The 57,671-nt window shown below is 47.7% G+C and carries 44 protein-coding genes and 2 tRNA genes (2 of these 46 running past the window's edge); 11 read left to right on the forward strand and 35 right to left on the reverse strand.

The features are described 5' to 3' along the window. Nucleotides 1-737, reverse strand: the start of a protein-coding gene (lon, locus tag FIM25_RS03900) for an endopeptidase La (RefSeq protein ID WP_139446514.1). The gene continues 1,702 nt to the left of window position 1, outside the view; 737 of the gene's 2,439 nt are visible here — the first part of the coding sequence; the start codon lies at nucleotides 735-737; its stop codon lies beyond the left edge, outside the window. A gap of 358 nt (nucleotides 738-1,095) precedes the next feature. On the opposite strand from lon, the gene FIM25_RS03905 reads away from it, so the two are divergent. Beyond that, the gene (locus FIM25_RS03905) at nucleotides 1,096-1,863 is read left to right on the forward strand and encodes a prepilin peptidase (RefSeq protein WP_246052005.1); all 768 of its coding nucleotides are present in this window, start codon (nucleotides 1,096-1,098) and stop codon (nucleotides 1,861-1,863) included. 5 nt (nucleotides 1,864-1,868) lie between these two features. Here FIM25_RS03905 and FIM25_RS03910 read toward each other — a convergent pair whose 3' ends face one another. Further along, nucleotides 1,869-2,333, reverse strand: coding sequence for a chemotaxis protein CheX (locus FIM25_RS03910; protein WP_139446518.1), 465 nt, complete (start codon nucleotides 2,331-2,333; stop codon nucleotides 1,869-1,871). A 248-nt stretch (nucleotides 2,334-2,581) separates the two neighbouring features. Between FIM25_RS03910 and FIM25_RS03915 the strand changes: the two genes are divergently transcribed. Further along, nucleotides 2,582-4,570, forward strand: a complete 1,989-nt coding sequence (locus FIM25_RS03915) for an acyl CoA:acetate/3-ketoacid CoA transferase (protein WP_246052006.1) — start codon at nucleotides 2,582-2,584, stop codon at nucleotides 4,568-4,570. Between the two features lie 613 nt (nucleotides 4,571-5,183). Here the strand turns inward: FIM25_RS03915 and brxL are convergent. The 9 genes from brxL to FIM25_RS03960 form a co-directional block, all read right to left on the reverse strand. Beyond that, nucleotides 5,184-7,232 carry a BREX system Lon protease-like protein BrxL gene (gene brxL / locus FIM25_RS03920; protein ID WP_139446520.1) on the reverse strand — a complete coding sequence of 683 codons (2,049 nt, stop codon included), beginning with the start codon at nucleotides 7,230-7,232 and terminating at the stop codon, nucleotides 5,184-5,186. Between the two features lie 29 nt (nucleotides 7,233-7,261). Then, on the reverse strand, nucleotides 7,262-9,841 hold the full coding sequence (gene pglZ / locus FIM25_RS03925; RefSeq protein WP_139446522.1) for a BREX-1 system phosphatase PglZ type A: 2,580 nt from the start codon (nucleotides 9,839-9,841) through the stop codon (nucleotides 7,262-7,264). Beyond that, nucleotides 9,834-10,472, reverse strand: coding sequence for a retron system putative HNH endonuclease (locus tag FIM25_RS03930; protein WP_139446524.1), 639 nt, complete (start codon nucleotides 10,470-10,472; stop codon nucleotides 9,834-9,836). The genes pglZ and FIM25_RS03930 overlap by 8 nt, the downstream gene beginning before the upstream one ends. Then, nucleotides 10,469-11,746 (reverse strand): AAA family ATPase, encoded by a 1,278-nt coding sequence (locus tag FIM25_RS03935; protein ID WP_139446526.1) that lies wholly within the window; start codon nucleotides 11,744-11,746, stop codon nucleotides 10,469-10,471. The genes FIM25_RS03930 and FIM25_RS03935 overlap by 4 nt, the downstream gene beginning before the upstream one ends. Nucleotide 11,747: 1 nt before the next feature. Beyond that, nucleotides 11,748-15,470 (reverse strand): BREX-1 system adenine-specific DNA-methyltransferase PglX, encoded by a 3,723-nt coding sequence (pglX, locus tag FIM25_RS03940; RefSeq protein ID WP_139446528.1) that lies wholly within the window; start codon nucleotides 15,468-15,470, stop codon nucleotides 11,748-11,750. Then, the gene (brxC, locus tag FIM25_RS03945; protein WP_139446530.1) at nucleotides 15,470-19,069 is read right to left on the reverse strand and encodes a BREX system P-loop protein BrxC; all 3,600 of its coding nucleotides are present in this window, start codon (nucleotides 19,067-19,069) and stop codon (nucleotides 15,470-15,472) included. The genes pglX and brxC overlap by 1 nt, the downstream gene beginning before the upstream one ends. Before the next feature lie 12 nt (nucleotides 19,070-19,081). Then, on the reverse strand, nucleotides 19,082-19,693 hold the full coding sequence (locus tag FIM25_RS03950; RefSeq protein WP_246052008.1) for a DUF1788 domain-containing protein: 612 nt from the start codon (nucleotides 19,691-19,693) through the stop codon (nucleotides 19,082-19,084). Nucleotides 19,694-19,716: 23 nt separating this feature from the next. Next, complete coding sequence (locus FIM25_RS03955; protein ID WP_139446534.1) at nucleotides 19,717-20,304, reverse strand: DUF1819 family protein; 588 nt, start codon at nucleotides 20,302-20,304, stop codon at nucleotides 19,717-19,719. A 247-nt stretch (nucleotides 20,305-20,551) separates the two neighbouring features. After that, nucleotides 20,552-20,628, reverse strand: a tRNA-Arg gene (locus FIM25_RS03960). 30 nt (nucleotides 20,629-20,658) lie between these two features. Here FIM25_RS03960 and tadA point away from each other — a divergent pair. Then, nucleotides 20,659-21,183 carry a tRNA adenosine(34) deaminase TadA gene (gene tadA, locus FIM25_RS03965; RefSeq protein ID WP_281279293.1) on the forward strand — a complete coding sequence of 175 codons (525 nt, stop codon included), beginning with the start codon at nucleotides 20,659-20,661 and terminating at the stop codon, nucleotides 21,181-21,183. Between the two features lie 113 nt (nucleotides 21,184-21,296). Continuing rightward, nucleotides 21,297-22,583 carry an adenylosuccinate synthase gene (locus tag FIM25_RS03970; RefSeq protein WP_139446538.1) on the forward strand — a complete coding sequence of 429 codons (1,287 nt, stop codon included), beginning with the start codon at nucleotides 21,297-21,299 and terminating at the stop codon, nucleotides 22,581-22,583. Nucleotides 22,584-23,123: 540 nt separating this feature from the next. Here the strand turns inward: FIM25_RS03970 and ligA are convergent. From ligA to mfd, 11 genes are all read right to left on the reverse strand, one after another. Continuing rightward, a complete protein-coding gene (gene ligA, locus FIM25_RS03975; protein WP_139446540.1) occupies nucleotides 23,124-25,163 on the reverse strand; it encodes an NAD-dependent DNA ligase LigA in 2,040 nt (679 codons plus the stop codon). Nucleotides 25,164-25,193: 30 nt separating this feature from the next. Beyond that, nucleotides 25,194-25,454 carry a hypothetical protein gene (locus FIM25_RS03980; RefSeq protein ID WP_139446541.1) on the reverse strand — a complete coding sequence of 87 codons (261 nt, stop codon included), beginning with the start codon at nucleotides 25,452-25,454 and terminating at the stop codon, nucleotides 25,194-25,196. 30 nt (nucleotides 25,455-25,484) lie between these two features. Beyond that, on the reverse strand, nucleotides 25,485-27,557 hold the full coding sequence (gene glyS, locus FIM25_RS03985) for a glycine--tRNA ligase subunit beta (protein WP_179953141.1): 2,073 nt from the start codon (nucleotides 27,555-27,557) through the stop codon (nucleotides 25,485-25,487). A gap of 60 nt (nucleotides 27,558-27,617) precedes the next feature. Further along, the gene (gene glyQ, locus FIM25_RS03990; protein ID WP_139446545.1) at nucleotides 27,618-28,487 is read right to left on the reverse strand and encodes a glycine--tRNA ligase subunit alpha; all 870 of its coding nucleotides are present in this window, start codon (nucleotides 28,485-28,487) and stop codon (nucleotides 27,618-27,620) included. A 403-nt stretch (nucleotides 28,488-28,890) separates the two neighbouring features. Continuing rightward, complete coding sequence (locus FIM25_RS03995) at nucleotides 28,891-29,943, reverse strand: GHMP family kinase ATP-binding protein (protein ID WP_139446547.1); 1,053 nt, start codon at nucleotides 29,941-29,943, stop codon at nucleotides 28,891-28,893. 48 nt (nucleotides 29,944-29,991) lie between these two features. Then, nucleotides 29,992-30,804 (reverse strand): DNA repair protein RecO, encoded by an 813-nt coding sequence (gene recO, locus FIM25_RS04000; RefSeq protein ID WP_179953142.1) that lies wholly within the window; start codon nucleotides 30,802-30,804, stop codon nucleotides 29,992-29,994. A gap of 20 nt (nucleotides 30,805-30,824) precedes the next feature. Further along, nucleotides 30,825-32,177, reverse strand: coding sequence for a magnesium transporter (mgtE, locus tag FIM25_RS04005; RefSeq protein WP_139446552.1), 1,353 nt, complete (start codon nucleotides 32,175-32,177; stop codon nucleotides 30,825-30,827). Nucleotides 32,178-32,306: 129 nt separating this feature from the next. After that, entirely contained in the window at nucleotides 32,307-33,023 is a 717-nt protein-coding gene (locus FIM25_RS04010; RefSeq protein ID WP_139446554.1) for a helix-turn-helix domain-containing protein, read from the reverse strand. 22 nt (nucleotides 33,024-33,045) lie between these two features. Next, nucleotides 33,046-34,020 (reverse strand): peptidylprolyl isomerase, encoded by a 975-nt coding sequence (locus FIM25_RS04015; RefSeq protein ID WP_139446556.1) that lies wholly within the window; start codon nucleotides 34,018-34,020, stop codon nucleotides 33,046-33,048. Between the two features lie 2 nt (nucleotides 34,021-34,022). Then, nucleotides 34,023-34,823 carry a SurA N-terminal domain-containing protein gene (locus tag FIM25_RS04020; protein ID WP_139446558.1) on the reverse strand — a complete coding sequence of 267 codons (801 nt, stop codon included), beginning with the start codon at nucleotides 34,821-34,823 and terminating at the stop codon, nucleotides 34,023-34,025. A gap of 61 nt (nucleotides 34,824-34,884) precedes the next feature. Further along, entirely contained in the window at nucleotides 34,885-38,379 is a 3,495-nt protein-coding gene (mfd, locus tag FIM25_RS04025; protein ID WP_139446560.1) for a transcription-repair coupling factor, read from the reverse strand. Between the two features lie 29 nt (nucleotides 38,380-38,408). On the opposite strand from mfd, the gene FIM25_RS04030 reads away from it, so the two are divergent. From FIM25_RS04030 to FIM25_RS04040, 3 genes are all read left to right on the forward strand, one after another. Further along, nucleotides 38,409-38,484 (forward strand) — tRNA-Thr (locus FIM25_RS04030). A gap of 348 nt (nucleotides 38,485-38,832) precedes the next feature. Continuing rightward, nucleotides 38,833-39,153 (forward strand): hypothetical protein, encoded by a 321-nt coding sequence (locus FIM25_RS04035; RefSeq protein ID WP_139446562.1) that lies wholly within the window; start codon nucleotides 38,833-38,835, stop codon nucleotides 39,151-39,153. A 49-nt stretch (nucleotides 39,154-39,202) separates the two neighbouring features. Then, entirely contained in the window at nucleotides 39,203-39,490 is a 288-nt protein-coding gene (locus FIM25_RS04040) for an integration host factor subunit alpha (RefSeq protein ID WP_139446564.1), read from the forward strand. A gap of 247 nt (nucleotides 39,491-39,737) precedes the next feature. Here FIM25_RS04040 and FIM25_RS04045 read toward each other — a convergent pair whose 3' ends face one another. From FIM25_RS04045 to FIM25_RS04075, 7 genes are all read right to left on the reverse strand, one after another. Further along, nucleotides 39,738-41,522, reverse strand: a complete 1,785-nt coding sequence (locus FIM25_RS04045; protein WP_139446566.1) for a PAS domain-containing sensor histidine kinase — start codon at nucleotides 41,520-41,522, stop codon at nucleotides 39,738-39,740. Nucleotides 41,523-41,616: 94 nt separating this feature from the next. After that, on the reverse strand, nucleotides 41,617-42,171 hold the full coding sequence (locus FIM25_RS04050) for a phosphoribosyltransferase (RefSeq protein ID WP_139446568.1): 555 nt from the start codon (nucleotides 42,169-42,171) through the stop codon (nucleotides 41,617-41,619). 52 nt (nucleotides 42,172-42,223) lie between these two features. Next, on the reverse strand, nucleotides 42,224-43,528 hold the full coding sequence (locus FIM25_RS04055; RefSeq protein ID WP_139446569.1) for an NCS2 family permease: 1,305 nt from the start codon (nucleotides 43,526-43,528) through the stop codon (nucleotides 42,224-42,226). Between the two features lie 371 nt (nucleotides 43,529-43,899). Continuing rightward, nucleotides 43,900-44,775, reverse strand: coding sequence for a flagellar basal body-associated FliL family protein (locus tag FIM25_RS04060; RefSeq protein WP_139446571.1), 876 nt, complete (start codon nucleotides 44,773-44,775; stop codon nucleotides 43,900-43,902). 175 nt (nucleotides 44,776-44,950) lie between these two features. Next, a complete protein-coding gene (locus tag FIM25_RS16995) occupies nucleotides 44,951-45,298 on the reverse strand; it encodes a hypothetical protein (RefSeq protein ID WP_179953143.1) in 348 nt (115 codons plus the stop codon). Between the two features lie 165 nt (nucleotides 45,299-45,463). Beyond that, the gene (locus tag FIM25_RS04070; protein ID WP_139446575.1) at nucleotides 45,464-46,150 is read right to left on the reverse strand and encodes a hypothetical protein; all 687 of its coding nucleotides are present in this window, start codon (nucleotides 46,148-46,150) and stop codon (nucleotides 45,464-45,466) included. Nucleotides 46,151-46,295: 145 nt separating this feature from the next. Next, a complete protein-coding gene (locus FIM25_RS04075) occupies nucleotides 46,296-47,366 on the reverse strand; it encodes an AI-2E family transporter (protein ID WP_218961256.1) in 1,071 nt (356 codons plus the stop codon). 714 nt (nucleotides 47,367-48,080) lie between these two features. Here FIM25_RS04075 and FIM25_RS04080 point away from each other — a divergent pair. The 4 genes from FIM25_RS04080 (at nucleotide 48,081) to FIM25_RS04095 (ending at nucleotide 52,006) form a co-directional block, all read left to right on the forward strand. Beyond that, nucleotides 48,081-49,301 (forward strand): quaternary amine ABC transporter ATP-binding protein, encoded by a 1,221-nt coding sequence (locus FIM25_RS04080; protein WP_139446577.1) that lies wholly within the window; start codon nucleotides 48,081-48,083, stop codon nucleotides 49,299-49,301. Next, nucleotides 49,294-50,121 carry an ABC transporter permease gene (locus tag FIM25_RS04085; RefSeq protein ID WP_218961259.1) on the forward strand — a complete coding sequence of 276 codons (828 nt, stop codon included), beginning with the start codon at nucleotides 49,294-49,296 and terminating at the stop codon, nucleotides 50,119-50,121. The genes FIM25_RS04080 and FIM25_RS04085 overlap by 8 nt, the downstream gene beginning before the upstream one ends. Before the next feature lie 20 nt (nucleotides 50,122-50,141). Beyond that, nucleotides 50,142-50,999: a glycine betaine ABC transporter substrate-binding protein gene (locus tag FIM25_RS04090; RefSeq protein WP_139446581.1), complete on the forward strand. Its 858-nt coding sequence runs from the start codon at nucleotides 50,142-50,144 to the stop codon at nucleotides 50,997-50,999. Between the two features lie 209 nt (nucleotides 51,000-51,208). Beyond that, complete coding sequence (locus FIM25_RS04095) at nucleotides 51,209-52,006, forward strand: undecaprenyl-diphosphate phosphatase (RefSeq protein ID WP_139446583.1); 798 nt, start codon at nucleotides 51,209-51,211, stop codon at nucleotides 52,004-52,006. Here the strand turns inward: FIM25_RS04095 and FIM25_RS04100 are convergent. The 6 genes in view from FIM25_RS04100 to lptF are tightly spaced (at most 13 nt apart) and all read right to left on the reverse strand, a layout consistent with a single transcriptional unit that may run on beyond the window. Beyond that, complete coding sequence (locus FIM25_RS04100; protein ID WP_139446585.1) at nucleotides 51,971-53,125, reverse strand: glycosyltransferase family 4 protein; 1,155 nt, start codon at nucleotides 53,123-53,125, stop codon at nucleotides 51,971-51,973. The two genes, FIM25_RS04095 and FIM25_RS04100, sit on opposite strands and share 36 nt — an antisense overlap. Beyond that, entirely contained in the window at nucleotides 53,107-54,075 is a 969-nt protein-coding gene (locus FIM25_RS04105; protein ID WP_139446587.1) for an ELM1/GtrOC1 family putative glycosyltransferase, read from the reverse strand. The genes FIM25_RS04100 and FIM25_RS04105 overlap by 19 nt, the downstream gene beginning before the upstream one ends. After that, nucleotides 54,072-55,145 carry a tetraacyldisaccharide 4'-kinase gene (gene lpxK / locus FIM25_RS04110; protein ID WP_139446590.1) on the reverse strand — a complete coding sequence of 358 codons (1,074 nt, stop codon included), beginning with the start codon at nucleotides 55,143-55,145 and terminating at the stop codon, nucleotides 54,072-54,074. Before lpxK ends, FIM25_RS04105 begins: the two co-directional genes overlap by 4 nt. Further along, on the reverse strand, nucleotides 55,139-56,353 hold the full coding sequence (locus FIM25_RS04115; RefSeq protein WP_139446592.1) for a 3-deoxy-D-manno-octulosonic acid transferase: 1,215 nt from the start codon (nucleotides 56,351-56,353) through the stop codon (nucleotides 55,139-55,141). The genes lpxK and FIM25_RS04115 overlap by 7 nt, the downstream gene beginning before the upstream one ends. 13 nt (nucleotides 56,354-56,366) lie before the next feature. After that, nucleotides 56,367-57,446, reverse strand: a complete 1,080-nt coding sequence (gene lptG / locus FIM25_RS04120) for an LPS export ABC transporter permease LptG (protein ID WP_139446594.1) — start codon at nucleotides 57,444-57,446, stop codon at nucleotides 56,367-56,369. Further along, nucleotides 57,443-57,671, reverse strand: the 3' end of a protein-coding gene (lptF, locus tag FIM25_RS04125) for an LPS export ABC transporter permease LptF (protein WP_179953144.1). 932 nt of this gene lie beyond the right edge of the window; only the last 229 of its 1,161 coding nucleotides appear in the window; its start codon lies beyond the right edge, outside the window — the gene reads right to left on this strand; the stop codon is at nucleotides 57,443-57,445. The genes lptG and lptF overlap by 4 nt, the downstream gene beginning before the upstream one ends.

Consider the following 57,671-nt stretch of genomic DNA (forward strand, 5'->3'; position numbering starts at 1 on the left):
TAATCCCGCTGGGTTTTAGATATTTCATCCCGCACTTCAGATTGAATCTTTGCCTGCATAGCCGAGAGTTCCACCTCCCGGATCAGAAAATCACTGACCCTACGCAGACGTGCCACAGGATCTTCTATCTCAAGGAGTTCCTGGGCTTCGGAAAGTTTAAGTCTCAGATTGGATGTAACAAGGTCCGCAAGGCGGCCCGGCTCTTCAATGCTTTCCAGAATACTGCCCACATCCCCGGAAAATTCTCCACGGAAAGCCATTATTCTTTCGCTCTGATCCCTAACCGTCCGCATAAGTGCCTCGGTTTCAATGGAAAGCTCCTGCCCTACCTCTTCTTCCTGCATGCGCTCAATGCGAACCATAAGGGCGCTGTCATCGGGTATATATTCAACAATTCTGACTTTACATATTCCCTGAACCAGGGTTTTCATACGGCCATCGGGGAGCTTGAGCATACGCAATACCCGACATGCCGTACCGACGGTATAAATGCCATCCGGACCCGGATCTTCGTCTATTGGTTCCTTCTGGGTGGCCACCATCAGATAACGGTCTGTACTAAGGGATTTGTCCACAGCCTGAATGGAACGCTCCCTTGAAATAAACAGGGGCAGTAGCATATCGGTAAAAATCACCACATCCCGAACCGGCATGAGAGGAAGAATTTCAGGAACATCCTCCACATCATAACTTTCCTCTATGATGCTGATGAGATCGTCCTTATCGATTTCTGCCATTGAATCTCCTTGCACTTATCCTTCACGGGAAGGATCTCACATTTATGTACAAGCCTTTTTAATTAAACACGAAACAATGTGTCAAAAAAAGACAATGATTAATAAAAACAAAGCTTTTAAAAAAGGCAGTAAAATTACCTCGCCTGCGCTGCCAACCGCTTTCTTTACCCGGACCATAACCGAATCCAACCCTTAATTATAGTGAAGAATGTTCGCTACGCAAGGGAGATTCCAAAAAAAGCCTTATTCTCCATAACAGGGGATTGATTTTTCAAGCTCATTTTTCCATAATGCCCATGAAAAAATACCTGACCTTTAATCACGCCCGAACCTTTTTTACCCATTCAAGGACATTCCAGTGACTTTTTTTCTTGTATCTTCTTTTATTTTCGGTGCCATTGTGGGAAGTTTCCTTAATGTCTGTATTTTGAGAATCCCCGAAGGCCTTTCCATAGTACATCCTCCCTCCCGATGTCCCGGTTGTGAAAAACCAATAGCATTTTATGACAATATACCCATTCTCTCATGGCTTATGCTGCGGGGGAAATGCAGAAACTGTCATAAAGGAATTTCTCCCAGGTATCCGCTGGTGGAACTTATCACAGCCTGCCTTTCCGCTGCTCTGGTGTGGCGTTTCGGGCTGCAGCCTGTTACGCTTATTCTTTTCTTTTTTACCGCTGCACTGATAGTAATTACCTTTATTGACCTGGACCACCGGATTATCCCCGATGTCATTTCCCTTCCAGGTATTCCTGTGGGTTTTCTTGCCAGCGGTTTTTTTTACACAGGATTTCTGAATTCAGGTATCGGTATTCTTGTGGGTGGCGGCAGCCTTCTGGCTGTGGCTCTCGGCTACCGGCTTCTAACGGGCAGAGATGGCATGGGCGGCGGGGATATCAAACTTCTGGCCATGATCGGTGCTTTTATCGGATGGCAGGGTGTTTTTTTCACCATATTTGCCTCTTCACTGACCGGCACCCTTATTGGTCTTTTGGCCATGATCCGAAAGAAAGAAGGCATGCGCCTTGCCATTCCCTTCGGCCCTTTCCTTGCATTTGGTGCCCTGCTCTATATTTTCTGGGGGCCTGAGATCATTCGCCTTTATATGCAAAGCCTTGGCCGCTAAAACTTTTATGACTGCTGAAACAGGACTTCTATAAAAAAATCTCCGGATTCGGTTTTAATGGGAACCGCCAGCACCGGCCCCTCTTCTCCATGTTCCACAAGGTGATCCGAACCGGAAAGGACCTGTTCAAAAGCAGCCTTACGGGAAATACCAGACTGACCAAAGGTATTGTTCACCTGTCCGCAGATCATGTTCATCATTTCACCCACAGCATCCTTTATTTCATCATTGATTTCCGTAAGCTCTTCTCCGAACATTCGGGAAACAACAGTAAGAATGCAGGACTCAGAAAAACTTAAAGCAATGGACACCTTCGGACTACCGGTAATACGGATGCAACCCGTCACAGGCCCAAGACACTTATTATTATTTTTTATATAAGGAGCCTGGGTACGGCCGTCCAGCGTGGCCGTGGTTTTCATTACCTTCAGACCGGCTTCAATAAAAGGGTTGATCAAGGCTGCATCCACTTTATTCTCCTTTATAAAGTATCGTTTCAGGGCAGGCGCAAAGAAACTGATTATCCCCACCCCTGAACTTTTAAGGGAATTCAGCTTGTAAGAAAGCCCTGTTTCCCCTTATCATCTGGCCGCACAGGTTTGGTACACAGACAGTCCCATAACACTTTCATCTCAGGCACAGACTTTAAAACTATAAACCCGTAACAATCAATCTGCAACACAATGAACCCGTTCTAATTTTTTCATAAGGAGCATGAATGACACAGCCCCGCCATCCCATAGTCTCCAACCTGGCCTCCAGTCGGATAAAAAAAGGTAAAATTGTCACGGCAGAAGAAGCCATACGCGTCATCCGAACCGGGGATACCATTGTGGTCAGTGGTTTTGTCACAACAGGTATACCGGAAGAAATCCTTCTGGCCCTGGAAGAAAATTTTCTCAGCTCCGGAACCCCCGGAAATCTTACCCTCGTATATACTGCAGGTATAGGCGATAAAAAAGACAAAGGCATGAATCGTTTTGGCCACAAAGGGCTTGTGAAAAGGGTCATAGGCGGTCACTGGGGACTTGTGCCAAAACTCCAGAAACTTGCCATGGAAAACCAGATTGAAGCCTACAATCTGCCCCAGGGTGTCATCTCCCATATGTACAGGGATATTGCTGCAGGTAAACCCCGCACCATAAGTGCTGTAGGCCTTGGCACCTTTGTGGATCCAAGACTGGAAGGCGGCAAGGTGAATGCCTGCACCAAAGAAGATCTTGTGGAGCTGATCCACTTTGATGGCAATGAATATCTCGCCTATAAAACCTTTCCCATCCATGTGGCCATCCTCAGGGGCACCACCGCAGACCTTGACGGCAATATCACCATGGAAAAGGAAGCTCTCACCCTGGAAGCCCAGGCCATGGCCATGGCAGCCCACAACTCCGGCGGCTTTGTCATTGTGCAGGTGGAACGCATTGCCGAACGCCACAGCCTCTGCCCCCGCTCCGTAAAAATACCCGGCATGCTTGTGGACTGCGTGGTGCAGGCAAAGCCTGAAAATCACTGGCAGACCCTTTCCTCCTTTTACAATCCAGCCTACAGCGGAGAAATCAGGGTGCCATCCCAGTCCCTTGAGGATATGCCCATGGGCCTTAGAAAGATCATTGCACGCAGGGCTGCCCTGGAACTGAGGCCCAACAGCGTTGTGAATCTGGGCATTGGCATGCCCGAAGGTGTCGCAACGGTTGCCCACGAAGAAAAGGTACTGGATTATCTTACCCTTACGGCAGAACCGGGTGTGATTGGCGGTATTCCATCGGGCGGTCTGGATTTCGGCACGGGCAGCAACACGGATGCCATTATTGATCAGCCATCCCAGTTTGATTTCTATGACGGCGGTGGTCTGGACATTGCTTTTCTGGGACTGGCTCAGGCTGATCGCTTCGGCAACCTCAATGTCAGCCGCTTTGGCACAAGTCTCACCGGAGCAGGCGGTTTTATAAATATCAGCCAGAATTCCAAGCGGGTGGTTTTTCTGGGCTCCTTCACCGCAGGCGGCCTTGAAGTCACCATAAAAAACGATCAGCTGACCATAATCAAGGAAGGTAAAAGCCGCAAATTCGTAGAGGATGTGGAGCAGATCACCTTCAGCGGCAGGGTTGCGGCACAAAAGGGTCAGGATGTCATGTATATTACGGAACGCTGCGTTTTCAGGCTAACATCCGACGGACTTCTTCTCACAGAAGTTGCTCCGGGTATGAATCTTGAAAAAGACATCCTTGCCCACATGGATTTTACACCCAATATCGCAGACAACCTCACCACCATGGACCCGAGAATCTTTACATCAGAACCCATGGGGCTTAAAAAAGATCTGCTGGAACTGCCCCTTGTCCACCGGCTTCATTATCAGAGTGAAGACAACACCTTTTTTGTCAATTTTGAGGGCTTTTCCATATGGACGGAGGCCGATATACTCGCCATTGAGGATACGGCCACATCAATACTGGAGCCTCTGGGACACAAGGTTGCAGCCATCATCAATTACGACAACTTCCGTATACATCCGGAACTAATGGATAAATACATTGATATGGTTGACCGCCTTGTAAGACGTTTTTATACAGGTGTCACCCGCTACACAACCAGCACCTTCATGCGTATGAAACTGGGGGATGCCCTGGCAAAACGACAGGCAGCGCCCCATATCTACGAAAGTCCGGAGGAAGCCAGAAAAGCGCTGGAAAAGCTGCAGTCATAGCGCACCTCTTAATGTCCTTTTCGCTTGCTTCGGGTCAGGTGTCAGGGCGGTCATCCATGGCTGCCCTGACACTAGGGGGTTTTGGACGGTGCCTTTACAAATAAGATCATAATACACTCGGCATTAAGCCAAAATATACTGAGTGTCTTTTGCTCTAAATAAACTGGCAGCTTTTATGGTATGCTTTTGCAATGATCTGAAGATAGAAAAGATTTTTTTCTGAGGTCTTCCGGACCTGAAACAGCCATCTTTCCAATTTTGTGATGTTTCAGGAATGGGATGAACTTGTCGGAATCCATTTTTCCGTCAATTGTCATGAATCGGGGTTCCCCCGAGGGAGTGATGGCCGAAACCATGTTTATACCAAAGCTAGCCCCTGTTTTTTCAACGATTGGGGTAACTCATGTGGGAGCCCAGGTCGTCCCGCTGTGGTAGTCTGATCTTAAGGTTGATTCATCAGCAAAAAAATTTTTGTATTCTCTTTTTCAGCATGAACATTCCGGTCACTTGGCTCACACAATTCCAACATACAGCATAGTGTATTTTTGGTTGCTAACAAAACACCGCATATTATGTTTTTTTACGGTTTGGAGCGGTGTGATCCCAGCTCCACTCACTGTTCCAGCCGGATAAATGTCACATCAAAGGACTTACAGGCCCTGAACTGCTGAAGCCGGTTGGCAAGGGAGAAGGCATCATTCATTTCATAGACCTGAAAGATATCAAGCCCACGGCCCAAAGAAATTTTCCAGCCATGATCTGTCACAATATGCCTGTCATGTATGGTTGCCGTAGTATCAAACTCCCATGAAAAATGTATCCCTGCACCCTGTACGGATTCTCTTATTTTTTCAAAAATCTCCCTTTGCATATCCCCTTTAAACTCATCTTCAATGGTTAAAAGGTGAATATGCTTTTCTTCTTCAATGGATTTGATTTTTGCCACAGCTTCAAGGAGTTCCATAAGATTACGGATCTGATAAAAAATCCGGATATAGGGATCTGTAATACTTATTTTTGAGGCTCCCTTTAAATACGGCCCAAAAAGACTTTCATAGGAAACACCCTTTTGGTTTTCATGAAATGAAAAATGCCCTTCTTTAAGCTTTTCCCCGATATCATCAGGGAGGCTGAGCCCAGGGCCAGTCTCTTTTTTCTGATTGCTTTCTATGGATATTTCTGCATTTTCCTGACTCAGCCCTTCATATCCATACTGTTCTTCTTCAAGGGTTTTAACGGCTTTTTCCTGACCATTTTCATTATTTACATAGACAAAGCGGACATGGGCGTATGTGCCATCCATACGCATAAGCTGATCCTTTACCCTTTTACGTCCTTCCATGGAAAAACGCAGAACCTCTTCCACTTCTTCATCCAAGGCCTCCCCATGGGGAAAAAGAATTTTCATCAATCCTGAAAAGGTTTTATGAATTCCATCCCTGTCCCTTGTGGAAATATCAGAAGAAATTGTGAAAAGCTCTTTGTAGCGGTCAGAATAATCATGGTTGCGGAGACTGCGCAGTACTTCGGCCAGATAGTCCACCACAAAACCATAGCCCTCTGAAAACATCTCACCACGGATGATATCCACTTCCCATCCGGGAATATAAAAATGCATCCTGTCGAGGAAGGCCGAATCATAATATTTTTCAGGAAGGTCACAAAAAAGATCCGAATGCTTCAGCATATAGGGAACCGTGTGCCGGGTATTGCCCACAAAGGCCATGGATGCTTCGGCACCAAGGGTTTCCACGCCACGGGAGAAGGTTTTGTTTGCCATGTAGTTCTTTAAAATATCCACAAGGGCTTTATCCACCCGCTTCTGCTTTCCTGCAAATTCATCAAAGGCAACACAGTCCCAATAACCCACAAGCCCTATTCTGCCGTTGGTATTGTTCACAAAAAGCTTAGGAACCGTTATCTCACCACCGGAAATCAAAATACCATGGGGAGAAAATTCAGAATACACATGGGATTTTCCGGTTCCCTTGGGGCCAAGTTCTATGAGGTTATAGTTTCGTTCACAAAAGGGAATCAAACGCACAAGCTGGGTCAGTTTACTGCGTCTTCCAAATTTTTCCGGGTTTAAGCCTATGCTCTGCATCAAAAGATCCATCCATTCATCGGTGGAAAATCTTTTTCTGGCTTCAAGGAATCCTTCGGAGTCAAAATGGGATAGCTGTATGGGTTTAAGGCTGGATAAAACCCAAGGGATGCTGTTTTTGTCTTCGGTAAACATATATTCAAGGTCGGCTATACACCAGACGCCACTGACAAGGAGCTTGGGATGGGCCTTGATGGTACTGGAATCCACCAGAACCTTTTTAATACCAAGGTTTGAAAACTCCGCCTCATAAGCATCGGATTTGTCATTGAGATCCACACTGATCTTGTCAATGACCTTGTAACGACCCTTTTCCCTGATATTGGAACGCACAAGGCCTGCTTCGTTTCTGTGGACATAGTGCCTGCCAAGAATTTCCTTAACCGTATCAATCCCGGTTTCTATGCTTGCATCATCGCTGGTGGCGCAATACTGGCCCAGCAGATATTCCAGAACATAGGCAGGGACTATGGCATTGCCCTTAACGATCTTTACAAGATCCTTACGGACAACAAGGCCCGGATAGCAGTCGTTTATTTTCTGGTCCAGAGGAGTCATTAAGCTATCCCGTATCTATTGAAAAGAAATCAAAAATCAAAATCGCCTTTAAATGCTATTCTTACAAGGTAATGGATGGATTTATACTCTTTGAAATGTGAGGTCTGGCCATGTTTTTCACTGAGCCTCAGATACACATTGCAATTATTAAACTCACTGATCCTGTTACTGAGAACAAAACGAAGGCGGACTTCCCTGTCTCTGGGATTTTCTGATACCCTGTCAAAGATCAGATCATGGGTATCAGAAATCAGTTCTCCATCTTCTGTATAAATGCCCGCCCTCAGGGTTCTGGGAAGAATTTTTCCTTTGACTGCTTCCATTTGATACAGCGTTACACCAAGCTGTGCTGCCGTTATCATGGAACCTGCTCCCCGCAGAATTTCCACATCCACCATTGAAACATTGCTTTCACGTTTCTTATTGATTTTTATGAGGGGGATGACAACTTCCTGAAGGGAAGCCCCACCATGGACAAAACGGCTTCCTGAGCCCCTCACCCTGAGCCTGTTGATGGATTTTGGAATCATGACTTCAAGATTCCCATCCAGTCCAAGCTGTTCAGGTGTAAACTTTTTAAATGAAGCATGTTCCGGAAGATTCTTTCCAATGACAAAACGGCGGTTTATAAACTGGCCAGCCTCCTTGTCAGGTTCATCTGAAGCCTTTATCCCTGACCATGGCTCTGCAATATAGTCACTTTCTTCTATGCTTCGGTTCTGATAGATAAAACCATGGTCTGAGGTTATAAAAAGATTGTTCACATTGGCATTTGTCAGTTTTTTTATCAAGAGAATCAAATCGTTCAGGGTTTCTTCCACAGCCTCAAAAACCCTGCCTTCGGACTCAAGCTTATCCCCTGTCATATCAATTCTGTTATGGTAAAGGTATAAAACCTGATGTTCCTTTATAAGGGCACGGCTATCCTCTTTATTCATGGACATGAATTCTTCGGATTTAAGTGCCTTTGCCCTTATTCCACTTGAGGCAAGAATTCTGTTCCGACCGGCTGTTCCCTGTGAGCTTAAGCCATCCACATCCACACTGCCACCTTTGCTGTCACTTATCACAAGGCTTTTATTCGGCAGAAGGGCTGCCATGCCCAGTTGGGTATAACTTGGCAGCATGGAAAGCATGGGTCTGATTTCAGCATGATAGCGATCTTCACGAAGAATCCGCCTCAGCATTTCTTCCCCTATTTCATAGCGCATGGCATCGGAAACAATGACGCAGACCTTTTTGTCCTTATCAAGAATAGGCCGGATATGGATTCTGAAAAATTCATCCTGCCTTGCTATGGAGCCAGAAAGCCATTTTTCTGCCTTGTCCACAGCAGACTGAAACATATTTCCGAGGGTAAAGAGGTAGCTGTTTACATAGAAATTTTCAATCTGCTCTGAAAGATCCTGCATGAGGCTTGCCTGACGGGACATGTTGCAGTGGAAAATAAACTTACGATAAAGCTGATCCAAAAAATACCATGACCGGGCATATTGATTCACCCAGGCTTCAAGGTTCCAGCCCTCCGCTTCATACATAGCTGCAATGCCATGGAAATTCATCTCTGCCAGCAGAGCCGTAAACCTTGCCCCATGATCCATTGCTTCATAAAGATGGGAGTATCCGGAATACCAGTGGCTGCTTCTTCTTTGACCGACACATTGGCTTACATCCACAGCCAAAACCCTTTGTTCCGCCATGGCTTTGGCAAGTTCACGGATTATTTTTCTGTCAATTTCCTCAAAATAATCCATATCCAGAAGATCTCTGTAATCCCTTGGAATAAGATCTTTTTCTATGGCAAGAATTTCCGAACAGGCTTTTGAAAGAATTTCAAAGCAATGCCCAAACCTTCTGCTGTCCTTCCAGCGTTTTAAAAAGATAAGGGCATTTCCTGTCAGAAGGGTTTTTTCAGAAAAATTTGAAAAATAAGCATCTTTAAAAAGCTGAATAATAAAATCCTGAACTCCGGGATTTTCTGATTCATAGCCATATTCAAGGCCGAGTTTTTCCCACAGAAAAGCATCCAGACCACAGCGTTTAATCAGCCTGTATTTTTCCCCTGAAAAGCAATGATCGCCAAAACCCTCATTGCCCGCAAGGGCCAGTTCTTCCAGAAGCTCTTCCAAAAGAGCATCCATCTGAAATGTAGTGGCAGCACAGACAGCCAGCATCTTCATCCGGATATTTGATGCCGTATCATGGGCATGGAGCATTTTTTTCAAAGCGTCCCTGCGCTGGCCCGCCCGAAAAAACTCAATGTGTTCCTGAACAAGATGGGAAAACTCCGGGCCAAGTTCCAGTTCAGACAGCCACAATCCCACCTGATCCGTTCTGAAATCCCCCTGTGCCAAAAACACATCCAGAAGCCAGTTATCCATATCCGCAGGCTGAGGCCCTTCATGGTAGAGAAGAAATTTCTGTTCGGGCTTTTCCCTTAAAATTCGGTATTTAATACCAAATTCATTATTGGCTATTTCTATCTTTTCTATGCCTTGCAGAAAAAGGCCTTCAAAGTCATGCCTTAAATCCTTTGCTGCATCATACCAGAATACAATACGATGGCGTTCAAAAAGTCTTGTCATGGCCTGAATGATGCGTTCACTCATGCTGAAAAAATCCTCCGAAAAGATAGTTTATGCTTGTCCAGAACTCAGCAAACTGCCCTGATTGATCTTTAAAAAGATAATCGGATATGAACTTTTCAAATTCTTCTGATGGTATTTGATCATCCAGAAAAGGCTCAATGGCCGCAGCCCTTAATGCATTCAGCTTCCCTATGCTCAGCCCCAGTTTTTCTATGGTTTTAAATGCGGCCATATCTTTATCATCGGCGGGCATGATGGAGCCGTCACCGGTAAAAACAAAACGGCTTTCACAGTCGGGATCTAAAGGTGAAATAAGAAGATCAGGATCATACCAGTTGTCTTTCAGGTTGCCACAGTGACGGGGTTCCCCTTCTTTTATTTGAACCTGACAGGAACACAGCAGATTGCCATAATCAAGGGGATCAACAGCAGGATTGCTCTGGGGCATGAAATGTTCGATGTGAGAATCCTTATCCTTCAGCCTCCGCTCACAGTAACAGCAGATATACCCCTGTTCCGCCATTAAAGCTATTTTTAGCTTTTTCTTAGGCTCTCCACTCAAGTTTTTATATGTTGGCTGCCAATTTTCGTTGGCTAAAGCTTTCCAGTCAGAAAACCCGGCGGGTTCTTTTTGTTTCTTGATAAATTTCATTTGCCGATCAACTCCTTACGCCTGATCAGCACATTTGCCTTGACCAGTTCAGGATCTGCACCAATCTCCTCTTCCAGCTTTTGAATTAAGTCTTTTGCTTCTGCAAATTCATTTTTATCTATTTTGATATAAATTTTTCGCAGGGCTTTTTTTACAAGATCAGGACGGGTGGTTTCCAGCCCCATAAGATCTTCAAGAATTCGCTCTGCGGTCTTGCCGTATGATTCCGATGGCTGAAGAGTTTCCATTCCGACCTCACCCATGCGAAGAAGGAAAAGATTATCCGGCTGCACATGGGTGATGACATGGGGCGAATGGGTGGAAATCAGAAACTGGCATCCGGGAAAAACTTCTGTCAATTTCGGAATAACCATCCTTTGCCATCTGGGATGAAGATGCAGTTCAATTTCATCAATCAGAAAGACACCTTCTCCTTCAAGGGGATTGTCCCGCAAAGGATTTGCAATGGCCATCCTCCGTGCCATGTCCCCCACCATGGCCATCAGACATTTTTCACCGTCTGAAAGCTGATTAACACTGAGAATCTCTCCGTTTTTTTCAACTTCCATACGCAGAGGATTTCTGCGGACCGTTAAATTTTTAAAATCCGGCATAAAGAGCGTAAGGGCCTTACGCACGGCCTCAAGCTGAGGATCTGGAAAGTGATAGCCTTCCGGTTTTATAAGGTCTTCAGCATACCTCCGGTTTTCATTCTCAAGGTCTTCCCGCTCCCTGAACCATTCAAAAAAAGTTCTGAAATTAGCCCCGCTGGTCAATGATTCATCATAGGCTGACAAAAGATCAAAGCGGTGCTTATCCCGGATACGCAGAGGAATATCCAGCACAGCACGGTTCACCGGGTAGTATGCAAAAAGGGGAATATTTGTTTGTCCGCTGGTTTGGGATATTTCAGATTGAATCTGGCGGGCAACTTCAGAAGCAGAAATTAAACCAGAAACCGGCTCCTTTTTTTTATGGCCTTTTCTGGTTCTGGCGATATTCCACCCAGAATAACTGCCCTTCAGATTCAGGGTAAGATCCAGATTTGCCGATGGTTTTCCATTCCTGATATCATTTTCAGTGATGGGCCTTCCCGAAGAACCACTATGCCTGATCCGGTTGACAAGCCATGATAAAAGGATTGCTGAAGCATCCAGAATGGTGGACTTGCCCGCACCATTCATCCCCACAAAGACATTCAGGTGCTTATCCAGAGAAAGGGACAAATGCTGCGCTCCACGAAAATTTTCAAGAAGAAGCTTTTGAATATGCATATCAATCCCCCTTTGTGTCCAGTCCCGGAATTTTTTTCAGGGCTGCACCGAACCTGGGATAATTGACCTTAACGCCGTCATCCAGATCAATTTTTATCTGCTGGGTTGCCAGAGGATAAAGGATGTCCCGCTCATAGGCTTCAAGCTCTGAAATCATCTTTGCTGTTTTTGCAATTTCCTTCAAAGCCTTTGTTTTTTCTGCCTGAGGGGTATCTGAACGGATACTGATGGCCTCAAGGTGTTTTTTTTGAGCATCAAGTTTGGTGCGAAACTCCCTCAGGTACTCATTCAGAACAATGCTGACCGTATCATGGCGATAGCGGTGCATGTAAATCAGGGCATTGAAGCTCCCTTTGGGGCTGGAAAAGAGCCAGTAGATGGGGCGTTTTTTGTAGCGTTTTACATGGTCGGCGTAGAAATCCCTGAGGAAGTATTTGCGGATGTCTTTACCAAGGGCCTTTTCCACAAACCTAAGGTTTTCTTCGTAGTGTTCTTCCCCAAAGGCCACCTGTATAAATTTTTTAAATCTGTCCACAATATCATCGGTAAACCAGTTTCCGTCCAGCATGGGAATAACATTGTCGTCATCGGCCGGGAAAGAAGGCTGAACCACGAATGAACACAAATCAACACCAATATTCTTTTTATCTTTTCCTTCGTGTTCATTTGTGTCTATTTGTGGTTCCTGTAGTTTTCTGTAGTAATCCTCGATGGTCTCGCCCTGATTGGCCAGAATCAGCCCCGGTTTTTCAAGGGCATAGCGACCGAACATGCAGCCGACGGCATAGGAAATCAGCTCTTTCATGGTGTCGGCAAGGAGTTGCTTTTCCAGCTCATGGTCAATGGGAAAATCTTTTTTAACCACAGAATACACAGAACACACGGAAGGAAAATCTTTGTTCTGTTCTTTTTCTGTGTGTTCAGTGTTTTCCGTGGTTTGTTTTCTGTTGTAACGGTAGTAGGGGTTGCAGGTCAGGGTGATTTCATTGAGCGGCACCTCGGGTGTCAGCTCATCCTGAAGACCGTAGGCTTCTATGAAGATGCGGTTGTTCTCTTCCTCCAGCCGCTGCATTTCAAGGGTCATTTCTTTCCAGTGGGAGCGGAGCTTCTGGTAGCTGGCCTTGATGGTTGACTGGCGGTAGTCGGGGTGGAAAAGGGGGAGGATGGTGAAGTCCCAGGAGGTTTCGTAAGAGTTCCAGTCGGCTTTTGAAACAGTAACACAATGTCTTACAGTTCTATTAATCTCACCTTTTCTACTATTTATGTCATATAATAAAGGTAAACACCGTACTTCTCCAACATTCATATTAAGAGTTGGATTAATGACCTTTAATAACTTTGTCACATATTTGGTATTTAAAAAGCCAAGGCATTTTTCAATATTCTTTTCATCATGAAAAAATAGAGAAGGAGCAGCGAGGTTAAAAATTTGATTAGCTTCTAAAGTCCTAAAAGATGATTCATTACTTGTAATAAGAGTCCACGATATCCCTCTTTTTCCCCACAAATATTCAGGTAATATCCGCGCAACATGATCTTTTTGATAGTGTTTTCTGGCAGTCTCTGACCAATCAATTACCCAATCAACATTTCCAAACCATTTCCTGTAAGGACCTCCTTTAGGATGTTGCCACCACTTAGCGTTTGGCCCAACTGTCGATGATGCAACCTCCCAACTTTGACGAAGATATTTATCATTATCTCCAGTTTTTGTCTGACCATCTGAAATTGTCAAATCGTGAATAGTTTCTGAAGCTACTTTAAATGGATTAACAAAAATTTCACTTACCCAATAAGCAATAGGACTGCTTGGTATTACCTTGAATTTTTCAGCAGAAGCACGGAAAAACCAGCCGCATTCCGGGTTTTGAATTGCCTCCATAGTTTTAGGCCCCTGATTTTCTGAGCCTCTAAAATCCGATAGACGCACATAGCCGCCCTTGAAATCAGGTTGATGTTCATTTTCTATGGTAAAGGTACAAATCGGCACAGTAGCACCATCAAAACCTGAATACTCAAGCTGCACCAGTGATGTAATGGTTTTTTGGCTAATCAGAAAATTGCGGAGTTTTTCATAGGATGAAATAAACATCCACACAAAGGGGGTCATAAATCCAAGCTGCCCTTTAGGGAGAGCCAGTTCTGTATTTCGTACCATGAAAGCAGAAAACAAATCTGATTTTACATCTCCATAATTATCCTTCAGCCATGCACCCAGCCTGCCATTCATCCCCTTGCCCCCCATATAGGGCGGGTTGGCAATGACAACATGATATTTCTGGCTGAGATAGTCGGCCTGATTCAGGGCTTTTTTGCATTGATGCACCAGTTCACGGAAGCCGAAGCCGGGTGCTCTGACCGACTCATTGTAGGCCATCAAGGCATCCACAGCTTTTTGTATCTGGTCCGGGGGAAGCTGAGTCCGCAGCAGGGAACCAAAATTGTCTGCCTCGGAAAACAGGGTCAGATCGTGGGTCAAGGCTTCCTGATCCACGCCTGCACTGCACATGGCATTTAATATTTGTGTCCATTCGTGTTCATTCGTGGTTCTTTTTTCCAGAGATAAATCAACATTCTCCAGCACACAGATATTGGGAGAAACGATATTCTTAAAAAAACGGCGGTAATGGCTTCTGGCCTTCATGGTCAGTGCAAAGGAGGCAAGGTTTCCTGCCCTCTCGTCTATTTCAATGCCATAAAGGTTATTGCTGAGGATAAGACCCGGTATTCTGGAGGGTTCATAGCCTTCTTCTTCATAAATGGCGTAAAGAAGATCAAAGGCATAGGTGAGCATATGGCCTGAGCCACAAGCAGGATCACAGATTTTGATTTCCTCTGGTGATGAAATTTTTAAAAATGTCCGGGAAGAGCTGTTTTCACTTTCCACTTCCCACTCTCCACTTCCAACTGTTTCTTTTATGTAGTACGCCATCTTCTCAACCAGCCTGGAATCCGGCCTGTTCAGCATCCAGAGTCTGCCCAGAGAATTTTCCACCAGATATTTTACAATCCAGTGGGGCGTAAAAAGCTGGGTGGCGGCGGGGATATTTTCCGGAGTAATTTTTTTATTTTTTTTCAGACCCTCAAAGACCTGATCTTTTTTTTCAGAAATATAAAACTGGTAAAGCCAGCCGATGACTTCCACATCCTCACAGATTTCCGGTGTCAGGGCCTCCCGTGTTTGGTGGAGAATGGAATTTTCTGCAAGAAGGGCATCTGGCATGAGAAGTTCGGTATAATCATTGATGCGCTGGAACATGAAGGGCATGGATGCGTTCCAGTAGTTACAGACTGCAACCACCATCATGCGGTAGGCTTCGCCCTGGGGGTCAGGGCTGACGGCTCTGCCATTGAGAAGGTCTGAAATCTGCACTCTGATTTTTTCAGGAATCAGATCTTCATCCATGTGGCCCATCTTGGCTTCAGCGAGAATTTCGGGCTGGTGCTGTCCGTCTGCGGGAGACACAATGCGGATATGGCTGTAGTGGTTAACATCCATGAAACGCAGGGCGCAGAATCGGTTGAACCAGGTGTAGGCTACCCGTTCTTCCACCTGTTCCCTGCCCTGCTCTTTGATGGCTTCCTGCAATGTTCTTACGGCTTCGGGGTTTTCCCTTCGGGCGGCACTGCCTTCTGCCAGAACCTGATTTATTTTGGATGCAACCTCTCCCATCAGGGTACGCCGGGCAGACTGGGCAAATTTTTTAAGCTTTGAGGTATCCATTAGATTTGAATCCTTTTTCCTTTTCGGATCTCTTCCAGCAGTGCATTTTTCATGGAATGGATGTATCGCTCCACATCTTTTTCATCCGCAAGCCATGCCTTATCAAAGGCAACCCTGACGTTACGGCTGGGCACATACTCTATGACCGGTTCAGGTTTTTTCTCAAAGGCGGCTTTGGGTCTATCCCCGGACAAAGGATCAGGTTCCGGTTCTAAAGAAGGCTTTGAAAGAGGTACGGGCTGTGCCCACAGAGTTATCCTTGAAAGCAGCCGCTGATATTTTGTATCTTCAAAATGACGCAGGCTGTCACGGATAACAGGTATGAGTTTCTGTTTTTCAATGCCTTTGATACTTTCATCAAAGGACTTTATGATCTCATCTTTCTGGTTTTCATTGAGCTTTAAAAATTCTTCCATGGTGCAGATGCGGGTTTTCAGTTCTTCTATATTTTTCTTTGCGCTTAATATTTCAGCCTCAATCCTCTTTTTGATTTCCCTTTCCAGGGCACCCACATGGGCCTTTATCTGCTGCATTCCGTTACCCTTGAAGCACCGGGGATCATTCAAGGCTTTTTGAAGAACTTCAGGCGAAATATAAGCATGTCCTGATTCCTTTAACTCAAAGGCAGAATCACCTTCCCTTTGAATACATGCAAAATTATCTTTCTGCTCAGCCATAAAGTCCATGGCCTGATCAAAAATTTCCCTTTGGGAACCCTCCATGAACCTGATGACAGGGTCAATAAGATCCTCTTTCAGGTCATAAAGCCTGTCTTCATGGCGGCCAAGCTCTGTGAGATACCAGTCATAGGGTTTTTCTGAGCATTCCTTAAGAGTTTCAACAGCGGGAGCCAGTGCGTTTAAAAAAGGATAGCGGGAAGATTGGCTCAGGAGTTTTTCCATAAGCTGCTTGAGTTTCTGCAAGGCCGCATCCGTGTCCCTTGCCAGAGCTTTTGCCTCAGTGGAAGCTGCGGGCTGATTAAAAAATTCTTCATAAAATTCTTTCAGCTTACGCACCTGAGAAGCAGCAAATTCAACCTGAGGTTCCAGAACAAGTCTGGGGTGGGCCTGGGTATTCCGGAGCATTTTTTCATAGGCCTTTTCCTCAAGCAGGTTGGTATCATACCTGATTTCAACCTTGCCCCTTACCATAAGGGAAGCCAGATTTGAAAGTATGGCCGGATAGGGCCAGCCATAGGGCTTTTTTTCAAACCTTTCAAGAACGCCCTTCACCGTATTTCGTATGGCTGCTTTTTTATTGGATGTGATAAAACTGAGAACTTCCTGCTCCGCCTCAGACATGGGGGCAGCATCCGTGCCAAACAGCGCATCTTTATTGCGATGAAGATGGCTTGATATATCATCTTCATTATAGGAAAGGCCTTTCAGGATTTTAAGATTGGGATAACTGAGGGCCACAAGCTCCTGAAAACCTGCCTTTATCCTGGCCTGAGCTTCTCCTGACTTCAGATCCAGCTCCTTACCCGCCACAAGAAGCCTCGCTTTACCCAAGAGCTCCTGAATACGCGATTCAATTTCCCGCCCTCTTTCCTGATTCTGGGAAATTTTTTGATCCAGTATTCTTTTTACGGAATCCTGCTGGGCCGCAGTGGTATTCTGTCTTACATACTTTTCCGTTTTCTTAAGCATCATAAGATCCTGCATAAGCCTTGCATCGGCTGGCATCAGAACAAAAAGCTCGTCCATATCATAATTTGATTTGATGCGGATCATTTCCAGATTTTCTGCATGTTCATGGAAAGGGCTGATCACATGGATGCTCAGTTCCTGTTCACGGTCATAAAGACGGTCATCGAGTTTTCTGGAAAAAATAAAATGCTGCCCATTGGAATCCAAAGGAATTTTTCTTAGCCTGACAATCTGATCAAAAATTATTTTTTTAAGCTCTGAGGCAATCTCGGATGTTTCAATTTCCGTATTCTTGATCTCTTCTTCAATATCCTTTTCTTCATCCGTGAGGTAGGCATAGAGATCACCGTTGCGCTGGATATAGGTCTGCTGCTCAAGGAGATTCAGGGCTTCTTCTATCTCTTTTTTAAGGCTTGAAAGATCCTGATCAAAGCCTTTAAGCATGAGAACACTTAAGTTTCTGATGGAAGGCTTGAATTCTTTTACATATTTTACAAGGAAAAGGGCTTTGAGAATGCGAACCCCAAAGGGATGGCCCAGATGGATTTCTGCCTGCTGGACTGGCTGCTGAATCCGGGCTTTCAGTGCCGTACGGATACCTTCAAACATCAGATCAAAGGTGGCAAGTTCTCCGGGAAGGTGGTTGCCTATGTGAATGGCCACCTGCTGAAAAACCGCCAGCATGGATCTTTCACCCACAGAGCTGTGCTTTCCTTCAAAGGCATTGTGTATGGAGAGGTTCTGAATTGCAGACTGGAACAGGGCAAACTGATAGGGCACAAAGGGATAGGTATCAATGAAATGCTCTTCATCAGTAAAATTGCGATAATGCACCGATCCATCTGTAAAATCAAAAAGGGTTTTAAAATTGTTGGACTGGTTTTTATAAAGATCAGAAAGCAAAGCAACGCCTTCTTCGTTTTTCTTCAGCAGGCGTTTTTGAATAACCTCTGCCACATCGGCACTGGTAAGTTTCATGCGGTTGGAAAAACGGGCCTGAATTTTTGTAAAATCGTTCCCCTTGTGTCTGTCCATTTCACCGATGACCCGGGACATATCTTCCTGGGCCGTAACAATCACCCATGATCTGCCCCGGCACCGGGTAGCAAGGCTTTCTGCAATGGTCTGAAGGTTTGTCATGAGCTTTGTGTTGTTGGCGATGTACTGGCCCACCTCATCCACAAAAAAATTGAGCCTGAAACCCGGAACCTGTCTTTCTATCCAGTCATTCACCTTTTCGGCAAAATCCTCTATGGAGACCCTGTACTGGCTGCGGTATTTATCGAGAATGCCTGCGGCTTCGCTTTTATCTCCCCCCGTTGCCGCAGCATAGGCTTCTGCTATGTTTTTTGATTCAAGAAGAGCCTGCTCCCTTCCCCTCTGCCATGGTTTTCCTGCTGTTTGTGCATAGGCAGACTGGAACGCTTCCAAAAGACCACGGGAATCCAGATCCCGTTCAAACTGAGCAATATGCCCATGTTTTCCGTAGTAGCCGCAGGACTCATCAAAAACCTTTACAAAAACCGCAAGCAGGGCATCCATCTGGGTTTTACTGATAACATCGGCTTTCTGATCAATGTTAAAAAGAATGCTTTTGGAAGGAATCTGAACGGCCCTTTTTAAATCTCCGCTTAAAATCTTATTGTCTGCACATTTAGGAAGAAAAAAATTCAGGGCGGTCTCTCCATCTATTTCCCTGTTTTCAAGTACATAGGCAAGAATCTTTAAAAGATGGGATTTACCGGAACCAAAAAATCCTGAAATCCATACACCATTGGCCCCTTCATAGTTGTTATAGGCAGCAAGGAAGGACTCAATGCGCTTTTCCGCTTCACCCGTAAGGACATACTCATCAAATTCAATACGCAGTTCTGATTCATCATCGGCCTTGATAACGCCTTCTATGCTGCGATCAACGGGTTTTTTGAATATGGATTTCAGTGTTTTCAAGATTTTCCTCGCTTATGACTGGCAATGATAGATATTGAAAGCCCTGTAATAGTTATCATCCCTGAGTTTTCCAAAAAGCTCCAAAGAAGAACCCGACTCAAGGCAATGGCTGTAGGTTCCCGGAAAAAACATCAGGGTCGGTTTTTCCTTGGCCTTACTCTGAAGGTTATTCAGCAGATGATGGGACCTTATATATGGAAAAACCTCACCAATTCCTGAAAGAAAGAGAAGATCAAAATCAGCTTCTTCCATGCGGGCTGCAATGGCAGGAACAAAATGATGTTCAGGATCAAGAACTCCCCGAAGAAGCTCCATCAGCTCTTCCTTTGAAACCTCATTTTCCACCTCCATAATCTGCTGCCATATTTCCCTTTCTTTCAAAAGATCAATGGAAAGGTCATAAAGATTGATATGGAGAACCTTAATATCAGACTTTTCAAGCTGCCTGATAAGGTTTTTTATAAGTCTTTCCATATCCGTAGCTTCTTCCGGTCTGAAAGGACAGATAAAAAAAGGGACCTCATTGCCAATACCCTGCTTTTGCAAAAAACGCTGGCCTGAAATTACAGAGACAAGGAATTCAAACCTGTCTTTTATCGGCATCAAAGATGGATCATTTTTCAAGTTGGCCTTCCTTTCAGATCCCCTTAAAAAAGAGGAAAATAAGCAAACTCCCCAGCATTACCCTGTCGGATAATCCGGATAAACTCAGGACTTAGGAGGGCTGGCTGAATCTTATTGTCTTTTGTAATAAGATCAGCTTCACGGAGTATCCTGAAAAGCACCTGACGAAGCTTCTTTTTTGTTGAAGACCGTATGGCATCAAGCTCAGGATGCCATTGGGATTTTCTGCTAAAAAACATTTCAAAATCATCAAAGGTGAGATCCGGTTTACCCGTGAAAAAATTTTCCCTTAGAACTTCCACAGCAAACTCAGCTATGAAGCTGTACCTTCTGCATATGGCTATCCATAGCATATATGCCTGTTCCTGACGACAGCAGGACAGCATAAATTCAAGCTCATTTTTTTGAAGCATTTTAAGGCGGGAAATATTGACATTACACAATTTTTTTAATGTGGTCAGGGTTCTTGACTGAAAAAGATTATCCCTTAAAGCTGTTTTTTGAACAAAAAGCCAGTCATCAGTATCCAGATAAAGACCTGCCAGAGTAAGAGCCTCATTCAAGAAGAGTCCCCCGGTTGTAAAGGAAAGACTATAATTACTTGTTTCCATAGATAAAATACCATCATCTGAAGTGGATGGGTCCGTTCATACAAAATGCCTGCATCAATAAGAATGAGGCAGGATAATATTTTTTCAAACGCCTGCTCTTATGATGTTCTGTTACAGCTTTTATAAAGTGGTGGCAATGGGGAAGGAGTAAAGACGAAGATTGGGATAAAACTGGGATTTTCTGGTGTTCCATTTTCCAAAAACAAAAAAGGCTTACAGCCTTATGCTGTAAGCCCTTGATTTTTTATGGCGCGCCCGGCACGATTCGAACGTGCGACCTACGGATTCGTAGTCCGGTACTCTATCCAGCTGAGCTACGGGCGCTCAAAACTGAGACGACTTATAGAGTAAGCTTTGCAGCTTGTCAAACATAAAATCTGCGTATACAATTTTTTTATGGAAGATGAATACTACATGCAGCTTGCCCTGGATGCTGCTAAAAAGGCTGGACAAATTGATGAAGTTCCGATAGGTGCAGTGATTGTTCAAAAAACAGGTACGGTGCTGGCCACCGCCTGGAACAGAACCATCAGCAACTGCGACCCTACAGCCCATGCGGAAATCCTTGTGCTCCGAAAGGCTTCGGAATGCATGGGAAATTACAGACTGCCGGATACAACTTTATATGTCACCATGGAACCCTGCATCATGTGCATGGGAGCCATAGTCCATGCACGCATAGGAAGACTTGTCTATGGTGCGGCAGATATAAAATGGGGTGCTGCGGGGTCTCTTTATGATTTTTCAAATGACACCCGGCTGAATCACCGTATGGATGTACAGGGCGGCATACTGGAACAGCCCTGCAGAGAAATTGTGCAGCTTTTTTTCCGTGAAAAAAGAGCCCTTGCAAAAGAAAGAAAAAAACAGCAGGTGTAATCCTGCTTTTTCGTTGAAACATAAAGGCAAAAAACCCTCTTCGACCGGAAACGCTTCACCGGCATTCCGGTTTTTTTCTGGATTTTTTCCGGGGAAAAAATAAGGAGTCAGACGTGGGCAATATCGTAATTGTGGGAACCCAGTGGGGAGATGAAGGCAAGGGAAAAATTGTTGATCTTCTCTCGGAACACGCAGACAGTGTTGTACGCTTTCAGGGCGGCAACAACGCAGGACATACCATGGTGGTGGCCGGAGAGAAATTTGTAAGCCATCTGGTGCCTTCCGGCATCCTTCAGGGAAAAACCTGCTACATCGGCAATGGTGTGGTGGTAGATCCTGCGGTACTTCTGGAAGAAATTGATTATCTTGCGGGCAAGGGTGTGGATATCGGCCCCCACAACCTCCGCATCAGTGAAAAAGCCCATGTCATTTTCCCCTATCACAAGGCCCTGGACAATGCCCGTGAAGCCAGCGACGGCAAAAGAAAAATCGGGACTACAGGACGGGGCATTGGCCCCTGCTACGAAGATAAGGCCTCACGCCGGGGTATCCGCTTTGTGGAACTCCTTGACCCTGATGTTTTCACCGAACGCCTCAGCATCAATATCAAAGAAAAAAACCACATGCTGGTAAGCTTCTTTGGTGCAGAAGGTCTTTCAGAAGAAGCCATCCATAAAGAATATACGGACTATGCCCGCCGCCTTGCGCCTCATATCGCCAACGTATCCGTGGATCTGGATCAAACCATGGAGCAGGGCCGCTCCGTTCTTTTTGAAGGCGCCCAGGGCACTCATCTGGACATTGACCACGGAACCTATCCCTTTGTCACCTCCTCGAATACCGTATCCGGCAATGCCTGTGCAGGCTCAGGTGTAGGACCGGGACGCATCACGGATATTCTGGGGATTGTCAAAGCCTATACCACCCGTGTGGGTGCCGGGCCTTTTCCAACGGAGCTTCTGGATGAAACAGGGCAGTTTATTCAGAAAAAAGGGGCGGAATTCGGGGCTACCACAGGCCGGACAAGGCGCTGCGGATGGCTGGACATGGTCATCCTGGACAATGCGACACGCCTCAATGCCCTCACGGGGCTGGTGATCACAAAGCTGGATGTACTGGGAGGACTTCCTGAGCTGAAAATATGCACAGGATACAATCTTAACGGAACGATCATTTCCTATGTTCCCGCTTCGCTCAAGGAACTGGACAGCTGTGTGCCCGTTTACGAAACCCTGCCGGGATGGGAAGAAGATATCTCAAAGGTTAAGGATTATGACGGGCTGCCTGAAAATGCAAAAAAATACCTTGAACGGATTGAAACCCTTGCCGGTGTGCCCATCAATATTATTTCCGTAGGCCCCGGACGGGAAGAAACGATTATACAGCGTCCCATAAAATAATCTGATGACTACCGGACTCAGCCACAGCTTGCTGGTCAGATTATTGTCAGATCATGATTACGAGGTAATTATTCAGCACAGTTTATTCTGAACGGCACATACTGTAATTGCAGCAGCTTTGTACTATTGCAAGGCTCCGTGGCTATTTGCAAGTGACATTGCAATCGTTTCGGATCAGAGCTTTACAGGCCTGTGCGAAAGAAGCGGCAACTGTCTGACCCGCCACAAAGGCAGCGTACCAAGGCCTGCCATGGTAATCAAAAAGCTTATCCTGCCTGTGGCGGGGAGTTTTTGCCGCTTCCGCACAGGGCAAGAAGCTCCCGAATCCGGCACTCAAGATCCATAGGCACTTTTTGCTCCCGTAAAGGGCTTGAGCTTTTCAGCTTGAGTGCCGGATTGCGTCACGGGCAAATAGCCTGGGGCCTGTGCATCTGTCTTGCAGGTATGGTACTTGGAAAATGGTGCTGAACAGTTACGTTACGAGCAGATATTTTAATACGGGCAGGCCTTCAGGCCTGCCCCTGTGAATGCTTCAAGCAATCACATATCTGATGCCAAAAGCTTTTTAAAGCCCTCTTCATCCAGAATGGGAACATTCAGGGAGAGGGCTTTTTCATACTTGCTTCCCGCCTTTTCCCCTGCCACCACATAACTGGTTTTAGCACTGACACTGCCCGCCACTCTCCCGCCTGCTGCGGTGATAAGATCCTGGGCATCCTTTCTGGAAAGAACAGGAAGAATACCGGTTATGACAAAGGTTTTTCCCTCAAGCTGCCTGTTCCCCTCTGTCTTTGCTTCACCCTCCTCCACTTCAAGGCCTGCGGCAAACAAAGCCTTCAGTGCTTCCCTGTTCTCCTCACGAGAAAAATAATCCCGGATGGCCTCAGCAAGTACAGGACCGACACCTTCCACGGAAGCCAGACTTTCCACATCTGCGTCCATGAGATCTTCAAAAGTCCGGAAACGCTGACCTAGAATTTTTGCCGTGTGAACACCCACATGACGGATGCCCAGACCATAGAGCAGGCGGTGGAATGAAGTTTTTTTCCGGTCATGGATGGCCCTTACAATATTGGACGCTGATTTTTCACCCATACGATCCATGGCAGCAAGGGCTGGCGCATCCAGACAAAAGAGATCCGCAAAGGTCTTTACAAGCCCCCTGTCCACAAGCTGGGCCACAAGTTTTTCACCCATACCATCCATATCCAGAGCTGGCTTGGAAGCAAAATGGCGGATTTTTTCCTTGAGCTGGGCAGGACAGGTTACGGACACGCAGCGCACAGCCACCTCCCCCTCTTCCTGCACCACAAGGCTGCCACATACAGGGCAGTGATCCGGCATCTGAAAAATAGTTTCCGAGCCATCCCTCAGATGCTCAATCACCTTCACAACCTTAGGAATAACATCCCCTGCCCGCTGAATAAAAACCTGATCTCCGATGCGGATATCCTTGCGGAGAATTTCATCCATGTTATGCAGTGTGGCCCGGCTCACAGTTACGCCGCCCACTTCCACAGGAGTGAGAATGGCCACAGGCGTAAGAACACCGGTACGGCCCACCTGCACTTCTATTCTTTCCAGACGGGTACGGGCTTCCATGGCAGGGAATTTCCAGGCCAGCGCCCACCTCGGCGTACGGGATGTCATACCGAGTCGGGTCTGGAGATCAAAATCTTCCACCTTGATCACCATGCCATCCACCTCGTAGTCCAGAGACTCCCGGCGTTCCACCATTTCCGCATAAATCTGCGGAACCTTTTCCGGCGGCATAGCACTCTGTGCCAGAGGACTCAGGGCAAAACCTGCGGATCTGAGAAAGGCAAACAATTCTGCCATAGAGGAAAGAAAAAGGCCCTCCACCTCTCCCATACCATGGGCAAAAAAGCGTAAGGGCCGTGTGGCCGTAATGCGGGAATCCAGCTGACGCAGGGAGCCGGAAGCGGCATTTCTCGGGTTGGCAAAGGGGGCTTCTCCGGCTTTTTCCCGGCTTAGGTTCAGGACTTTAAAACCTTTACGGTCCATGAGCACCTCGCCCCTCACTTCCAGCACCGCAGGTGGATCTTCCACCCTCAGGCGAAGGGGAAGGTTGGCAATGGTCCTCACATTTTCCGTAACACCTTCGCCCACAAGGCCATCCCCCCGTGTGGCTGCCTCTGTCAGAACACCATTCTCATAGCGCAGGGAAACGGCAATGCCGTCAAACTTAGGCTCCACGGAAAAAAGCAGCTCCCCTGCCACGCCTTTCCGGATGCGCTGAACAAAGGCAAAAAACTCCCCCTCATCAAAGGCATTTTCAAGGCTGAGCATGGGAAGACGATGAAACACCGAAGAAAAACCCGAAAGGGGAGGCGCTCCCACCCTCAGGGTGGGGGAATCCTGGGTTTTCAGTTCTGGAAAACGCCCTTCCAGCTCCTGAAGCTCCCGAAAAAGGGCATCATAGGCTGCATCGGTAATTTCCGGATCATCCAGCACATAATAGCGGTAGCTGTGCCGTGACAGATCATTGCGGAGAAGGGCAGCACGCTGACGTTCTTCTTCGCTGCACTGCCCTTTGCTTTCTTTCAACGGTTTTTCCATGGACCCTTTGCCCCTCTCCTGCTCCATTCATCAATCCATGGGATTGTTATGTTCTTCCAGCCCATCTTTTATGTCATCTATGTTATCATAGATCCACTGCACATCCTCGATGGTCAGCCTGCCCGACTTCACGGGTGCCCTGTCGGAACCATCCTTTTTTTTCAGCATCCTCGGTCCGATCTGCAACTTGGCCTCACCGCCGTCATAGCTGTGTATGGCAACCACAAGACCTGTTTCCTCACTTCTCCATGATTTCAAAACCTTATCCTTTGACGGATCAAAACCAGCCATTCTACCTCCTTAATGTATAGTCAGCCATTGCTAACCCAATCGTGAAAAATCCGCAATTCTGCCAAAAAGAGCCGCAATGGAAGCCAGAAGCCCCAGTCGGTTATTCTTAATCCTTTCATCCTCTGCCATGACCATCACACCGTCAAAAAAAGCATCCACAGGCTTACGCAGGGTGGCAATGCTCGCAAGGGCAGCGTCCAGATCATTGGCATCCATGTGACCGTCAACGGTCTGAAGGCAGAGTTCCAGAGCTTCATGCAGCCCTTTTTCTGCAGGTTCCGTCAACAGGGATGCATCCACTACCGGCTTCACATCACCGGCTTTTTTCAAAATATTGGAAGCCCTTTTAAAGGCACTGGCAAGGGCGAGAAAATCCGGCTGATTCCTGACGCGGTCCAGGGCTTCCACACGGCGCAGAATATCAGAAATATGGTTATTTTCTACTGCCAGAACAGCGGCAATACCTTCCCTTGAAAATCCTTTTTCCGCCAGCAGATTGGCAAGGCGGGTCACCATGAAATCACAGACCGCCTGCACCGTTTCTTCCCCGTCTTCAGTCTTTTTATCCCCAAGGGTTTTCAGGGCAAGGGTAACCATCTCCCGAAGGGAAAGAGCTAAATTTCTGTCCAGAAGCATCTGCAGAATCCCAAGGGTTGCCCGGCGCAGGGCAAAGGGATCAGCCGCTCCTGTGGGCCTCAGTCCCACGGCAAAACAGCCACACAGGGTATCCAGCTTGTCCGCCATGGACAGGACCACGCCGCAGAGATCCTCCGGCAGCTTTCCTCCACTGCCAAGGGGCCTGTAATGATCCTCAATGGCAAGGGCCACCCGCTCATTTTCTCCGTGGAAAAGGGCATAGGCTCTGCCCATGATGCCCTGCACCTCGGGGAATTCATAAACCATCTGGGAAGCAAGATCCGCCTTACAGAGGCTGGCGGCCCGATCCAGATCAGCCATCATCTCTCCGTCAAGGCTCAAGTCTTTGCCCATGCTGGCACAAAGGCTCCGGATTCTTGCCACCTTCTCTCCCATGGTGCCAAGCTTTGCCTGAAAGAGCACCTGATCAAGCTTTTCATTCCACTGGTCAAAGGTGGCTTTCTTATCCGTTTCCCAGAAGAATCTGGCATCGGAAAGCCTTGCCCTCAGTACACGCTGGTGGCCCTGACGTACCAGATCCATATCTTTGGGGGAGGTATTGTTAACGGCAATGAAAAGGGGCAGAAGATTACCTCTTTCATCTTCAACGGCAAAATATTTCTGATGTTCCCTCATGGATGTGATGAGCACTTCTCTGGGCACTTCCAGAAAAGCAGGATCAAAACTTCCCATGACAGGATAGGGCGCTTCCACAAGGTGGGTGACGATTTTTAAAAGCTCTTCATCCGCAAGCACCCTTCCGCCGGAGTTTTTGGCTACTTCCTCCACGGAACGGGCCACTGCTGCCTTTCTCTCCTGAACATCGGCAATAACACCGGCAGCCTTCAAAAGCCCTTCATAATGTTCCGGCAAATCAATGGTCACGGGCTGGGGATGATGAAAACGATGACCACTGCTCAGGCGGTCAGAAACAATACCCTCCACTTCAAAGGGAATCAGTGCCTCACCGAAAAGGGCAACAAAACGCTGAATGGGCCTTGCAAAGGCAAGCTCCGTGTCTGCCCAGCGCATGGTTTTGGGAAAGTTCAGGGCACGGACCGCCGCAGGCAGCATATGACAGAGAAGCTCAGCCACAGGCAGCACCTTTTCTTCCACCTTTGCAAAGAGATAGCGGCCCTTGGGTGTCTCCCGGATTTCAATCTCTTCTAAGGAGATTCCGGCTTTTTCCGCAAATTTCACAGCGGGGATGCCCGGCTTGCCTTCCGCATCGAAGGCGGCCTTTTCCGGCGGTCCCATAAGCTCCGTGGTTTCCGGCCGCTGCATGGTGGCCACATCCGCAATGTGCACACAAAGCCGCCTCGGGGTTGCAAAACTTGTGATCTCTCCAAAGTCAACGCGGGCTGCGGTCAGCTCTTTTTTCAGAAATGCGGCAAGGGCCGCAATGGCAGGGTCAATGTATCCTGCCGGTATTTCTTCGGTTCCAATTTCAAAAAGAAGACTTGTCATGATGGTGTCCTTATGGCTACGGGGCATTACCCCCGAATGTACATGGCTTGGATATCAGGCTTATTTTTTCAGAAGGGGAAAGCCCATGGCTTCCCGCTGAACCAGATAGGCTTCGGAACAGGCCCTGGCGATGTTCCGGATTCTTGCAATATACCCGGTTCTTTCGGTCACACTGATGGCTCCCCTTGCATCCAGAAGGTTGAAGGTGTGGGAACACTTCAGACCGAACTCATAGGCGGGCAGAACCAGATCCTTTTCTATGAGCCTCTTTGCTTCGGACTCATACTTTGCAAAAAGATCAAAAAGCAGGGGAACATTGGCTTCTTCAAAGTTATAGCGGCTCTGTTCCACTTCCTGCTGGTGAAAGATATCCCCGTAGGTGATTTTATCATTCCACATGAGATCATACACACTATCCACACCCTGCAGATACATGGCAATGCGTTCAAGGCCATAGGTCAGCTCCACGCTCACGGGCTTAACCTCTATGGAGCCTGTCATCTGAAAGTAGGTAAACTGGGTAATTTCCATCCCATCCAGCCAGACTTCCCAGCCCAGCCCCGAAGCACCGAGGGTGGGCGACTCCCAGTCATCTTCCACAAAGCGGATGTCATGGGCCAGGGGGTCCACGCCAATGGCTTTAAGGCTCTCCAGATACATATCCTGCACATCAGATGGAGATGGTTTCATGATCACCTGAAACTGGTAATAGTGCTGCATGCGGTTGGGGTTTTCCCCGTACCGGCCGTCCGTGGGTCTGCGGCAGGGCTGGGCATAGGCAACGCTCCAGGGTTCCGGTCCAAGGGCTTTGAGCAGGGTTGTGGGATGAAAGGTTCCCGCACCGACCTCAAGGTCAAGGGGCTGGGCCTGAACACATCCCCTGTCTGCCCAGAATTTCTGCAGGGTGAAAATAAGATCCTGAAACCGCATATCCATCATCCTTATCAGCTTAAAGGGTTTTTAAAATATCCTTAAAAGAAGAATTGTCCAAAACATTTTGTTTTATAATTACAACAGCCGGATTCCTATACAAGGCACCATGGCTGTTTGTGAGTGACATTGCAATCGTTTCGGATCAGAGCTTTGAAGGCCTGTGCGAAAGAAGCGGCAAACTGTCTGAGCCGCCACAAAGGCAGCGTACTTTAGTCTGCTATGGCAATCAAAAAGCTCATCCTGCCTGTGGCGGCGAGTTTTTGCCGCTTCCGCACAGGGCAAGAAGCTCTAAGAATAAGATTGCGTCACGAACAAATGGCCTGGGTGCCTGTGCAACTGCCTGACAGATATGAGCATTAGCGAACGATAATAGTACTGAACCTACACTCAGTTCCCGTCCTCAGACATCAAACAACACACCATCCTTTTCAGGGGCGGCATCCAGAATCATGGCGCCGGGCATGGTTTCCATCAGACGCCGCCAGTGGCTTCTTAAAACGCCTATTTTATCCTCAGGCCCCAGCGCCCAGACACATCCTCCTCCTCCGGCTCCGGCAAAACGTACACCGCAGCCAAGGTTGCCCGCTGCCGAGGCAAGGCGCATACCCGCAGGATCCAGCACCTCCGGCGTGAGACGCAAACGGATGGCAAGCTCTTCTTCCATGCAAAAAATGGCAGTCTTCAGATCCATTTTTGCCAGTGCTTCAGCAAAGCGGCGGGTCAAAAGGGCAATATCCTTCCATTCCGCGCGGGTTTTCCCTTCGGCAAATCCCTGCACCCAACGTCCGTTCACATCCAGAGAATCGTGGGGTTCCCCTCCATAGGCCACCAGCATACAGGAAGAGAGGTTCTCATATTCCTTACCGGTCATCAGGACAGACTGCTTCCAGGGCTGCATCAGATTGCTTCCATCCCAGTGCCAGAGGTTCATACCACCAAAGGCTGCAGCCAGCTGATCCTGCATACCACAGGGAACACCAGCCACGGCAGATTCAATGTTTTTTGCCATCAGCACCACATCTTTTACATTCGCCTCAGGATTTTCCCCTTTCATCTTCATGAGCAGGGCAACCAGTGCCACAGCCATGACGGAAGAACCGCCAAGGGCACTTCTGGGCGGAGATGCGGAATGGATTTCCACACTGAGATCCCTGACACCGAAGGCATCAAGGATAGCAAAAACCAGGCCCAACGGATGCCTGTATGGTGCCCTGCCACAGGGAAATTCCGCAAAAGCGAATCCCCTTGAAGCAACACGGACCCTCCCTTTTTTATAGGGCTTTATCTTTACAGTGGTCCTTAGATTGAGGGCAATATTCATTGTGCAGGCCAGATCCGGCCCCAGACCATAATAAAACAGGGGCAGATCCAGAGTGCCCCCAAAGTCAACACGACAGGGTGCGGAAGCCGAAATTTCATTTTCTGGTATACAGTTTTCCAATTCCACCACCATGATTTATTACTTCCTTACTGTTTCATCAGGATCTTTACCTTGAGCTGCTCAGGCCTTAAGGCGGCATACAGGAAAAGAAATTATTTCCGGTGAAATTCCAGCAGTTCTCCGTACACTTTGCAGATATTTCAGGGAGCGGAAATCCCTTCCCATATGAAAAGAGATAAAAGATTCCAGAAAAAAAAGTCCCTCCAGGGCGGCTTCCCTTGAAAACTGCATCCTTCCCGCTCCCTGATCTTTTCTTTCCTGAAGCCAGCAAAGGGTTTTAACCGTTCCCGGAGCCATGGAAAAAATCCTTGCAAGGGGAGAGCAAGTCCCGCAGAGAATACGACTCCTGCCATAATCAAAACGGATGCGACCGGCCCTTACATCAAACATAGGGGCCTCACACCCTCCACAGACATCAAGACCCGGAGCCAGCCCTGAAAGCGTAAGAAAACGAAGCTGATACAAAAGACTTAAGACTTCAGGCTTTCCCTTCCCAAGATGCAGCTCCCGGAGCATGCTTTCCAGAAGATCATAAACTTCCGGCTGGGCTGCACCCTCTTCCAGCCAAAGACATAGAATTTCACACCAGTAGGCCGCATATCCCATACGGATAAAATCCGTACGCAGATTTTCAAAGGGCTCCATAAGTTGAACTTCCTGAAGTACGGGCATTCCGCCAGATTTCGGCTGGCTACAATCAGGATGTAAAACAGAAAAAAGCTCCAGCCTGCCGGAAAAACGCCGTCTGCTTTTACGGGCATTCTTGGCTATGGCAGAAAACTTTCCCTTTGAACGGGAAAACAGCGTGAGAATCACATCAAAATCACCATACTCCACACGACGCATCACAATGGCCGACTCTTCAGACTTCATAGAAATACACTCCATTGAAATCACATATCCAGCAGTTTTGTGGCAATGGTAAAATAAAGAAAAGCCGTAATAACGTCGGTACTGGTGGTCACAAAGGGCCCCGTTGCCACGGCAGGATCTATTTTCATTCGGGCCAGACCCAGGGGTACAAGGGCACCCATAAATGCTGCTATGGTCATGGAGGAAACCATGGCAAGGGCCACAACAATGTTCAACATGAAAATACTGTACTGAAGTTCTGCCACAAGGCCTATGAGGGTACCATAAACAATACCCAGAAACAGCCCCACCAGAAGCTCCTTACCTATAACCCGCCAGAAATCACCCAGAGAAAGCCTGCCCGTGGCAAGTCCCCTGACCACAATAGTAGAAGACTGGGTTCCCACGTTGCCGCCCATCCCTGCAATAACGGGCATAAATGCCGCAAGATAGGCATATTTTATAAGGGTTTCCTCGAAGCCTGAAATTACATAAAAAGCCAGAATCCCCCCAAGACAGGAGGCAAAAAGCCAGGGCAAGCGAATGCGGATTCCACCCATAATGGTCTGGGTTTCCACAAACATATCCCCCACACCGGCCATTTTCAGAATATCTTCCGTAGCTTCCATGCGGAAAATGTCAATGACGTCATCCACGGTGACTATCCCTTCCAGCACCCCCGTTTCATCCACAACGGGAACAGCCAGAATGTCATAGCGGGCAACAATTTTTGCCACTTCCTCCTGATCCATGGAAGTCTGAACGGAAACCAGCTCCGGATTCATGATATCCTTAAGGCGGGTATCCGGCTTAACCACCACCAGCTGGCGCAGGGATATGACACCCACAAGGCGCTTTAAGTCATCCACCACATAGAGATAAAAGGGCATCTCCACATCCCTGTGCTCTTTCTGCAGAGATTCAATGGCTTCCTTTGCCGTGGAATCCTGGGAGAGAGCTACAAAATCAGGAGTCATGATACCACCGGCCGTATCATCACTGTAACGCAGAAGGCCTTCCACCTCTTCGGAGCCTTCCTTTTCCATTTTTTCAAGGACAGCCGTGGCGGTTTCCGGCGGCATCAGACCGATGAGGTCGGCAACATCGTCATTGGGCATTTCATCAAGAATGCGGACAATTTCATCCACGGGCATTTCACGGATAAACTCCAGAAAAATGCTTTCTTCCAGCTCCGAGAGCAGAAGTCCCTGCTGCTCCACATCGTTCATCAGGCCAAAAAGTCGTTTCTGATCGGCAAGGCCGATATGACGAAAAGCATCCGCCAGATCGGCCGCATGGGTTTTCCGGACAATCTTTTTCAGATGGGGAAGGGCATTACGCCGCAAAAGCCGCTTGATACTCTCCACAAGAATGGTATGACGGTCATGAAACATAATCCTCCCGGTCTCCCGGCCTCTCGCCAGAACGCAAAACGACCCGTTCGATGCCGCAACTGCCCTTGGGGTAGGATACAGCCGGGATATCGGCGGGTCGAAAAAAATCAGCTTACAGGGCAGGCTTTCCTAAGGAAGGTGCAGATTCACCGCCTGCCCGACTGCGCCGGAAAGGGGCATTGCCTTTCCGTTCAGGCGCAGCCTTACCCCTGTGGCGCTTCCAATCAAAATATTATACGCTTTTTCCGCATCAAATTCAAGTATATCTCCTGGTTCCACAGAAAAAGAACGGGATTCCTGATCATCAATAATAATCTTCAACGATGTGGATTCCATGCCCAGAATTTCCAGACGATAACCGCTTATCTCAGCTATTTCAGAGGCATCAAAGTCAGGAGTTGAGGCAACAACGGACATCAGAACCGCATCCCTCTCCTCCTCTTCTCCGGAAACAAACTCCGCAAACCATATACCAGCCCAACTCATCATAAAAACCAGAAAAACAAAAAAAAGACCACCACGCAGCCAGCTACGTATACGCTGCCTTCTTAAAATCCTTCTCCTTGCCTCTTCGGCCTCGGCATCCCATTTTTTCCGGGATTCCTTATATAAAAAAGCAGCATAATCCGGATCCAGCCCCACTTCCATGGCATAATGACGAACAAATCCCCTGACAAAAACAGGTTCCGGAAGACCCCTGTGATCCTCTTCTTCCAGAAGTTTCAGCACTTCTTTTCCAACACAGAGCACAGCTTCCAAATCATGCAGAAACAGCCCTGACATAATCCGCCCATTCTGAAGATAGGTGCCGAAACTCTCTTCCCTTGCCAGGGATTTTTCTCCCATGTTTTATTTATCCCTTCAAAGGTCAGTCCAGTATCCGGACATGGACTTTTTCCCGCAACTCTGTGACCCAGGTCTGAAATCTCTTATTCACCTCCTCGTCATAGAGCTTGTCTGCAATCCCATCGGCCACTTCATCCAGGGGCCTTGGATTCTGCATACCCTTTTCCAGCAACCTGAAAATCTGGATTCCCTGAGGTGTTCGCACAGGCCTTGAAATCTCATTTTCTTCCAGAACAACAATGGCTTCACGGATCACAGGAGACAGGGATTCTGCATCAAACCATCCAAGCTCTCCGTCGGAACCGGCAATGCGGGAGCTGCTTTCTTCTGCGGCCAGTTCAGCAAAATTCTTTCCGGAAAGCAGACGCTGGACCATGGCTTCCGCCCTTGTCTGAAGCTCTTTTTCCTGATCTATTGTCATGGAAGAAGGAAAGGGCAGAAGAATGTGAGCAAGACGATAACGCTTTACTGCTCCGAAATCCCGGGCATTTTTCTTGTAGTATGCCTCTATCTGCTCTCGGGTAATAACAATTCTCGAACGCACCTGATAGTTTACAAGGCGGGAACGAAGCATCTGATCCCGGACCTGAGTCCGGTACTGATCAAGGGTCATACCTTCGGCGGCAAGGGCCTTTTCAAAGGCCTCTACGGAAAGATCATTGGAAAGGCGGAACTGCTCAACGGCCTGATCCACTTCCTGCTCCGAGATCTGAATACCCGCCTCTTCCACGGCAATATCCGTAATGGTCTGATCAATCATCTGGTTCAGCATCTCTGAACGATAGCGTTCAATAAGCGCACGGGTTTCTTCAGGACCGTAGCCTGCAGACTCTATTCTTTCCCGTACAGGGAAAAAGGCCTCTTCAAAGGCCACCTGGGTAATGATCCGGTCATCCACAAGAACCAGAATTCTGTCCACAATTTTTTGTGCAAAAACAGAAGTGGTAAAGCAGCATAAAAACAAAAAAATAACGGTTTTAGCAGAACGCTTTATCATAATTACAAGCCTGCTTCCTCATGCAGATCCACGTCAGGGGCCGGATCCGGGGGCAAGTGCAAAACATCCCCCCCTTCCTCACCCAGTTTGGCCAACAGGGGCCGGGCTTCCGGAAAAACCCTGTAAAGAAGCTCCGTATGAACCTTTACGGACATGCCTTCTTTCTTCTCCTGCAACCATTTCCCATAGACTTTTTCCGATTCCTGCCTGCGGAAACGGGTGATCAGCTCTTCTGTAAGCTCTTGGGTCAGCTCAACTTCCTCTGGTTTTTTACCAACGGATCTGCAATACGCCAGCAGAGCACCCTTCAGGGCTTCCGAAGTGATAATAATTTCACGCTCCATAATACTTTTTACAAGCTTTTCCGTCAGAAGCCTGCGACGAAGCCCCTGCATCCATGCCCTTTCAGATATCACATTTTCCGAAAGCATACTTTCAAAAATACCCTCCGGATACATGGAACGGATTTCTTCTGCAGATTCCTCAAGATATGCTTCTGAAACCTCTATACCCGCTTCCATGGCGGCCACTTCCAGAACAAGGCTTTCTGCAAGATCTTTCAGCACACGATAATGCAGGGATCTTCGAATGATCTGCTCCTGAAGCAGATTATGTTCATAGCCAGCCTTGGCCATCTCATAGGCATCTTTATATTCACCAAGGCTGATTCTTTTTTCACCAAGCTCCAGAACCCAGCTTTCATCTTCTGGCTGTATAAAGCTGCAGCCAATAAACATAGGCGCCAGACTTATCAGAGCAATAAAAAAATACAAAAAGAAAGTGTTTCCGGAAAAGGGCTTCATGGTCCTCTCTGGCGGGATCAAAGATTTTTCCCATCTGGAAAAAAATACTGTATGCAACCCTTCAGCCGTTAACACGGGCCAGAATTTCTTTCAAGATGTTTCTGGCCTGCACCATAGGAGGCTGCCTGCGATCCTTAAGCAGTTCCACCTTCAGACTGCCGTCGGAAAGAAAAACCATGGACTGGGGAAAAACATCCATCACTTCAGCAATGGCAAGGGGTCTTTTCTGGTGAACCTCTGAAAAAACCAGTACCAGATGACGGTCCGTCAGGTCTAAGCGGCGGACACCTGCCTTCACACAAAGTACCTTCAGCATAATTTTTAAAAGTATATTCCCTGCCTCCACCGGAAGAGCGCCGTAACGGTCCGTCAGCTCCTCCCGGAAAACCTTGATCTCCCCTATGGATACCATGCGGGAAAGCTTGCGGTAAATGGCAATGCGCTGATCAATGTCAGGAACATAGGATTCTGGAATATAGGCATTCATGGAAAGGTTGATTTCCGGCTCCAGGGGATCCAGAACCGGCTCTCCCTTAAGTTCTGAAACGGCATTTTCCATAAGCTGAAGGAACATATCATAGCCAACGGCTGCGATGTGCCCTGACTGACTGGCGCCAAGGGCAGCGCCCCCTCCACGGATCTGAAGGTCGCTCATGGCTATCTGGAAACCGGAGCCAAGATCGGAGTGCTCCATGAGAACTTTCAGTCTGCGCATGGCATCCTTTGAAAGACGGCTTTCCTCGGGCACAAAGAGATAGGCATAGGCCTGCACCTCTCCCCTGCCAATACGCCCCCTAAGCTGATAGAGCTGGGAAAGCCCGAAACGGTCTGCCCGGTTGACAATCATGGTGTTAGCCGAAGGAATATCCAACCCTGATTCAATGATGGTGGTGCAGACGAGAAGATCCGTTTCCTTCCGGATAAAGGACAGCATCTGGTTCTCAAGATCCTCTTCCTTCATCCTTCCATGGGCCACACCTATGCGTACATCGGGCAGAAGCTCCCGCAGGCGGGCCGCCTGTCCTTCAATACTGTTAATATTATTGTGAACAAAAAAGACCTGCCCTCCCCTTTCCATCTCCCGGTTCACGGACTCCCGGATAATACTTTCATCATACTCGGATATATAGGAAATAATGGCCTGACGCTCTTCCGGTGGTGTGGCAATCACACTGATATCCCGCATACCCATCAAAGACATGTGCAGGGTACGGGGAATAGGTGTGGCGGTCAAAGCCAGCACATCCACGGTTTCCCGCATTTTTTTCAAGATCTCCTTATGACGGACCCCGAATCGCTGCTCCTCATCAATGACCACCAGACCAAGATCCTTAAACTGCACATCCTTCTGCAAAAGCCTGTGGGTACCTATGACAATATCCAGACGACCGTCACCCATCTCCGCAATGATCCTTCGCTGCTCCTTCGGGCTGCGGAAGCGGTCCAGGGCCGCAAGGCGGACGGCATAGTTCTCAAATCGCTGGGTAAAGCTTCTGTAATGCTGTTCCGCCAAAATAGTGGTGGGAACCAGCACCGCCACCTGTCGCCCGTCCATTACGGCCTGAAAGGCCGCCCGCAGTGCCACTTCCGTTTTTCCGTATCCCACATCTCCGCAGACCAGCCTATCCATGGGTGAAGAACTGGCCATGTCCTCCAGCACATCGCCTATGACCTTAAGCTGATCCGGTGTTTCCTCATAGGGAAAGGCCGCCTCAAAATCCTGAAACCGGTTGTCCGGAGAGGAAAAGGCCTTGCGGGTATGAACTTTCCGGGCCGCATAAAGGGCTAAAAGCTCTCCAGCCATTTTCTCCACAGAGGCCTTGGCCTTTTCACGGGCCTTGTCCCAGCCTTTGCCACCCATTTTGTCCAGCACAGGATCAAGGCCGTCCACACCCACATATTTGTGGAGAATACCCATGCGGTCCACGGGAAGATACAGGCGATCACCATCTTTGTAGGTAAGCAGAATAAAATCACTTAGAACACCATTCAGCCGCAGTTTCTCAAGCCCCTCAAAACGGCCCAGCCCATGATCCGCATGGACCACTATATCCCCTTCACGCAGCTCCCCAAGGTTGAGAAAACGATCCTTCACCCCGCCCTTGCGGGCCTTTCTTCTGCGGCGCTTAGCCCCGAAAATCTCATCCTCACTGATGAGGGCCAGCCCTTCTTCCTCCCAGACAAAACCTGCACGGATACGCCCCTCACAAAGCCAGATGCCCGGACGCTTCGCACCATAAATTTCTTTGAATGAAAGGACGGTACTTACGGACACCTCATAGGCAGCCAGAAGATCCTTCACCCGGCTTACCTGGGAAGATGTTGCACAGACTATGCAGGTTCTGCAGCCTTCCCTCACACGGGTCTGCAACCAGTGCACAAGGGGCAGCAAGGGCTGCATTCCTCCACGAAGACCAGCAAGCTCACCCCGGATGGACAAATTCTCCTGAACATGGAAATCAAGACCTTCCCCCTGCAAAGGAAGAGTATCCCGAAAAAGCACACACCTTGCCGAGGCCATGCGCCTGCTGATGTACTCCCAGTCCACGTAAAGATCAGATACCGAAACGGCAAGGCGCTGGGCGGCAAGGGCTTCTTTACGGGCCATCTCCACCCTCTGGGTCTGACGCTCCACAAGAATGGAACATGCCTCCGGCTGATCCATAATAAAAAGGGTCTCAGGAGAAAGATAATCCAGCAGAAAAGCAGGCTCTTCATAAACAAGGGAAAGCTGCCCCTCTATGGCGGGATGAATCCCTTCATCCCGTATGCGTTCCACAATCTCACGGACCTTGCCGACACCAAAACCTGCTTCTGCGGATTCCTGACGAACCCGCCCAAGCATGGCTTCCACCGTGGAAGGCTCAAGTACCATTTCTTTTGCGGGCAACACCACAACCGCATCGGTATCTTTAAGTTTACGCTGGGTCACCGCAGAAAAAAAACGGATGGATTCCACCTGATCCCCGAAAAATTCAATGCGCACAGGATCATCATGTCCGGGAGAGTAAAAATCCAGAATCCCCCCCCGTAAAGCAAAATCTCCGGGTTCTTCCACAAGGGTAGTTCGCTGATACCCTGACGCAATCATCTTTGACACCAGCAAATCCCTGTCTAAACTTTCACCGGAGGATATCACCCGGCTGAAGGCCACCAGAGTTTCAGGAGGTATCACCCGCTGGGCAAGGGTATCCGCTGACACAATCAGAACAGGGGCATGCTCTCCTAAGATACAGCTGTAAAGAAACCGAAGTCTTCGTGCTGCAGTTTCACCATGGCAGGCCATGGCCTGATAGGGCAGTACATGATAAGCTGGGAAAATATCAGCATCAGGCCCTTCTCCATCCCGGAAAAAATGCAGCCTTTCCAGAAGCTCTTCCCCCTCTTTCTGACCGGGAACAACCATAATTATCGGTCTTTTTTCCGCTGCTGCAAGAACGGAAACCACAAAGGAGCGGGCTGCATCAGGAATATTGCCACAAGCTATGGAAGATTTTCCGGAAGACAGCAGGCTTTTCAGTATGCTAAGTTTTTTTTTCTCTTGATTTTGCGCCATGGTACCTGTATTAATTTTTTCTGTTTGTTGCCGGCGTAACTCAGTTGGTAGAGTAGCTGATTCGTAATCAGCAAGTCAGCAGTTCGACTCTGCTCGTCGGCTCCATCTGAATGGAACGGGATTTTTCGCTTGCCGGAAAATCCCTTTTTTATGGTTCCTTAACCTGTTTTTAAAGGATCAGGGTGCCACACACTTTCCAGGATTCCCTGCTACGGACAATATTTATTCATAATTAAGAGTCCCTAAAATCCCCTTAAAGTAAAAACGGGCTCATCATAAACGAATCCCCGGAGAGGACAACTGAAAAAATACCCGGGACATGACCTGATCCGGTACTCCTCTTCCCCTTAAGAAAAATATGTTGCCTTGACTTGCATCTAACTGCCATATATGTAAACTTTTTTATGCAGAGGATTTCTGCCTGAAGCCCGTTTCATATGTGAGGGAAGTCTGATGAACTGCATTGACGGTATTGAAGGTGTAGCTAAAAAGATCATTGACACACTTTATCACACCGCCCTGGAACAGGGCTGCGATGATACGGAATGTATCCGATGCTTAAGGGCTGCCGTTGAAGGTGCAGGCAACTTTGTAAGCAGCAACCGGGAAGTGGTCAGTGATCCCAGCCTGCTGACCCGTGAGCTTTATATTTATGCAAAAACGCTGTGGCTGTCCGCCCGGAGCAAAGGACCGGAAGAAAAAAAGGAACCTGACGAAGAATATTACGGTTACTACTTTGACCGTATCTATCACGAACAGAACTACCCCCTCTGAATGTAAAACCTGTGGGTAAAAACACGAAAAAAAGACTTCAGGAGTAGCAATGGCGCTGACCAAAAATGACATCGTGGAAAGAATCAGCAGTACAGGCTTCAACAAAAAAAAATCCGTGGATATTGTTGAGACCCTGCTGATGATTATGAAAGACCAGCTGGCAGAAGGCAATGACGTACTGATTTCCGGTTTCGGAAAATTCTGCGTCAAAGAAAAGAATGCCCGCAGGGGACGCAATCCTGCCACGGGCAGTGATCTTATTCTCCGGCCCCGAAGGGTTGTAACCTTTAAATGTTCCGGCAAGCTCAGGGATTCCATCAACGGTCCGGAATCCTGAAAAACGGCCCTGCTTTTATCATCCAGCAGCAGAGGACAGAAAAAATATCCTCTTCTGCTGGATGAACCTCTCCCGACAACCAAACACCATGCCCCTGTCACCAATGGGTCCCTTTACCACAGGACCTTTTATAAACACCTGTTCTTTCAACATGTAACAGACAAAAGATACACGGGCCATGGGTCAGATCAAAAAGTTGAAGCAAAAAATAAGGCTTCAGCAATCCAGAAAAAAATAACGCTCCGATTCATCCCGTAAGCTCATCAGGAAAATAATCCAAAACAAGATCCGGCCTCTCTCCAGCTACTTCCATGGGGATCCATACCGAAATACAACAGCCTTCACCGGGGCGGGAACGGATCTCAAAGCGTCCTCCCAGAAGGGCCACACGCTCTGCCATCCCCTTAAGTCCCATTCCCCTTTCCGAAGATACGGAACTTTCCCGTATTTCCGAATCAAAGCCCACACCATTATCACGAATACGCAGAATAATCTCCGGATGGGAGGCAATCAGCCGGATATCCACATTAGTGGCCCCTGCATGCTTACGTATATTTGCCAAAGCTTCCTGCACAAGACGGTAAAGGTTGATTTCCCTGTCAAAATCCCTGGCCGAACCTTCCATACCTGCTGTAACAAAATTCACCGGAATACCCGTGTACTCGGAAAACTCCTGACAATATCGGTAAATGGTCCGTGGAAGTCCCAGGGTATCGAGATCCGGCGGACGAAGGGCATAGGCAATTTCCCTTAAATCCCGAATGGCATCCTGCAGACGTCGCGAAAGGTGGGAAGTCTGACGGCGTATGGGTGATCCGGATTCAAGCTGCATGGCCATGTCTTCAAAGGCTATGCGTAAGGATGAAAGATCCTGAGCCACATGATCATGCAGATCTCTGGCTATCCTGTGTCTTTCATTCTCAAGGGCCCGCAGCAGTTCATGGGTAAGCTGTGCAATACGGCGCTCCGCACGTTTTTGTTGAGAAATATCCGTAATAACCGCAAAACTACCCTGAAAAGCCCCCTTTTCATCCAGAAGGGCTTCTGCAGAAATAATCACAGGTATGCTGTTTCCGCTCTTATCCACCAGGCAGGCCTCATAGGCACTGCGTTGTCCTGTTTTTCTTTTTTCAAACTCATTTTTAACCCTTATTTTTGCAGTCCCATCAATGAAATCAGAAAAATGACGGCCCAGCATTTCTTCCCTTGAAAAAGCCAGAAGCTCACACATGCGGTCATTTACATAAACAATTTCTCCATCGGGACCGGAAACTCCCAGGCAATCATTCATGCGCTCCACAAGGTGCCGGTAACGCATGCGGGATTCAGCCACCCTTTCGGCCAGTTCTCTGGCCTGTTTCTGTAATTTCATCTTGGTTTCTTCAAGGGCTTTTCTGGTCTTATATTCCTTAATACGCAGACGATGATTGGTCTCAGCAGCCATGAGACAGATCCCAAGGGTCACCAGAACCAGAATATGACTTAGAAAAAAAAGCGAAATCTGTTCCGCCCCGCTTTTCCAAAGAATCACAAGAGTATAAAAAAGATAAGGTATAAAAAGGTGGGGAAGCATCATGCGCGAGGGCAGGGCCATGATGGAAGAAAAAGCCACAATGACCATGAGAAAACCGGCATAATAGGAAGTCCGGTAACCATCTGTAACAACAACAATGATGATCATTGCAAAGGCGCAGACATGAAATCCGGCAAAGGCTAGCCTTGCACTTTGAAAGCCCAGATCTATGCGCCGGTTGACCCAGAAAAGCATCAGGCATGCCAGGCCTGTCCCAAAGCGCAAAGGGATAAGGCGCCATATTTTATCGGGATAATAGGCCCAGTCCGTAACTGTAAAGAAAGGAAAAAGCAGCGCTGCAAGCACAAGGATCAGGCTGGTCCGGTCCCTTACCAGAGCTGCCTGATCATCCTCAAACCCTCTGCCTGTCCCACCACTAAAATAATTTTTCCATCTGAGGCCTATGCAGGAAGCTGACCTTGCAGCCCCTGCAAGGCCACCTTTTAAATAAAACCACATTACCTGCACCTTCAACCGGCATCATGCCAGATAACTCATTCCATCAACAGCAGGATAAAATCCTGGTGACATAAATTTTTCATGATCAAATACATCAGGGCCAGACAAAGCCCTTTTGCGCCATTTCTTCACGGTTCAGGCCTTCCAGTTCATGGGGAAGAACAATCCAGTCCCTTGGTCCGAAAATCCGGTAGAAATAATCCGGGCGGATACATACCTCGGTATTTTCAGGCTTGTAATAAAGGGAGGCAAGGGAAAGATGGACATCCGGGTATGGAAGTGCTGCAACAATGGCATCACGTACCGCAAGGAAAGTTCTGCCCCGGTCAAAGATATCATCCACCACAAGGATACGGATTCCAGGTTTTACATGGCGGATCACAGCATCGACATTTTCCACCGAGACCTCTTCTTCGGCCTCAAAAAAACCCTTATATGAACGCGCCTGGATAGTCGCATAGTCCTTGGCCTTTCCCGTCAGCACCATAAAAACTTCCTGCATATAAATGGAGACCTGGGCCCCACCTCGGGTCACACCGACAAAAAGATCAAAATCCAGCCCCTTTCGAAAAAGATCTTTGGCAAAGGCCCAACAATCCTGCTCCATCTGACCTGCGGATATATACTGCTTCTCATGGACTGTTTCCATGCGTCTCCTGTTTTACGGAAATAATTTAAAAAAATACAAAAGCTTCAAATACTTACAGCGCCTTGAGCAGAAGTTCAATAAGGGAGAAAAATCCGATGATCCACATAACCGGATGAACCTTACTGATATTACCGGAAAATGAGGAGACAAGAATAAAGGCAATAAAACCCACACAAAGGCCCATGCTGATGCTGAAGGTCAGGGGCATAAGAATAATGGTGAGGAATGCCGGCAAAGCCACTTCAAAATTCTGGAAATCAATTTTATGAACATTTTTGAACATAAATACACCCACAACAATCAGTGCCGGAGCCGTTGCAAAGGCAGGCACCACTGCAATGAAAGGTGTGAACAAAAGGGCAGCAAGGAAAAAGAGACCTGTACTTAAGGCGGTAAGCCCGGTACGCCCACCCTGAGCAATACCGGAGCCGGACTCAATGTAGGTGGTGGTGGTACTGGTACCCATGAGGGCACCGGCTACGGTTGCCACGGCGTCAGCTTCCAGAACCCTGTCAATGGAGCGGATATTGCCATCTTTATCCACCATATCAGCTTCATAGGAACAGGCCACAACAGTTCCTACGGAATCAAAAAGATCCACAAACATGAATGAAAAAATAGCCCCTGCAAAACCCCATTTCAATGCTGAAAGGATATCCAGCTCCATAAATATGGGAGCAATGGAGGGGGGAGTGGAAAAAAAGCTGTCCGGAACTCCCACAAGACCGAATACCATGCCAAGAATTGTGGTTACAACAATCCCAACCAGAATGGAGCCTCGAATTTTCATCACCTCAAAAACTGCAATGAGGGCAAGACCCACAAGACCAAGAACAACTGGAGTTGTAAGTGTTCCAAGCCCCACCAGAGTGGCCGGATGGGACACAATGAGTCCCAGATTCTTGAAACCAATAAAAGTAATGAAAAGACCGATACCAGCCGCAGTTCCCAGACGCAGCTCCATTGGAATGGCTGCAATAATCCATTTACGTACCCCCAGAAGGGTGAGAACAAGAAAAAAGATACCGGAAATAAAAACAACGCCCAAAGCCGTCTGCCAGGCCATTCCCTGCCCCAGCACAAGGGTATAGGCAAAAAAAGCATTCAGTCCCATGCCGGGTGCCATGGCAAAGGGTACGTTAGCCCAAAGGCCCACGAGGATGGTTGCAAAGGCTGCAGCCAGAATGGTGGCGGTAATCAGCGCTCCCTTATCCATTCCTGCATCACCCAGAATGTTCGGATTTACAAAGATAATATAGGCCATGGTAAGAAATGTTGTAAGGCCTGCCATAATTTCCTGACGGAAAGAGGTCCGGTTTTCCGCCAGTTTAAAAAAACCATTGATTTGTGCGATCATTTTACAAGTCTCTTTATTGGGTTAAAATTACAGATATTCAGCAAACAAGCATTCATTTGGTAAAAAGCCTTTTTTATCTTAATGAAGAAGCTGCATACTGAATCCTTAAGTATTAATAAATTTGTAGCCAAGAAAGCCCGCGAACTTAATAAATCAGGTAAGGTAAAAAATTGTACCCTTTAGCATGCAAATTTTTTAAGGTCAATCCAGATACTTTCACAACAATCTCTCTAAAAATTGTCAAATATATGTATAAAATACAATAATCTTAATATTACAACAAAAAAAGGAGTGACGAAACAGATGCCGTCATCTCCCAGGAATATCCGATGGGCTGCTACCCCTGTCATACCATAGCCTGCAAAACGGTTTCAGTCTGATGCTGAAACTTCTGCTTCCTGTGGCACGGGCCTCTGGGGCGGCATAACACCGAACTCGTGGCGCAGCTCCGGATACCCGAGAATAAACTCCTCAAGACTTTCTTCACTGGAAGCCACTATAATATTTCTGACTTCTATTTCTTCCAGACGGTTATCAAAATACGGGGACAAAATCTCCCGCATATTCAAACGGAATTCCTTTACCCGGTCAAAGGAATTCATATCCCTGTACTCCAGACTGGAAAGGTAAAAAAGGACAGTCTCCCGAACCTCCGGATGCAAAGGAGGGGGTGGAGGTATCTCTTCCGGGTTTGACACAGGATGCTCAAGCGACAGAACAAACTCCATTTCCATACATAAAAAACGCTGCCTCTCCAGCACTCTTGCGCGGGCTACATTCACGATAAGAGGCTCCATCCTTACCACCTGATGAACCAAAATTTCACCCTGCTCAGGACGCTGCGCCCTCACCTTCGCCCACTCCGATGTTCTTCCGGTTTCCGGATGTCTTAGAATAAGTTTTCCCGGCTGAAGGACTTCAATATCAAAGGTCTGCAGGGAACCGGCCGGCCACATGCCTGCGTCCTCTGCTGTTTCAACGGAAAAAACCAGACGGTCTTTGGATTCCATTTTCCAGCGGCCTGTACTCTTCCCTCTTTTTTCTATTATTTTGGTATGCTGACCTTCCATCCTGTCCTCGGACTGCCATGAACCATTGTTCCTTAAGGTGAGAATGGTGTGAATATTCATGTGAGAAATACGCCAGCTTCCTATGAGAAGCATCCTCGGATCTTCCTCCCTTTCACCACCACAGGATACAAGGCCTGACAAAAAGAAGATCAAAGCCCCCCAGAAAAAAAACCTCATGGTCCCTCCCTGTCCTGCTTGTCCTGAGTATTATTCTCTTCATGGCAGATACAGTCATTATCTCCGCATTGTGTGCAGATAAAATTTGCTCCCCCTTTTTTTCCCCGGTCAATCAGCCTCAGCATCCCGAAAAGCGCAAGAAAAAACAAAATAAAAAGAACTATCCACTCCATAATTATACCTCTCCGGAAGCATCCGGCGCCATAAAGGCAGCAGGAAAAGGAATGATACGGCATTCTGAAACACTATCATCATCAAACCTGACTTTAATGCCGAAACAGCGGCAGGAAAGCCAGTATCCCTGACAACAGGGACATATTTCAAGAAAACATCCAACATGATGAAAACCACCTTGCATAACACCGCAGCAGGGGCAGCGGGATGGCAGACCATTCTGCTCAAAAACAGTCTTTTCCCTTGGTCTGTAGGGAAGCGGGAGGTAGAGAAAGCCATTAATACGGATACGGCTCTCAGCACAGCTTGATGCAGCTGAATACCGGCCACAGAAATTACAACGGTCCATACCTGCCCCCTCTTCATCATGCAAACATTCAGTATATATAACAGGCTATACTCTGGACTCCCATTGATAAGACGTCAGCCATTACTGAGATATCACGATAAAAACTGCTGTCAGGTTCATTTCAATTTTTCAAATACAAAACAAACAGGCTTTGGGAGCATATATTTATTCCGGCTGCCCCTGCCGTCTAATACCCGCTGAACTGCCAAGATAATTTTTTACCTGTATCATAAAATCATTCAGCTCCATGGAAGAGATTTTTTTTCTTTCTTCTATGGCATCATGATAACGATTAAAAACCGGCAGGGCTTTTGAATAACCCTTCAGCACATTCTTCAGGGAACTCCCATCGGACAGAAATACAGCATCCTCTTCCCCCGGTGACACCCCGGCCTTCCTGACCTCCTCCCTGTAACGTTCTACAGTCATAAGAGATTCCCTGTCCGCAGGGCTTACATTCTGAAAACAGGCAAGGTGATCCAGCCCGTTCCTTATGGCAGACATAAACTCTTCCTGTCCTGCAGAAGTGCATCTCATGGCCTGAAACTTAAAAGCCAATCGTATCCAGGCCTCGGGATAGGGCAACGCTCCTTTGTCTGCAATATAGGTTTCCTTTTCATCGAGAACTTCAAGGAAACGCTGCTGCAGTTTCATGGCCCATGAAGACATTCCCGGCCCTGCATCAAACATTTTTTCCACAAGCCGCCCGTCCCCTTTTTCCTGAAGATCCGCAAGCTCTTCGATACTCTGCCTGTTAAACTCTTCTGGAGTCTTTTTCCCTTGCCTAGTGCTTATACGAAAAAAACCGGAAAGCAATTCCAGCCACCGGGGTCCTGTTCCCCTTTCATTCATCGTTTTTCACTCCATATAATATTTAAAACAAAGTCAGCTTTGCGCTATCTGGCTGGCTCCCTGCATACGGCAAAGCAAATGAGCCATTAAATACCAGACATCACAGCTATTCAGCATAAGCCCATAACTGCAACAAAAATCCTTTTTAATCAGCAGCATCTTCTGTATGCAGCTTAGGCCAGGCATGAAAAATAGCCTTCAATAAAGTTGCCAGGGGAATGGCAAAAAAGACTCCCCAGAAACCCCAGAGACCACCAAAAACCAGCACCGCCAGAATAATGGATACGGGATGAAGATTCACAGCCTCAGAAAACAAAAGGGGAACCAGCACATTACCATCGAGGAGCTGGATCAGTCCATAAACGGCCATGACCCACAGAAAATCCGAACTGGTACCAAATTGAAAAAGCGCAATCAGTGCCACTGGAATGGTCACAACAGCAGCACCTATATAAGGAACAAGGACGGAAAAACCCACAAGCAGGGCCAGCAGTTCCGCATAGCCCAGTCCCAGCCAGACAAAACAGGCCCATGTAACACCGGCCACAATCAAAATTTCTATGGCCTTACCCCTGATATAGTTAGTAATCTGATCATCCATCTCGTTCCATACCCTGCTGAGAAGAGTACGTTTTTCAGGCATAAGGGAAGAAACATAAGCAACCAGTTTTTCCTGATCCTTCAGCATGAAAAAAACCAGTATGGGAACAAGAATCAGGTAGATCAGCCAGGCCACAAGGCTCGGAATACTTGAAAGGGAAAGACCCACCAGCCATTGGCCCAGCTTGCGAAGTTCCCCGCTGGCCTCTGTAAATATCTGGTCTATATGCTGCTGGGATAAAAACTGAGGATAGGCTGACTGCATTTCCACAAACCAGACCTGAGCAGCCCTGACCATTCCGGGCAACTCCCGGGCCAGACTCAGTATCTGCTGCCAGATCAGAGGCAGCAACCAGAAAAGCACAGCCAGCAAAAACCCCAAAAACAGGCTGAATGCAATTATTACAGCAGGCAAACGGGGCATGCGGAAACGCTGCAAAGTATTCACAACGCTTTGCAGCAGAAAGGTCATGACAACGGACACAAGAAAAGGGGCAAGCATACGACTGAAAAAAATAATCACCAGAAAAAAGACCAAGAGCAGCAAGGTAAAAATAATAGCTTCTTCATCGGAAAAATATCGGTGCATCCACTTGTTATAAATTTCTTTAAACACACTCTTTCTCCTGTAATATTAAATCAGACCATAAACTGTTTTAGATTACTTGCCAGACTCAGCCACAGTGTGCAGGTCCGGTTGTTGTCAGACCATTGTGCGAGCGGATATTTGATGCGTTTGATGCGGGCAGGCGCAAAATCTGCCCCTACTAAATCCTTTTACGGCCCTGTATTTAGTGGCAGCCCTTACAGGTGCCATATGTCCGAAGCAATGAAAATACTCCCTTAGTTCTTCAACTACCAGGAAGCTTGTCATGGACAGATGGTGACAAGAAATTAATGACTGAGCTGCCTGGTAATCCAAACAATAATTCCATATCGAGTATCAGATTTTATGGATTCTATGCAAGCAGCCATTTTTTGTCTTGCCGGGGAACTGTAGCAGGCAGGTCAAGGGGCACCCCTTACTTTAAAAAAACTGTTTTTAAGGTCCTCCGGCAGATGACAGAGGGGCAACTCCATTGCATGCAATACAGAAACAGCAGAAACATTCTTTATCTTTTCATTTCAAATATCTTATCCAAAACCTTCAAAGCAAAAAAACATCTAATAATCAAAAAGATAAGAAAAAAATCTGAAAAATATAAACGCCAAAAAATTGACATGCGCTCCAATGTGTGCATATAAAATGTTTTGCTTAGAATGTATTGTGGATATAAATGGGAAATACTTCCCTAAGGTGCCGTATTTTCCAAGACGACAGGATGACCCGATGGAATCAGAAAATAAGATCAAAATACGGGTAGAAAATCTCACCAAGATTTTTGGCCCGAAATCACGCATTCCCGAAGCTCAACAACTGCTGGAAAAGGGGGAAAGCAAAGAAAACATCTTAAAAAAAACAAAATGCGGCATTGGGGTTTCCAATGCCAGCTTTACGGTGATGGAAGGTGAAATCATTGTGATCATGGGGCTTTCCGGCAGTGGCAAGTCCACCCTTGTCCGGTGCCTCAACCGTCTCATCGACCCTACATCAGGAAAAATTTTCATTGATGATGAAGATATAACCACCCTTTCTCCCGAAGAACTACGCAGGGTAAGACTCACCAAGCTCGGCATGGTTTTTCAGAATTTTGCCCTCTTTCCCCACAGAACGGTCTGTCAGAATGCTGAATACGGCCTGGAGGTTCAGGGAATGCCCCCGGAAGAAAGGCGAGAAAAAGCCTTCACAGCTCTGGAGCAGGTGGGACTGAAGGGCTGGGAAAATTATTATCCCAACAACCTCTCCGGCGGCATGCAGCAGCGTGTGGGACTGGCAAGGGCACTGGCCATGGACCCGGACATTCTTTTAATGGATGAAGCCTTCAGCGCTCTTGATCCCCTGATCCGTTCAGACATGCAGGATGAACTCATAGGCTTACAGCAGCAGTTGCAGAAAACCATTGTATTCATCAGCCATGATCTGGATGAAGCCTTAAAGCTTGGGGACAGGATCATCCTGATGAAAGACGGTGCCATTGTTCAAAGTGGCACTGCCGAAGAAATTCTCACCAATCCTGCCACGGATTATGTGGCCCGATTTGTGGAAAATGTGGATATCAGCAAGGTTCTCACCGCAGAGTCCGTTATGATTAAACCCAAAGCCATGGCATCTCCGGAGGTCCACGGCCCCAAATCCGCCCTCCGTTTCATGCAGAAGGAAGGCTTTTCCCAGATTTTTGTCCATGACAAAAAAAAGCAGGTAATCGGGCTGGTTTCTGCGGATGCTGCATCGGAAGCCATGCAACGGGGCGAAAAGGATCTTTTTTCCATCATGCAGACAGATTTCATTCATGTCACACCGGACACACCCGCAGCCGACCTGATCCCCATACTGGCAGACATTCCCTACCCTCTCCCTGTACTGGAAAACGGAAAAATGAGGGGGATTATTATTCGCGGCTCCCTGCTGGCTGCCCTGTCCGAAAGGGGAAGGAGCAATGACAATGCCTAGAATACCCCTTGGAGAAGTAATTGAAACATTCATTAATTTCCTTGTAACAAATTTTTCCTTTCTGACCATGGCCTTTACCCGCATCATGGAAAGTGTCATTTCCTTTATGGAAAATACACTGATGCTCCTGCACCCCCTGCTATTTATAATAGCTGTATCAGCACTGGTCTTCTGGCTGACCCGAAAAAAGGGACTCTCCATCTTTGCCCTTGCAGGCCTGCTGCTCATCTGGAACATGCAGTTGTGGGAGGCCACCGTAAGCACCATTACTCTGGTTCTCATCGCCACCCTCACGGCCCTTATCATCGGCATACCCATAGGGATTGTTGCGGCCTTAAGTCACAGGGTAAACAGGGTGGTGCAACCGGTACTTGATGTCATGCAGACCATGCCCGCCTTTGTTTATCTTATCCCAGCCATACCCTTTTTCGGCCTTGGCAAGGTTGCAGCCATCTTTGCAACGGTCATCTTTTCCATGCCACCGGCCATCAGACTTACCTGCCTTGGCATTCAGCAGGTACCGGAAGATCTTGTGGAGTGTGCCGATGCCTTCGGTTCCACGAAATGGCAAAAACTATTTAAACTCCAGCTTCCCATGGCAACTCCCACCATAATGGCCGGAGTAAACCAGACTGTAATGCTGGCCCTTTCCATGGTGGTCATTGCAGCCATGATCGGTGCAAGGGGGCTTGGGGGTGAAGTCTGGAGGGCCATCCAGCGCCTGCAGATGGGCAGCGGCTTTGAAGCCGGTATCGCCATTGTAATTGTGGCCATTATTCTGGACCGGGTGCTTCAGCACCTCGGTTCCAAAAAACAATAACATACAAAGGAGTTTTTAAGATGAAAAGATCCGTTTTCCTGTCTCTATTTACAGCTTTAATGACCCTGATGATTCTGGGATCCGGCACAGCCCTTGCCCAGAAAAAAGTAAGGCTTGCCTATGTGGAATGGGACTGCTCCGCTGCCAGCACCCACCTTGTCCAGGCTGTTCTTCAGGAAAAAATGGGCTATGAAGTGGAAATTCTTCCCGTGGCAGCCGCAGCCATGTTTCAGGCCATGGCAACTGGCAATGTGGATGGTATGGTTACAGCATGGCTTCCCGTGACCCATGCGGATTACTATGAGAGGGTCAAAAACCGGGTGGAAGACCTTGGACCCATCGTAGGCGGTGCCAGACTGGGATGGGCAGTACCATCCTATGTAAATATCAACTCCATTGAAGAAATAAATTATCATGCGGCCAGATTTAAAAACCGTATTGTGGGCATTGATCCCGGTGCCGGACTCATGCGCCTTTCCGAGCAGGCCATGAAAGATTACAATCTCGATAAAATGCAGCTCATGGAAGGCAGTGGTGCCACCATGACGGCAGCTCTTGATACGGCCATCCGCCGCAATGAATGGGTAGTTGTAACGGCCTGGTCTCCCCACTGGATGTTTGGTGCCTGGGACCTCAAGTATCTTGAAGATCCCAAAGGCGTTCTTGGTGGAGAGGAATTCATCCACGCCCTGGTTCGTAAAGACCTGAAAAAAGACAAGCCTGAAGTTTACAATTTTCTGAAAAATTTCGAGTGGAAAGATGCCGGACAACTGCAGATGGTCATGGCCTGGGATCAGGAACGGGGTGCTGACCGATATGAAAATGCCAAGCGTTTTATTAAAGAAAATGAAGAACAGGTAAATAGCTGGCTGAAGTAAAACCCGCTGCTTTTTGTTTTCTGTAAGGGGCCATTCTTTTTTTTTAAGGATGGCCTTTTATAGTTGACAAATATTTGAAGCTGGTGCTTTTTGTGGTTGCCTGTTTTAAAGGACTCTGCCGGAATGAATCTTACAGTTCCCACATTATATAACGAAACAGCCTTTCTGTGCGCTGTTTTTCTAGCATATTTTTTATAAGGAATTCATCCATGGGTACAGCAGAAATCATTTTTCTATCTCTGATTCAGGGTATCACGGAATTTTTACCCATCTCCTCATCAGCCCACCTGATTCTGCCCTCAGCCATTCTGGGATGGGAAGATCAGGGGCTGGCCTTTGACATTGCCGTGCATACGGGAACCCTGTTTGCCGTAATACTTTATTTCAGAGAGGATATTAAAAAGCTGCTTTACGGATGGATAGGGTCTATGGGTGGAAATCAGAGTGAATATGGGAAAATGGCCTGGTTTCTCATCATTGCCACCATTCCCACGGGCCTTGCCGGACTGATGGCCGGAGGAATCATTGAAACAAGCCTTCGCTCCGCTTCGGTCATTGCCGGAACCACCCTGATTTTCGGGGCCCTGCTCTGGTTTGCCGATATCCGGGGTAAAAAAACACTTGCCATGGAAAGTATGAATCTGAAACAGGCCCTGATCATCGGCCTGATGCAGGCCGTATCCCTGATTCCCGGCACCTCAAGGTCGGGCATCACCATCACGGCAGGCCTGATGCTTGGCTTTGACCGAAAAAGTGCCGCCCGTTTTTCTTTTCTGCTCTCCATTCCCATCATTGTGCTCATCACCCTGTATCAGGCGGCAAAACTGATACGTCAGCCTGAAATCTATGACATTCCAGCCCTTGCTGCAGGGGCCGGGCTTTCTTTTTTCAGTGCCCTTTTATGCATCCATTTTTTTCTGAAAATCATAGAAAAAATGGGGCTCTTCCCCTTTGTCATATACCGTTTTGCCTTAGGTATCGGTCTCTGCATCTTTTTGTTTCTCTAAAAAATTCAAAGCACCTTCATAGAGATTCAAAGTACTGCGGCACATGCTTTCTATTGTAAAATGGGTGGATATTCTCACTTGCCCCTTTTCACCCATGGATTTTCTGAGTTCTCTGTTTTCCAGAAGTGTACGCATTTTTACCGCCAGATCAGAAGCATCTTCAGATTGAAAAAGAAATCCCGTTTCTCCGTCTTCCACGATGTCAAGGCTTCCCCCGTGGGCTGAGGCCAGAACCACCTTTCCCATCATACCTGCCTCGGCAAGGATGCGACCAAAGGATTCAGGTTTTCTGGACGGAGAAATCACAAGGTCCGCAGCGGCCATAACCTCAGGCATATCTTTTCTGTATCCTGCAAATACAATGCGCTCTCCAAAAGGTGCCGCCAGCTCCCCCAACTCCTCTGCATAGGATTCATTTTCTTCCGGGTCTCCCACAAAAACCAGTTTCCATGCAAGATCCCCCAGCCCATCCATGGCCCGGATCACAAGATCCTGGGCCTTGATACGGGAAAAACGTCCCGGAACCAGAATAAGGGGTGTATCCCCCTCACATCCCCAGCCTTGCCGGATAAGGTTTCGTTTTTCATCGAAAATTCTTCCAGAATCAAACCTGCTGCTGTCTGCCCCCCTGGGAATACAGACCAGACGATCTGGATCAATGGAGTAATTTTCTAAAATATGATCCTGTATACTCCTTGATACGGCAATAACCCGCTGCCCGAAGGTCATGACAGCACTGTAGGCGTTGATGGAGTAAACACCATGGAATGTGGTTACAAGAAGGGGCCTTTTATTTTTCGGCAGACTTTTCCAGGCCAGATACCCGGCCCAGGCAGGTACACGGGACCGCAGGTGTAGAACATCCACCTCCTGCAACAGTTTCCGCAATTCTGGAATATGGGCAAGGGGTCTTGGAGACTTTTCACCGATATAAGGCATGGTAATATGTCTGCTGCCTGAGGCTTCAAGGTCTGCCACCATGCGCCCTCCCCTTGAAATTACAAGGGAGCTGTGACCATGGGCCACCAGATAGCTGCCAATCTCAAGGGTTCCCTGCTCCACCCCGCCAGTTTCCATATCCGGCAGCATCTGCAGAACTCTTAATTTTTCCCCCACCATCTTTTAACGGCCTCCTCCGCCGCCCTTGTCGCCTCATCAAGCAGGGGAGGCTCCCCTGTAGCTTCTTCTCCTGGATAAAGTACCCAGCCCTGATCATGCAGGTAATCCAGGCTCCTTTGAAATTTGCTGCTTTTTTTTACCCACATGACGGGCAGTACCCCAACCCTGCAACCTGCGGTGAGTGCCTCATACACCATGGACATACTGTCTCCGGTAATCCATGCTTCAGTGCTTTTGGCATAGGCAGATTCCACCCATCCCGGCGGTGTTTTGGCAAAGGGAGTAAAGGAAAGACTGTCATATTTATCTGCAAGCAGGGTCAAGGCATCTTCGGTTTCTTCCGGTGTTCTTGGTGAAGAGCCCATCTCCCAGCGCATGGACGATTTTCTTTCAAGGAGATCTTCAATCTGCCGGATCAGAATCTTTGTATCCCAGATATGGCTGGAGGCATCCACCCCCCCCACAAGAATCAGTCCCTGATCATTATTCCTTAAAGAAGGGTGAGACCTTCTGCAGGGGGGGCCCAGGGTATGCAGAAGGACCGAACCCTGTTTTTTCCCGTCGTGGAAGGGGGAAAGCACCAGATCCACCTGCTTTTGCACCCAGAAATCCGGAGTCATGCAGATGAGGGTTCTGGCCTTATAATAATTCCTAAAAAGAAGCAGGATACCATGGGTATGGCTTCCTGCGGCCATGATCAGGTGTGGAGAAAAACCTTTTTCCTCCCATCCCAGTTTTTTTAAAACAGAGTTCTGAAAAAAAGGTAAAATGGGTGAGGTAAGGGCAATAATTCTTGAGTAAAAGGCAAAGGCCCTGCCCTGGGGTACTCGAAACCACCGCAGTTCCACAGAAGATATCCGGCCAAAGGCCTCTGCCATGGCAAGGGTCTGTTTCTCATGTCCGGGACTTCCATCCCCCACACAGAGAATCCGTAAAGGCTCTGGCATCATTTTCCTGCCTCCAGTATCTTTTCCGTCTCACCTTTCAGCCATTTGCTGAATAAAGATGGATTGAGAAAATCCATCCTCACATCCACCACATACAAAGGCAGGGGCCAGACCGACGGGTCGGGCAGCTTCACCGCATCCTTGGCCGTTGTTACCAGGGCTTCTGCTCCCATGTTCCGGGCTTTATCCGCAAGCTGATCCATGGCCGAAGGCCCATAGGGATGATGATCAGGAAACTTCAACACTCCCCCCACATTCCACCCCTTCTCTAAAAGCCCCTCCACAAAAGAGCGGTCATCGGCAAGGGCCGAAAACGCCAGAACCTTCCCCGAAGAAACAGGCAGAACGGCTTGACCGTCCATGCCAACCTGTGCATGGCGGCTGAAAAAAACAGGAATTCCCGCCGTTTCAGCCCACCGGCAAAGGCCTTCATGGGCGGATTCTTCCCCATCGCAGCGGGTAAAAACCAGAGCATGGGCCCGAAGAAGGGCGGACGGCTTTTCCCGCAGGCTGCCCCTGGGCAGAAGCCTGCCGTTACCAAAGGGATGACGGCTGTCCAGAAGCACAATATCCAGATCCCTGTGCATATTTCTATGTTGAAAACCATCATCAAGGAGCAGAATCTCCGCACCATCAGACACTGCCCGCAAACCACTTCTGTAACGGTCCGCACCCACATAGACCGAGGCAGGGCTGGTGGCGGCCAGCAGGCAGGGTTCATCTCCGGCCATATCGGCCCCCAGAAACACCTCTTTACCATCGGATACCCGGCCGCCCTTTTTTACAAGCTTTCCACCATAGCCCCGGCTTAAGACAGCCACCCGAAACCCCTCATCCGCAAACATATGTGCAAGGGTACGTACCATGGGTGTTTTTCCCGTACCACCTGCAACCACATTGCCAACGGAAATCACAGGCACGGGCAGTCTTTTTTTTTGACTTTTATCCAGATGCCGGTTTTTAAGACCCAGCCCCAAACCATAAAGGGATTCAAAAAAAGAAAACAGATAATCCCCTGCATCCCTGTTACGGGCTGGCCTGTAAATACGCTCTGCAATTTTTTGCTTCAGCATGTTTTTTCTCCCAGCAGGTCACAGACCAGATCAAAGGCCCTGCGTGCCGCACCCCGTCCCCGAAGAACATAATTTCTCCCCGCTTCTCCGGCTGCTTTTCTTTTCTTTTCTTCGTTTATCCACAAAAGAAGAATATCTGCCATCTCCTCCGGAGTCCGGACAGAAAATCCAGCCCCTGCATCCGTAAGCCCCTGCCAGCTTTCCGCAAAATCTTCACTGGAAGGCCCCATACTTACGGGAATACCCGCCATGGCAGGCTCTAAGGGATTGTGTCCCCTAAGGTGGATAATACTGCCCCCCACCAGTGCCCCATGGGAAAGGGCATATAAATCCTTCAGGAGACCCATGCTGTCCACAATGAGAACAGAGGCCTTTTCTCCCGAATGACGGGACAGAACCTGAACTCCCAGCCCCCGTTCCTGCAACATTTTTTCAAATAAAGGTGTCTTGTCAGGATGCCTCGGTACCAGAAGGGTATGGATTTTAATCTCCTTCAGCCTTGCGTCCGTGAGCACATCCGCAAGAAAGCTCTCTTCACCGGGATGCATACTGCCGCATACCCATACAAAGGATGCCTGCTGCTGCAAAAGCCAGTTCCGCACAGGAGAAAGGGCAGGACTTTCAGGATCAGGCATGGAAGTTTCGTGCTTGAGATTCCCGGGAAGCCCTATCCGCTCCCCTTCAACGCCAAGGCGAAGAAGTCGGTCTGCATCCACTGAACTCTGGGGAATGATGGCCCTGAAGGTCTTCAGGGCAGGTCCCATGACACAGGAAAGCCTGAGGTAACCCCTGAAGGTTTTATCTGAAATCCTTGCATTCACAAAAACAGAAGGAATATTTCTTTTCCGGATGGCTCCCATGAAAAGGGGCCAGAGATCCGTTTCAGTCAACACAAAAACATCGGGATGCAGATCAGCAAGTACACGGTTCACGGCCATGGGATAATCCAGCGGGAAAAAACGTATCTCAACCCCCCGGCAGCCAAGATTTTTTTTTGCAGCTTCCATGCCGCTTCGGGTTGATGCCGTAAAAACAATCTGTATATCAGGTTTTTCATCTGAAAGAAGGTCCACAAGGGGCAGAGCCGATAAAACCTCTCCAAGGGAAAGGGCGTGTATCCAGACCACTGGCCCTTTACCGTAGGGCAGTAAATTTTTCTTTGGCCAGAAACGTTGCTGAAAACGTTGAGGCAAGATGGAAAAAACCATACTTTATCTTCTTTCAGTCCAGCCCGAGAAGGCCGTATATTCCCAGGGCAGCAAAAAGACAATTGGGCATCCATGCCGCAAAAACCGCCGGAAGAACACCACCATAGCCCAGAGACATGGAAAAGCTGTAACATATCCAGTACATAAATGCGATACCGATGCCATAGCCCATGCCTAAGGCCATATTGCTCTTCATCGAAGGCCGCAGACTAATAAGTACAGCCAGAAAACACAAAGCAAGGGAGGCAAAGGGAAAGGCTGTCTTACCGAAAAAGTCAACCCTGTACCCTGTTACATCATAACCTTGCTTTTCAATTTTATTTATGTAGTGCCACAGTTCTCTGATACCCATTTCATTCGCAGCACTCCGGATGCTTTCAAAATCCGAAAGATTCAGACCAAGATCAAAGGCAAATACAGGATAGGACTGCACACTGAAAACTCCGTCCTCCGCATCCAGAACCTGTTCCACCACACCTTCCAGCATCCAGCCTTCGGCAACAAAGGAACCGCTTTGGGCAATAATACGACGGACCGGAAAAAATCCATCCCTGCTCAACTCATGGATACGGATACCTTCCAGTCTCTCATCATCCAGATGGACTTCATTAATATAAATAAAATATTGATCCTTACGGATACGGATATTCTCCTTACGCTGAACATGCACAGCACCGGGCCGCAATTCCCCATACCGGATGGAATTCACTTCAGCTGCAGCCATGGGGGAAATGGTGTCTGCCAGCAAAAGCCCAAACACACTTATAAAAAGAGCTCCGCCAAAAACCGGCCTGAGCAAAAGAGCAGGACCAATCCCCCCCCCTTTCAGGGCAATCAGTTCATTGGACCGGTTCACCAGCCCCAAAGCAGCGAGGATGCTGAGAAAAAAACATAAGGGTAAAATCTGTATGATTTCTCTGGGAAGCTTCATCAGTACATAATATATACTTCTATATCCGGAAAGTCCGGCGGCAAAAAAACGATCCGCATTGCTCAAGTAGTCCACCACCACAAAAATAACCACCACCACAAACAAAAGAATAAAAAAATAACGGACAATTTCTCTGCTGACATACAGATCCAGACGGGTCATCCTTTTTCCCCCGACCTTATTTTCAGTACATATATAAATTGAGGTATCAGTTTTTTCTCAGCGGCCACACGAAAAAGCATCCATCCCCCCACCAGACCAAGCACCAGATTGGGAGTCCATATGGCTATTTCAGGAGAAAAAACACCGCTTTCTCCAAAGGACCAGCCCATGGTTAAAAAGGCATAATACACAAGAAAAAAGCCAAGCCCTGCACTGAGTCCCGGG

The organism is Desulfobotulus mexicanus, assembly GCF_006175995.1.
GTDB lineage: Bacteria > Desulfobacterota > Desulfobacteria > Desulfobacterales > ASO4-4 > Desulfobotulus > Desulfobotulus mexicanus.

Bases quoted from the DNA above. Each gene is read 5' to 3' on its own strand.
- FIM25_RS03915 (WP_246052006.1), top strand. From the start codon at position 2,582: ATGACACAGCCCCGCCATCCCATAGTCTCCAACCTGGCCTCCAGTCGG.
- brxL (WP_139446520.1), bottom strand. From the start codon at position 7,232: ATGACTCCTCTGGACCAGAAAATAAACGACTGCTATCCGGGCCTTGTT.
- pglZ (WP_139446522.1), bottom strand. From the start codon at position 9,841: ATGAGTGAACGCATCATTCAGGCCATGACAAGACTTTTTGAACGCCAT.
- FIM25_RS03930 (WP_139446524.1), bottom strand. From the start codon at position 10,472: ATGAAATTTATCAAGAAACAAAAAGAACCCGCCGGGTTTTCTGACTGG.
- FIM25_RS03935 (WP_139446526.1), bottom strand. From the start codon at position 11,746: ATGCATATTCAAAAGCTTCTTCTTGAAAATTTTCGTGGAGCGCAGCAT.
- pglX (WP_139446528.1), bottom strand. From the start codon at position 15,470: ATGGATACCTCAAAGCTTAAAAAATTTGCCCAGTCTGCCCGGCGTACC.
- FIM25_RS03955 (WP_139446534.1), bottom strand. From the start codon at position 20,304: ATGGAAACAAGTAATTATAGTCTTTCCTTTACAACCGGGGGACTCTTC.
- ligA (WP_139446540.1), bottom strand. From the start codon at position 25,163: ATGGAAAAACCGTTGAAAGAAAGCAAAGGGCAGTGCAGCGAAGAAGAA.
- FIM25_RS03980 (WP_139446541.1), bottom strand. From the start codon at position 25,454: ATGGCTGGTTTTGATCCGTCAAAGGATAAGGTTTTGAAATCATGGAGA.
- glyS (WP_179953141.1), bottom strand. From the start codon at position 27,557: ATGACAAGTCTTCTTTTTGAAATTGGAACCGAAGAAATACCGGCAGGA.
- glyQ (WP_139446545.1), bottom strand. From the start codon at position 28,487: ATGCGGTTTCAGGATCTTATTTTCACCCTGCAGAAATTCTGGGCAGAC.
- FIM25_RS03995 (WP_139446547.1), bottom strand. From the start codon at position 29,943: ATGGTGGTGGAATTGGAAAACTGTATACCAGAAAATGAAATTTCGGCT.
- recO (WP_179953142.1), bottom strand. From the start codon at position 30,804: ATGAAGTCTGAAGAGTCGGCCATTGTGATGCGTCGTGTGGAGTATGGT.
- mgtE (WP_139446552.1), bottom strand. From the start codon at position 32,177: ATGTTTCATGACCGTCATACCATTCTTGTGGAGAGTATCAAGCGGCTT.
- FIM25_RS04010 (WP_139446554.1), bottom strand. From the start codon at position 33,023: ATGGGAGAAAAATCCCTGGCAAGGGAAGAGAGTTTCGGCACCTATCTT.
- FIM25_RS04015 (WP_139446556.1), bottom strand. From the start codon at position 34,020: ATGATAAAGCGTTCTGCTAAAACCGTTATTTTTTTGTTTTTATGCTGC.
- FIM25_RS04020 (WP_139446558.1), bottom strand. From the start codon at position 34,823: ATGAAGCCCTTTTCCGGAAACACTTTCTTTTTGTATTTTTTTATTGCT.
- mfd (WP_139446560.1), bottom strand. From the start codon at position 38,379: ATGGCGCAAAATCAAGAGAAAAAAAAACTTAGCATACTGAAAAGCCTG.
- FIM25_RS04035 (WP_139446562.1), top strand. From the start codon at position 38,833: ATGAACTGCATTGACGGTATTGAAGGTGTAGCTAAAAAGATCATTGAC.
- FIM25_RS04040 (WP_139446564.1), top strand. From the start codon at position 39,203: ATGGCGCTGACCAAAAATGACATCGTGGAAAGAATCAGCAGTACAGGC.
- FIM25_RS04045 (WP_139446566.1), bottom strand. From the start codon at position 41,522: ATGTGGTTTTATTTAAAAGGTGGCCTTGCAGGGGCTGCAAGGTCAGCT.
- FIM25_RS04050 (WP_139446568.1), bottom strand. From the start codon at position 42,171: ATGGAAACAGTCCATGAGAAGCAGTATATATCCGCAGGTCAGATGGAG.
- FIM25_RS04055 (WP_139446569.1), bottom strand. From the start codon at position 43,528: ATGATCGCACAAATCAATGGTTTTTTTAAACTGGCGGAAAACCGGACC.
- FIM25_RS04060 (WP_139446571.1), bottom strand. From the start codon at position 44,775: ATGAGGTTTTTTTTCTGGGGGGCTTTGATCTTCTTTTTGTCAGGCCTT.
- FIM25_RS16995 (WP_179953143.1), bottom strand. From the start codon at position 45,298: ATGGACCGTTGTAATTTCTGTGGCCGGTATTCAGCTGCATCAAGCTGT.
- FIM25_RS04070 (WP_139446575.1), bottom strand. From the start codon at position 46,150: ATGAATGAAAGGGGAACAGGACCCCGGTGGCTGGAATTGCTTTCCGGT.
- FIM25_RS04080 (WP_139446577.1), top strand. From the start codon at position 48,081: ATGGAATCAGAAAATAAGATCAAAATACGGGTAGAAAATCTCACCAAG.
- FIM25_RS04085 (WP_218961259.1), top strand. From the start codon at position 49,294: ATGCCTAGAATACCCCTTGGAGAAGTAATTGAAACATTCATTAATTTC.
- FIM25_RS04090 (WP_139446581.1), top strand. From the start codon at position 50,142: ATGAAAAGATCCGTTTTCCTGTCTCTATTTACAGCTTTAATGACCCTG.
- FIM25_RS04095 (WP_139446583.1), top strand. From the start codon at position 51,209: ATGGGTACAGCAGAAATCATTTTTCTATCTCTGATTCAGGGTATCACG.
- FIM25_RS04100 (WP_139446585.1), bottom strand. From the start codon at position 53,125: ATGGTGGGGGAAAAATTAAGAGTTCTGCAGATGCTGCCGGATATGGAA.
- FIM25_RS04105 (WP_139446587.1), bottom strand. From the start codon at position 54,075: ATGATGCCAGAGCCTTTACGGATTCTCTGTGTGGGGGATGGAAGTCCC.
- lpxK (WP_139446590.1), bottom strand. From the start codon at position 55,145: ATGCTGAAGCAAAAAATTGCAGAGCGTATTTACAGGCCAGCCCGTAAC.
- FIM25_RS04115 (WP_139446592.1), bottom strand. From the start codon at position 56,353: ATGGTTTTTTCCATCTTGCCTCAACGTTTTCAGCAACGTTTCTGGCCA.
- lptG (WP_139446594.1), bottom strand. From the start codon at position 57,446: ATGACCCGTCTGGATCTGTATGTCAGCAGAGAAATTGTCCGTTATTTT.